Source organism: Ferrovibrio xuzhouensis, assembly GCF_042648965.1.
Taxonomy (GTDB): domain Bacteria; phylum Pseudomonadota; class Alphaproteobacteria; order Ferrovibrionales; family Ferrovibrionaceae; genus Ferrovibrio; species Ferrovibrio xuzhouensis.
On the sequence record NZ_JBHRYJ010000008.1, the window covers coordinates 97,255 to 154,072 of the forward strand.

Sequence of the window (56,818 nt, forward strand, 5' to 3'; positions counted from 1 at the left end):
GGGAGTGTCGGGAGTGTCGGGAGTGTCGGGAGTGTCGGGAGTGTCGGGAGTGTCGGGAGTGTCGGGAGTGTCGGGAGTGTCGGGAGTGTCGGGAGTGTAGGCTGAATTGCGTAAGGGTCAAGACACGCTCGCCCCGTCCCCGATCAGATCAAGGAAGAGCCTCAGATCATCGAATGGGTGCGCAATTATCGTCGGCAGGAGACCAGGGCTGTCGGCGGCGGTCGGCGCGCCATGCTGCGCGCCATCACTGAGCCGTTGCCGCCATTATTCAGAAGCTAAAGCTGCTCAAAATCGAGAGGAATCCCTATGTCTTTGCCGGCGAGAACCGCCAAGGCCATCTGACTGACATCAATCGTATCTGGTATCGCGTGCGCGACGAAGCCAGGCTCATCAAAGCCGACGGCACCAAGCCGCGTTTGCACGATCTGCGACATTTTTACGGGCAGATGGCCGCCGATGCCGGCCTGCATGAAAAGCAGATCATGGCGCTGATGGGACATTCAACAACGCGCATGAGCGCGCGGTACTCAAAATATGGTCGCGAAGCGCGATCGCTCTTGGCTGAGAACGTCGCCAATCGCATTGCGGCAAAGGTGCCGCTCTAGGGTTGCCAAGGCTCGTCATGGCCAGCGACTGGAGAACCGTTCGAACACCCGGGGCACGCGTCTAACGCCCCACCTGCCCATCCGCCTTAAACTATATGCCTCAGCGCAAGCCAATGCCGTCTTTGGCACGCGCCGCTGCATAGCGCAGTTTCTGTCGCAAAGCCTGCGCCGCGGCGCCAGTCCGCTTCGACTGTTTGACTGAGGCTTCAATGACGGCCTCTGAAATGAAATCGATATAGCTTGCCGGCACTGGCTGTGGCTGGCGGCCACGGCGCTTGGCCAGCAGGCGGTCTGGCTTGACGTTAAAGGCGGCACAAAAGCTCGCGACATGCTTTGGCATCAGTTTCACACGGCCAGATTCGAGCAAATAAATATTCTGCTCTGAAATCTTGACCTTGCTCGCCAATTCACGCCGCGACCACTGGCGCTCTTCGCGCAAAGTACGAATATAATTCATTGTAAGACTCCGATTGAATATCGAAGATCATGATGCATGGGCCTAGATCCTTGTGGCACACGATCACAAGCAATCTGAGCCTAATATTGTGAATGATACAGAGCAACCAATCGATAGTTGCAAGATGGCGCCGCCAATGCATTGACGCAGCCATGTCACAAGATTGCCGAATATCGGTTCTCAGTATCATTGATGTTTAATCTACTGACCTGCAGCTATTATGGCTGTTCTACCGAATTTATTTCTACTGAGTGCCGTGGACAGGGGCCATCATGTTGCCCAGAGCATCCGCACCACGCCGCAAGGCGGGTAGTAAGGTTGCCAGCATCACGTCCGCATCCATTCGCGTCGCTGCCGTGCTGACGCTCATCGCGGCCGCCACCTGGCCGGCCCTGTCGCGCACCGGCACCGCAATGGCACGCAGGCCTGGCTCAAGTTCCTCGTCGCTGACGCCATAGCCGTCAGCGCGCGCCTGGCGAATGGTCGCCAATAACGCCGCGGCATCGACGTTCGTCTGCGGCGTGCGCGGCAGCAGGTTCACGCGTTTCAGATAGGCCTCGACCTCGTCATCGGGCAAGGCCGCCAGCAGAACACGGCCCGTCGCCGAACAGAAGGCCGGCAGCCGCGCGCCCACGGTGACCGCCCGCGACACGATTCGGCTGACCGTCGAGCGGGCAACGAACACCGAATCATCGCCATCCAATACGGCCAGCGAGACCGATTCACCGACTTCATCACGCACAGAAGCGAGAATGGCCTGCGCCAATTGGGTCAGCGGATCGCTACGCAAATAGGAAAAGCCGAGACGCAGCAGGCGCGGCAGCGGCCGGAACCATTTGCCATCATGCGCCAGATAACCAAGGTCGGTCAGGGTCAGCAGGCAGCGCCGCGCCGCGGCGCGGGTAATGCCGGCTTCTTCCGCCGCATCCGCAATGGTCAGCTGTGTCCGTTCGGGGCCAAAGGCCTCGAGGATCGCCAGTCCCTTGGCCAGCCCAGCCATACCCTCCGACGCTCGCGTCGTTTGTTTCTCCATGCCATCTGCCTCCTGAGATTCAGAGTTGACAGCTTCCCGACAGGCCGTCAAAGTGTTCGATATTAGATCATATGTTCGATATTCGAACAATGTGATGATCAAAAAGACGGCTTCCGACCCGCCTGCCAGGGGTGGAGGCCAGTGCGTTGCGTTGGAGGAAACATGCAAGACGAGCTCAGCCAGGCACAGCCGGCTGCCACCGCCAAATGGCCGCAGGAAGGCCTGACCCGCGTCCCCTACTGGGCATTCCAGGATGCCGGCATCTACAGCCGCGAACAGCAAGCGATCTTCCACGGTGCGGCCTGGAACTATCTTTGCCTTGAGATCGATCTGCCGAATATCGGCGACTTCCGCACCACCAAAATCGGCGATACCCCGGTGATCGTCGTCCGCGACAGCGACGGCGAGATCTACGCCTTCGAGAACCGCTGTGCCCATCGCGGCGCGCTGATCGCGCTGGAAGACCGTGGCAATGCGCAGAAATTCAGCTGCGTCTATCACGCCTGGACCTACGACCGGCAAGGCAACCTGACCGGCGTCGCCTTCAAGGACGGCATCAAGGGCTGTGGCGGCATGCCGGACAGTTTCTGCATGGAAGATCACGGCCCGCGCAAGCTGCGCGTCGCTACCATTTGCGGCCTGGTCTTCGGCAGCCTGTCGGAAGACGTGCCACCGATCGACGAATATCTCGGCGACGAGATCCTCGGCCGCATCGAGCGCGTGCTGGCCGGCCGCACACCGGTCATCCTCGGGCGTTTCACTCAGGTGCTACCGAATAACTGGAAGCTTTACATGGAGAATGTGAAGGATTCCTACCATGCCAGCATCCTGCACCTGTTCTTCACGACCTTCGAACTGAACCGCCTGTCGCAGCGCGGCGCCATCATCGTCGACGAGAGCGGCGGCCATCACGTCAGTTATTCGGTGATCGACCGTGAGGCCGAGAAGAAAGAAACCGAATACGCCCGCCAGGGTATCCGCTCCGAGAACAGCTCCTACCGGCTGGCCGACCCCAGCCTGCTGGAAGGCTTCGACGAATTCGGTGACGACATCACGCTGCAGATTCTCACCGTGTTCCCGGGCTTTGTGCTGCAGCAAATTCGCAATGCTATCGCGGTACGGCAGGTCCTGCCGCACGGCACTGGCGAGACCGAACTGAACTGGACCTATCTCGGCTTCGCCGACGATACGCCGGAACAGCGCATGACCCGCCTGAAACAGGCCAACCTGATGGGGCCGGCCGGATATATCTCCATGGAGGATGGCTGTGTCGGCGGCTTCGTCCAGCGCGGCATTGCCGGTGCCAGTGATCAGCGCGCCGTCCTCGAAATGGGCGGCGACAGCACAGCCTCACAGGAGAGCCGCGTCACCGAATCGTCGGTGCGGGGCTTCTGGAAAGCCTATCGTGCGATGATGGAGCTGTAAGTCGATGTCTGCCCTGTTTTCCGCCATCTGTCGCGCCCAGACCGACTATGCCCGCTGCATCGACGACGGCAAACTCGAGGCCTGGCCCGATTTCTTTCTCGAAAACTGCCTCTACAAGATCACCACTGCCGACAACCACCGCGACGGCTACGAGGCCGGCATCGTTTACGCTGCCTCGCGCGGTATGCTGAAAGATCGTATTTCGGCGCTGCGCGAGGCCAATATCTACGAGCGCCACGCCTACCGGCATATCCTCGGCCAGCCCGCCATTGATGATGGGACGAACGGCGATATCCGCAGCGAGACGGCCTTCCTGGTCGTACGCATCATGCGGGACGGGCGCAGCGATATCTACGCCACCGGGCGCTACCTCGATGTCTACCGCCTGGTCGGCGATACTCCGAAGCTGGCCGAGCGCGTCGTCGTCTGCGACAGCTCGCGCATCGACACCCTGCTGGCCCTGCCGTTATGACCGCGACGCGGCGTCCCGTTGTCGCCCTGGCCACCGGCGATCCGAACGGCATCGGACCGGAAATCGCCGTCAAGGCTGCCGTGACCCTGGCGGCGGGCAATGGGCCGGTCCCGCTGATCGTCGGGGACCCGGCGGTATTGCGGCCGTGGCTGGATCGCCTGGCAGCCGGCCTTGCCGTGGTGGAAACCGACGGCACCCGCATCTCGCCCACGCCGGCCATCCATGTTTTCCCGATTGAGGCCCTGCCGCGGCATGCCCGGCGCCCTGGTACCGTCTGCGCCGAGGCCGGGACGGCGACCGTTGCCTATATCGAGGCCGGCCTGCGGCTGTGCCATGACGGCCGGGCACAGGCCCTGGTCGGCTGCCCGCATTCCGAAACCGCCATCAACGCCGCCGGCATCCCCTTCTCCGGCTATCCGTCGCTGCTGGCCCGCCTGACCGGGCGACCAGAAGATCGCGTCTTCCTGATGCTGATCGGCGACCGGCTGCGCATCATTCACGCGACCCTGCATGAACGCCTGCAGGATGCCCTGGCCCGCCTGTCACCGGCGCTCGTCGAGGCAACGGCGCTGGCCGCCGATGCCGCCTTGCGCCGCCTTGGTATCGCCAGACCGCGGCTCGGCGTCTTCGGCATCAACCCGCATGCCGGCGAAGGCGGCCTGTTCGGCGACGACGATCAGCGCATCACCGAACCGGCCGTCCGCCGCCTTCTGGCCGGCGGCCTGCGCGTCGAAGGTCCGCTGGGCGCCGACCTGATGCTCGGGCGCACCGACATCGACGCCTTCGTCGCCATGTATCACGACCAGGGTCACATCCCGATCAAGCTGCTCGCCGGCCGCACGGCGGTGGCCCTGACCGTCGGGGCGGACACCCTGTTCGCCAGCACCGGCCATGGCAGCGCCCATGACATTGCCGGCAGGGGCATTGCCGAGCCCGACGCCGTCCTGCGTGCACTCGCCCTGATGCAGAACCTGACCGCCCCGGCGGCGCAGCAGGCGGCGTCATGACCTACCAGATCAGGATCAGCGATCAGGATATCAGCTTTGCCTGTGAGCCCGGCGAGACCGTGCTCGATGCAGCCGAACGCGCCGGTTATGCGATTCCATATTCCTGCCGCAAAGGCGCCTGCAACACCTGCGAAGCGGCGCTGATCGCCGGTGCGGCCGCCGTGGCCGGCCATGGCGGCGTTATTCGGGGACCCTGCGATCCGGTCCTCCTGTGCCGGACACGGCCGCAATCGAATCTGGAAATTCGTCCGCAGCGCATCGACCGGACCGAGCCACCGGCCCGGAAGCGGCTGCCGGCGAGCGTCTACCGCATGACCCGGCCGACGCCGGATGTCGCGGTCATTCAATTGCGCTACCCGGCCGGCAACCGGATGAAATTCAAGGCCGGTCAGTATCTGCAGGTCGAACTGGCCGATGGCAGCCGACGGTCGTTTTCCATGGCCAACCCGCCGCAGGAGAGCGACGGCGTGCAGCTGCATATCCGCCACGTGCCCGGCGGCGTTTTCTCCGAAGGCGTTCTGGCCGCCCTGCAGGCGGGAGACAAACTGACAATCGAGCTGCCGTTCGGCGATTTCTTCCTGCGCGACGCGTCGGCCGACACGCCGGTCATCCTGCTGGCCACCGGTACCGGCTTTGCGCCGATCAAGTCGATCGTCGAAGACGCGATCAAACGCGGCCTGAAACGCCCGATGCGGCTGTACTGGGGCGCCCGCCGCACGGCGGACCTGTATATGCCGGAGCTGCCGCAGAAATGGGCGGCGCGCCATGCCTGGTTTGCCTTCATCCCGGTGCTGTCTGAAGCCGAGGCCGACTGGACCGGCCGTCGTGGCCTCGTCCATCAGGCCGTGCTCGATGACCATGGCGATCTGAGCACCAGCACGGTCTATGCCTGCGGCAATCCGCTGATGATCGCCAAGGCGCGCCATGCCTTTACAACACAGGCTGGCCTGCCAACCGCCGCCTTCCACTGCGATGCATTCGTGCCATCCGGCCCGGATGAAGCCATGCCCGCCGCACCAGACGGAGGACATTGACACGAAGGCGGATGGCGGACCATTGCCAGCCCAAAAACCAAAAATCCAGAGGAGAGGAAACATGGAGACAACAACGATAGACGTGCCGTCGTTCATCGACGAACGGCGGATCAGCGCATTCCAATATATGGTCATCGGCCTGTGCACGCTGATCATGATCGTCGACGGCTTCGACACCCAGGCGATCAGTTATGCCGCGACCCTGATGGCGAAGGAATGGGGCCTGACCCGCGCCGCCCTCGGCCCGATCTTTTCGTCCAGCCTGATCGGCCTGATGGTCGGCTATCTCGCCATCCCGCCGCTGTCCGACCGCTACGGCCACCGCAGGGTGATCATCCTGAGTTCGGTATTCTTCGCGATCTTCACCCTGCTGACAGCGACCGCCAGCGGCGTGACCGAACTGATCGTGCTGCGCTTCCTCACCGGCCTCGGCCTCGGTGGCGTGGCCCCGAGCGCCATCGCCATGACCGGCGAATATAGCCCGAAGCGGCTGCGCGCTACCTTTGTTCTGATCATTTATTGCGGCTTCTCGCTCGGCTTTGTGCTGGCTGGCTTCGCGGCCGCCAAGCTCCTGCCGACCCTCGGCTGGCCGTCGCTGTTCTATCTGGGTGGCATCCTGCCGATCGTGTTTGCTGTGCTGATGGCGTTGTTCATGCCTGAATCGCTCGACCATCTCGTGCTGCGCCGTGGCGACATGGAGCGGGTCAAAGCCATCCTGCGGCGCATCGATGCCGGCTTTCTGGCTCCGGCCGCAGCCGTCTTCAGCATGGGCGAGCGCGAGCCAGGCCGCCTGGCCGTCAGCCGGCTATTCCAGCAGAACCGCTCGTTGCCCACCCTGCTCCTATGGCTGGTCTTCTTCATCAACCTCGGCGAATTCTATGCCCTGCAGAGTTGGCTGCCGTCAGTGCTGCGCGGTATGGACTACCCGATGGACAAGGTGGCGCTGACAACGTCGCTGACAACGGTGGGTGGCATCCTGATTGCCTTCGTCGTCGGCCCCTGCATGGACCGTATCGGCCCGTATTTCACGGTCGGCATCCTCTATATCTGCGGTGCCGCCGCCGTGATCCTGACCGGCACACTGCTGCATTCTGCCTTCTGGGTCGTCATGGCCTGCACCTTCTTGACCGGCGTGTGCATCAGCGGCGGCCAAAAAAGCGTGATCGCCCTCGCCGCGATCTACTACCCAGCATCGATCCGCTCGACCGGGGTCGGCTGGGCGCTCGGCATTGGCCGCCTTGGCGGTATTGCCGGACCCCTGGCGGTCGGCTTCTTGTTCTCAGCCGGCTGGTCGGCTACGTCGGTCTTCTTCGCCGCCGGCCTGCCCCTGGTCGTTGCCGGGATTTCGATTTTCATCATCGGGCATCTAAGCAATCGGGGCGTTTCTGCATTGCGCCCCGCGCCATCGGCAACATCATAACGAGAAGACCGCAAGGCCTGCCTTTCAGGTGCCGTTGAGCCAGCCACTCAACGGCATTTCTGAGCTGAATTACGACCGCCATCAACCCGCGCCGCCGCGGCGCCTCACTGCGGCAAAAAAGTGAGGCCCGCTGTCTACGCGCTTAAAAATACGAGAGCTGTGCCAGGAGCAATCCTGAATTTCATCATCGCGATGAGATTTTCATTCATATCGCCCTATTCGCCATGCCGCTTGCGCCAGTCACGCATCGTCGGCTCTGTCACATCGCTGTCAAAGCAGAGCGGCCACGGCGATGCCGCTGCAGAGCGCCCATCGACCGCGACGCGGCCAATTGGACGGCCGACTGTCGAGCCGCGAAGCCGCATCATTTGCTTGGGCTCTTCGTGCCAGGCTTGCCGGTGTAGGGGTCGACGTTGCCTTTGGTCGACCAGTTACCGGTTTTGGTGCTGTTTGGGTTCGTTGCCCGACGGGGCGCGACGTAGGTGCCGTTCGTAATGGTATCGTCGCGAACGCCATGGCTGCCACCGCTGCCCTTGGCTGATACGTCATGACATGCGCAGAACAGTCCACCAAGCACAGCAAGCACAGCAAGCACGACAAGATGCGCCTCATGGCTTTCCGCTAGAACCACCCGGCAGCAGATTAGCACCCGCACGGCCGGCAACACTGCCTGAAAGCACGCATAAGTTGCATACAGACGTGATCGATCCCCACACAACGGCATCATGAGCGCGGTGCGCCTTATTGTGCCGCCACGTCCCGTGGCCAAACCTCAGTGAACACCGGACGTCTAGGGTCTGTACCCACGACCGGCAAGCCCGTGACGTTCGCACAGTTCCGCCCTGGCTAGGAGAAACGCCGAAGGCGATGTGGGGCATCGGCGAGGCGTTTCGACGACGCCGGGGCGAAACTGTGCAACGCCCCGGAGGGGTCCGTCGTACAAGCCCGTCTGCCGCGTCGGAAATCTGGACCGTAGTTCCCACTACGCTCGGCGATTTCCTCCTCGCAGACGGGCTTGTACGACAGGATCCCGGGTCTGCCGGTCGTGGGTACAGACCCTAGACCTGCCCCTTGCGCCGTGCCTACAGACAGACGTTATCTAGCATGCATTATCCGGATACTGATTTTCTTATATCGAACAAGATGTTAATTAGGCATGGAGTATTGTAAACAATATTGTCTCCATCTTTTTGGTGACGTTGCCTAAAGCAGAGGTTTCACGACTGAATGATTAAGTCGACAGGAAAAAAGGCTCCGCGCACAGCGCAATCGACCGATGTCTTTCAAACGCTCAGAGACCGTATCGCGTCCCAGGAACTGGCCCCCGGCAGCAAGCTGCGAGAGAACGATCTTGCTGCAGAATTCAAAGTATCCAGGGCCCGCGTCCGAGAAATATTCAGCACGCTGGAACAGCGCGGCCTGATCGAGCGCATCCCCAATCGCGGCGCCGTTGTCATGCGCCTTGAACCCAAGCAAGTCTTCGAGATTTATGACGTACGGGAGGTTCTTGAAGGTCTGGCTGTGCGCCGGGCGACCGAAAACTCACCTGTGGGTTCATGGCAGGCGATGCTTGATCAGTTTGGCGAGCAGGCTGAGACCATGATCGGCGCTGGCGATCTGGAGACCTACGCCGCGCTCATTAATACATTCAGGCGCGAAATAATTATTCGGTGCGACAGTCCGATTCTTTCATCGATGCTTGATACGTTGTTCGAGCGCACAGGCTTTCTTGTTCGCCGCCTAATTCTTGTCCCGGGCCGAGCATTGGAAGGCCTGCAGGAGCATCGCGCAGTGTTGACCGCAATGAACGAGGGCCGGGCCGAGGATGCCGAACGCCTGAAACGCTCGAACATACGTGCTGCCCGCGAGTGCTTCCGCCGCTATCAGAAACTGGTGCTTTAGGCCGCGCTCGACGCCGGCGGTTTTTGGGATGCCAACACATCGGCAATCAGTCCCGTATGGACCGCACCTGCTCTGAAAGCGGGATAGGCAAGGATCGCACGCAGGGTCGGGATATTGGTCTTCACGCCCTCGATATGGCTCGCGGCCAGCGCCGCATCGAGCCGCCGGATGGCATCCTCGCGATCCACGCCCTTGGCAATCACCTTGGCGATCATCGGGTCATAGAACGGCGTAACCGTATTCCCCTCGGCATAACCGGTCTCGATGCGGATGCCTTCCCCAACGCCCAGGCGGAATACCTTGAGCGGCCCCGGCGACGGCAGAAATCGGACCGGGTCCTCCGCATAAATGCGCGCCTGAATGGCATGCCCATCCGGCTCGGGCACGGTCGGCAGGACATGGGCAAGTGGCTCGCCGGCGGCTAGGCGGATCTGGCAACGCACCAGGTCGATACCAGTGATCTCCTCCGTCACCGCATGCTCGACCTGCAGCCTGGTATTCACCTCCAGGAAACCGAATCCATCGGCTTCCGTATGCAGCGTCTCGACCGTGCCGATATTGTCGTAACCGATCCTTGTCATGATCGCGGCAATCTCCTGGGCCATATCCCGCGTAATGCTCCGGCTCAGGCCTGGTGCGGGCGCCTCCTCAATCACCTTCTGATGACGCCGCTGCACCGAGCAGTCTCGCTCGAACACATGGCAGGCATGGCCGCTACGATCCGCCAGAATCTGGAATTCGATATGCCGCGGCCGCTGCAGTAGTTTCTCGAGATAGATGTCCGGCACGCCGAAACTGCGACTTGCCATGGACCGTGCCCGCTCAACCGCGGCCAGCAGCTGGGCGTCGTCGGCCGCCGTCAGCATGCCGATGCCGCCGCCGCCGCCCGCCGGCTTCACCATCACCGGGTAACCGATGGTCCGGCCAGCCGCCGCGATGTCGGCGGGATCTTCGCCCAGCACCGCGCTGCTCGGACTGACCGGCATGCCCTGCCCCGCCATCAGGTCACGGGCGCGCGCTTTGTGCCCCATGGCATCGATATGGCGAGCCGCCGGACCGATGAAGATTGCTCCGCTGTCCTCCACCTTTGCAGCGAAACCGGCATTCTCCGACAGAAAGCCATAACCCGGATGAAGAGCATCGGCACCGGAGTGCCGCATCGCCTGCAGGATGGCATCCTGGTTGAGATAACTTTCTCGCGGCGCCGCTCCTCCGATGGGGATGGCCTGTCCCGCCATCGCCAGATAGGGCAGATCGGCATCGGCTTCGGAATAGACGGCAACAGTCTCGATGCCCATCGCCTGTGCGGCGCGGAGAATGCGCGCTGCAGCCGCGCCCCGGTTGGCAACAAGAATTCTGGAGATCGGTCGCTTTGTCATCAGCTCTATCCTTTTAACGTCACAGTGCGAAAGCCCCCAGCGCCAAGCCGCTGAGAAACGCGGCGCAGGCCACGAAAACCAGGTTCCGGCCATAAACCAGCCGGTGCTTGGGCACTGCGAGGGTGGTCGCTGCAATCGACGGCAACAGACCGGAGTACGACATGATCGAGCCGAACGACCAGGCGAGCAGGATCGCCATGGCGCAGAGCAGGTCGGGAAGCTGTCCTGCGACAGTGCGATTGACCTGCAAGGCCAGCGTGGCGCAGAGAATCGGATGCAACCCCAGGATTTCCAGCGAGACCATCGCAAGAAAACCGGCCAGCAGCAGAATGACCGGCGGCAACTGCGCCTGCAGGATCCAGCCGCTCAGCACACCCTGCAGGGCAGAATGTTGCAGGACGCTGCTGAACAGAATGGCCATGGCGACGATGCCGATCTCCTCGCCCATACCACTGACCCAGAACGGCGCCTGTCTATAGACGTCACGCAGATGCCCGGGTCGCCGCCTCCAGGCGGCCAGCAGGGCAAGCGGCGGAATGGCCATCACCATGGCCTCGATATTGCTGTAACCACCGAACCGGTTGAGCAACAGAACAATGCCGACGACACTGACCACCGGCAGCAGCAACGGGCCGAGTGCGGGCACGACATGTGCCAGGATCGCGGCGACACTTCCGACCCGGTTGACAACCGTGGCAATGCCAAGGCCCAGCATGGCAATGACCAGCCCCGTCAGCACGATCTGCCAGATTGGAACCGCCGGATAGCCATGCGCGACAAAAGCCTGGGCGACGAAAAATGGCGACCAGATCACCGACAGGCCGCCACCCAGCAGCGCCATCTGAGCGAGCCTGAGCCGCTGCGCCCGTTCGCGAGGCAGCAGCGGCGCCAGCACGGCAAAAGACCCGATCGAGAGGCATGAGGCCAGTGCATGAGCGGCATACAGCATCCAGCCCGGCCGGCTTTCGGCCGGCAGAGTGCGAAAACTGCGACGGATCTGGACAATGGCCGGATCGTGAAATGCCACTGTGCGCAACAGCCGCGCAGTCGGCATGAAGGCGGCGAAGATGATCGCCTGCCGCAGCCCTCCCTCGAGTACGGCAATGCCGCTATGCCATACGACGCCTGCCGTCAGCAGAACCAGCATCAGCACCAGGGCGAGACCGGTCCGGCTCATGCCGCTGACGGAAAAGCACAGATAGACGGCAAGCGCCAGGCCGCTGGCCATGGCGAGCCAGCGCCATTGCGTCGCCGCGGCACAGGCCGCCAGCGCCCAGCTCATCATCATGAGCCGCCGGAGCATTTTCGCCCGCATTGTACCGGTCAGGCTGTCGCGACGACGGGTTTGCGCTGCCACAGCCAGAGGCCGGCCAGGGCTGCGACGGCCAGAATGTCGGTGATCCAGCCGGCATCGATAGTGCCGAGGGCTATGGCACCCAGCGCGAGCCGCAGGATGCCCGGCACCGGCCGGCGGTAATAACCGCCCGTAGCCACCGAAAACAGCAGGGAGGCAACGACTCCCACGACAAGGACGCGGATGATGTCGACCGTACTGCCGGCAAGCAGGATCTCGGGCCGGAAAATGAAGTAGAAGGGCATGATGAACTTCATGACGGCCAGCTTCATGCTTTCCACGGCGATGGGCCACCAGTCGGTCTGGGTAATGACTGCCGCCGTGTAGACCGCGGTACACACCGGCGGCGTCAGCGCCGACAGCAACGCGCCGTAGAAAACGAAGAAATGCGCCGAGAGCGGCGGCAGGCCCAGCGTGATCATCGGCGGAATGCAGACAGCGGCGGCCAGCAGATAGGCCGCAGTGGTCGGCATGCCCATGCCCAGGACGATGGCCACGATCATGACCAGAAAGACAGTAACAAACGTCCCCTGGGTGCCGCCGACGCCCAGAATGAGTTCGCTCAGCTTGATGCCGACGCCGGTAAAGCCGATCAGCGACAGGATGATCTGGGCGCAGACCAGCAGCGAGACCAGGCTGACGACGTTGAGCGCTCCCATCCTGGCACCCTCAAGCAGGCGGCGCAGGCGCTCCGTCACCGCGCTCCGGTCCCAGGACCCCAGCAGCATGTAGAGCGACACGTTGGTGACAATCGCGAGAAAGGCAGCGAGGCCCGCCGAACGGCCGGTAAACATCGCCCCGGCCATCACCAGGATCGTGGCAGCCAGGGGAAACGCCTCGCGCATATTGAGGACATCGCGCCAGCGCGGGATATCCGCCTTGTCGACGGGGCGCAGCCCTTCACGGCGCGCCTCGACATCGATCGATGCCCAGATACAGACGTAAAACAGGAACGACGGGATGACTGCCGCACTCGCGACTGCCAGATATGGCAGGCGCAGCAATTCGGCCATGATGAATGCGCCCGCCCCCATCACCGGCGGCGTGATCTGGCCACCGGACGAGGCCGTCGCCTCTACTGCGCCGGCAAAGGCCGGCCGGTACCCCAGACGCTGCATCATCGGTATGGTGAAATTCCCGACCGTCGCCACGTTTGCAACGGCCGCGCCATTGATCATGCCGAACATGGCGCTCGAGACGTTGGCTACCTTCGCGGCCCCGCCGGGGGAACGCCCGGCGACGATCAGGGCGACCTTCATGAAAGTTTCCGAGGCACCGGTGGCCAACAGGAAACAGCCGAATATGATGAAGATGCTGATCAGGCTGGCCGACAAGCCGGTGACGGTGCCCCAGATGCCTTCCGTGCCGAGGTAAAGCTGTTCCATCATGAATTCGAGCGAGACGACCGGATGCCCCCAATTCCCCGAAATCAGATCGCCGAACAGCGTGTAGCCGAGCATGGCAGTCACCATGATCGGCAGTATCCAGCCGGTGGACCGCCGCGCGCTGTCCAGGATCAGCAGCAGCAGCGTCAGACCCAGCACGATTTCAACCGGGCTTATGGCGACAGCAATCTCGTTGGTCAGGCGCTCGTCATTCAGCACGAGATACCCGCATGCCAGCAGGGCGGCGGCCGCCGCCGCCGCCAGAGCCCAGCGCCTGAGATTGACATCCAGCTTTGCCGCGGCGCTCAGATAGACCAGTCCGATGGCGAGACCGACATGAATGCTGCGCTGGACCAGAGGTGGGAACTGGCCAAACCCGGCGGTGTATATCTGGAAGGCAACGAAGGAGAGAGCCAGTGCCATCGTCAGCCAACCGATCACGGTACGACCCGTCACCGGAGCTGGCGTTTCGACAAACATGTCCTTGCTGATCACCGGCTCTCTCCCCATCACGCAACCCCTTCACATCGTCCGCAGTTTTCAGTCAGAGATCTGAGGCGTCTACTTCGCCTCGGGAGGAATCAGCTTGTCGGGAATAGCGATGCCCATCTTGCGATAGAATCGCACGGCGCCACGATGCAGCGGAACCAGGGTCCCTTCCATCGTACTGGTCGCGATGTTCATGTTCTTGATTTCCGGGAAGGCGGCGCCCTGTTCGGCCTGGCCCTTGAAGATGCCGCTCAGGATGGTCTCAACCTGTTCGTCCGTAAGGCTGTCCTTGTAGGCGAACTCGCCGATGCTCTGGATCGGCGTCGTGATGGTCCCGACCCCGTCGATCTCCCCCGGCTTGGTCGAAACGAAAGTGACGAAGGGAAAGCGGGTCTGCACGGTCTTGACCTGGTCAGGCGTAAAACTGAGGATATTGACCGGGGTCAGCGTCCGCAGCTCCATGGTGGTGCCATCGAGTCCCCGGCCGCTGCCGGCCTTCACATATCCGACCGAGCGGTCGTTCCGGACCGCCTCGACGGCGTCCGACAGGGTGGCAACGTAATAATCCGGCTTGACCCCGACGGCCGTCAGGATCTGCTGCACCATGTTCTCGGTGGCCGAGCCGCGCTGGCCGGCGGTGAACTTCTTTCCGTTCAGGCCATCCAGTGTCTTGATGCCGGAATCGGCGCGCACGACGTATGCCTGGATGGCCAGGGAGTGCACCCACAGACTGCGCAGTTCCGGCTGCGCCTTGCCGGCGAACTTGTCGATGCCGCGATAGGCTTGGTAGACGGTCTCGAAAGTGCCGAGACCGAGCTGGATCTGCCCCCGCGCCAGGCGAGCCAGATTGTCCACGGCCCCGCCGGTGGCGATGACCGTGACATTCATCTTGTCACCGGCATTGGCGTTGATCGCCTTTGCCGCGGAAACGGCATAGGTGTAGTGGATCGATTCAATCGCCGTCGACCCGTAAGCGATGCGGTCTGTTGCGCCAGCCTGCATGGCCGCGCCGCACACCGACCCCAGAATCACTGCTGCTAGACCAGCGGTTATACCCTTCCTCATTGTCACGTCTCCCTTCTCGGTTTCCTGCCACAGATTTTTGTTGTTGTTTTTTTACTGGCTATACGGGGTAGCCGCGATTACGGACCAACCCCGAATCTCGGTTTCGGCCCCAGCGACGTCGCAAGGCGGTCCTGGCAAAGCCGGACAAAATCGATCAGCACCGGCCGCGTCTCGCGCGGATCGATGACATCTTCCACGGCGAAGGCCTCGGCCGTCCTGAATGGCGAGGCCAGCTGGCGCAGTTCGTCCTCCAGCTCGCGCTCACGCTGCTTCGGGTCGGCCGCCGCCTCGATTTCACGGCGGAATGCTGCCGCCACGCCGCCCTCGACCGGCAGCGAGCCCCACTCGCCCGACGGCCAGGCCAGCTTCAGGTCGAAGCCGTTCTTGTTGCATGTCGCCATGCCGGCCATGCCGTAGCATTTCCGGACGACCAGGGTTGCGGTCGGAACCGTGAGCTGGCCCGCGACATACACCGCCCGCATGCCCTCGCGCAGCGTCGCCGCCTTCTCGGCCTCGAGGCCGATCATGAAGCCCGGTACGTCGACGAGAAACACCAGGGGAATATGGAAGGTGTCGCATAGCTCCATGAAATGAATCTGCTTGCGGGCGGATTTCACGTCCATCGCGCCGCCCAGATGCATCGGATTGTTCGCCACGATGCCGACGACATAGCCATCCAAACGGGCCAGCGCGGTGATGACGGACTTGCCGTAGGTCGGTTGGATCTCGAACATCGAGTCCCGGTCAACCACCATTTCGACCAGCCTGCGCATGTTGTAGGCCTGCGTCCGTTTGCGCGGCACGATGCTCAGCAGCCCCTCTTCCCGGCGGTCGGCATCATCGCCGGGCGCCTGACGCAGCGGCATATGCCAGACATTGCGCGGCATGAAGGACAGGAAGCGGCGGATCTGCTCGAACGCCTCGGCCTCGCTGTCGACGGAATTGTGAATCGTCCCGGCGGTATCGACGGTCACCCCCGCGCCACCGAGATCATCCTTGTCGATTTCCTGTCCCAGGGAGCGTTTCACCACCGGCGGGCCGGCCGCAAAGATCTGGCTGGAACCACGCACCATCACTGAGAAATGCGACAGGATCGCCCGCCCGGCGGGCCCGCCTGCGGCCGTGCCCAGAACTGCGGAAACCACGGGCACCTCGCCCAGCAGGGCGACCGAGCGCTCGAAGCCATCGACGCCGGGGAAAACCGAGTACCCGCGCCGGCGCATCGAGGTCACCGTGCCGCCGGCGCCATCGATCAGGTTGACCAGGGGCATGCGGAATTCGTGGGCAAGATCCTCGACAAAGCCGCCCTGCCCGCCCTTGCGCCGGGCGCCGCCCCAGCTGGTGCCGCCGCGGACCGTGAAATCCTCGCCGCCCACGGCCACCGGATGACCGCCGATCTGCGCCATCCCCATCACGTAAGGCGCCGGCGTGACCTGCTCGATGCGGCCTTCGGCATCATACTTCCCGGCCCCCGTAAGCTGGCCAACCTCGCGGAAGCTGCCGGTATCGCACAACTGGTCGATCCGCTCGCGGACCGTCAGGCGGCCACGCTCGTGATGGCGCGCCACCGCCTCCCGCCCACCCATTTCGAGTGCCCAGGCCCGGCGCCGGGCAATCTCGTCGACTTCCGCCTGCCAGCTCATCGCGTCAGCTCTCGACGACGATCAGGGGCTGGCCTTCGTTAATCGAGGCGCCCTCCGCCACCAGGATCTCCGTCACCTTGCCGGCCGCCGGAGCCTCGACCGGGATTTCCATTTTCATCGACTCGAGAACGATCAGCGTCGCGCCGACATCGACCGCGGCGCCGACAGCCGTCTCGATCTTGAATACCGTGCCGGTAATGTCGGCGTTAATCACGTGGCGGGTCATGCGGTGTTTCCCCTTTACTCAGTAAGTTGTTGGCCAATTGCGGAGGTGGCGCTGTCCGATGCCGTGCGTCGGGCGCATTTCATGGATTTCCAGCATCCGCTTCAGATACTGCCGGGTATCCTGCGGCCTGATAACCGCCTGGACGCCATAGATCGACGCGAGGTCGTAGGCAGACGAATCGCGGCGCATCTCGGCTTCTATGCGAGCGCGTTCCGCCGGGTCGTCGTCGCCCCAGGTGACCACCCGGGCGGCATAAACGGGATCCATGAAACTGATTTCCGCGGTGGGCCAAGCGGCAATGTCGTCGGAGTTACGGCCGCCGCCCATGTTCAGGTAGGCCTGCCCATAGCTCTTCCGCATCATGACCGACAGCTTCGGGACAGACGCCATCTGCAGGGCGGTCATGAAGTTCATGATCTTGCCGGGCGCCTTCTGGCGTTCGCCGTCGATGCCGATCACGAATCCCGGCGTATCGACGAAAAGCAGCAGCGGGATGTTGAAGGAATCACACATCACGATGAAACGGGTGATCTTCTCGCAGGCGGCGACGTCGAGCGCGCCAGCCTTGCCCATGGGATTGTTGGCGATGATGCCGACGCTGCGGCCATCGAGCCGGGCCATGCCGATGACGGCGGGCTTGCCGAACTGCGGTTTCACTTCCATGAAGGTGTCGGCGTCGACGACTGACCGAATGATGCGCCGGACGTCGTAGACCCGGGTTCGAGATTCCGGCAGCGCCGCCAGAATACCGTCCCCGGCCTCATCGCAGCCGGCCGGCACCGCCAGCCGCGGCGGCGCCTCGGCGGCATGACCAGGCAGATAGCTCAGGAAGCGCTTGATCGCCGCGATGGCGTCTTCGTCGCTGTCAACGACGGTATCGACCATACCTGTGGTTTCAGAATGCAGCTTGACCCCGCCCAGTTCCTCCGGGTCTACCTTCTGGCCGATTGCCATCGAGGCGAGCGCTGGGCTCGCCACCGCCATGACAGCTCCGCGCCGCATGACCACATAGTCGGACAGGCAGGCATACCACGCCGATGAACCGTAACATTGCCCGAGAATGGCGGAGACCCACGGCGTTTCGCGCTGACGGACATACTGCACGGGATCGGTGCCAAGCATGGTACCCATGCCGCGGGCTCCCATGTTGTCGGGCATGCGGGCGCCCGAGCTTTCGCCGAACATGACCAGTGGCAGGCCGCGCTGGGTTGCCACCCGCTTCACATGGCCGATCTTTTTCATGTTGGTCAGGCTGCTTGACGCGCCCTTGACCGTGAAATCGTTCGACACGACCGCGACCTCGCGGCCTTCAATCTTACCGAATCCTGCGATCTTTCCGTCACCCGGCGTATTGTCGGCATCACCGGGCATCACGGATGTTCCGAACAGGCCGCTTTCCAGGAAGCTTCCGGCATCCACCAGACAGTCAATCCGCTCACGGGCATTCAGGACATTGGCCTGCCTGCGCCGCGCCAGCTTCTCCGGCCCGCCCATCGCGAGCGCGCGGCGTCGGCGGACTTCGAAATCTTCTAGCAATGCTTCATGTGGCATGGGGTACCCATATTGGAAGTTGACGCGCCTCTAGCCGCCGGCGGGTTGCGGCTTCGACTCTGTGACAATGCCCGCCCGGGCCAATGCATCGATCGCCTGGTCCGGCAGCCCGAGGCGGTCGGCCAGGACCGCGCGCGTGTCGACGCCGACAGCCCGGCCCGCCCACTGCACATGCCCCGGAGTCCGCGACAGCTTCGGCACGATGCCGGGCACCGTGGCCTCGCCGAGTTCCTGCGACGCCACCCGTTGCAGCATGTCCCGCTGCCGGTAGTGCGGGTCGGCGAAAATATCCGCGATGTTGTAGATACGGGCCGCCGGGACATCGGCGGCGGCCAGCAGCGCCTCGAGCGTTGCGAGCGGCAGGCTGCCGGTCCATGCGCCGATGACCGAATCGAGTTCGTCGGGATGCCGCGCGCGCGCCGCCGGCGTGGCGAACCGGCTGTCTTCGATCAGGCTGTCGCACTGCATGGCGCCGAGCAGGCGGCGGAAAATCGGATTGCTGGCGGCCACGATCTGGATGTAGCGGCCATCGGCGGTCGGATAGAGGTTGTTCGGTACATGGCCGGGCAGACGGCTGCCGGCGCGCGTGGCGACCGTGTTCAGGGCGGCATAGGCGGGGATATGCGGTTCGACAAAGCTGAAGGCAGCCTCGTAGAGCGCCGCATCGACCACCTGGCCCCGGCCGCTCTGCGCCCGCTCCACCAGCGCCATGGCGGCGCCAAACGCGGCATACAGACCGGTGATGTAGTCGGTCAGCGATGTCGCCACGCGCGCCGGCGGACGGTCTGGATCGCCGGTCAGGTCGCGCAGGCCGCTGATCGCCTCGCTGGTCACGCCATAGCCGGGTCGCTGGCTGTATGGCCCGGTCTGGCCGTAGCCGCTGATCCGCACCATGACCAGCCCCGGATTGCCGGCCGAGAGATCTGCATATCCCAGTCCCCACTTCTCCATCGTGCCCGGACGGAAGTTCTCGATGAAAATATCGGCCTGCAGAACCATGTCGCGCACGAGGGCCTGCGCCTCCGGCTGGCGCATGTCGAGCGCAATCAGTTTCTTGTTGCGCAGGATGCTGGCCGCATAGAGGGAGGCATCGCCCTTGCGCTCCCCCATGGTACGCACGGCATCGCCATCCGCGGGCTCTATCTTGATGACATCGGCGCCGAAGTCGGCCAGCAACCGGCCGCAGAAGGGCCCTGCGACGGTGGAGGTCAGCTCGATGACCCGCACGCCGGCGAGCGGCCCGGTCGCTGGCTGGGCGGCTGCAGAAGTGCGACGCATGTCCTGGTGCATGTGATATCCGGGGTCGATGTGATGGAAACGGTCAGCGCCGGCGCTCAATGCCGACCACAAGCGCCGCGCCGAGCCCGATCTTCACCAGCGACGCCAGCACGAAGGGAAGCAGGCCGACGGTAATAGCCTTTTCCACACCGAACTGGATGGCAAGCCATGCACAGCCGACCGAAAGAATGATCGCGGTTCCCGCCGCCTGCGCGAGGACGGCGCGGAGCAGCGTCCTGCCGTAGCCCCGTTCGGCCAGCCAGCCGGCCACATAGGCGGCGAGGACGAAGCCGACCAGGTATCCGCCGGTCGGCCCCAGCAGATAGGCAAGACCAAGTCCGCGCTCCGGCGTGCCGGCGAAAACCGGCAGGCCAACTAACCCCTCGAGCACGTAGATGGCGACCACCATCGCCCCGAGGCGAGACCGCAGGGTCATGCCGATCACCAGCACGGCCAGGGTCTGCATAGTCATCGGCACCGGCCAGAATGGCACCTGAACGCGCGCCGACAGCGCCAGAAGCAGCGAGCCGATCAGCGCCGCACCGAAGCCGAAGGCGAGCTGCTGCATGACAGGCGCCCGCGCAGCAGCGGGATGTGGGATCTTTGGCATGATTTCCTCCGTCGGCCGGTGCTTTGACATCCGCACCGTTGCCCGAAGCTTTTCACAGGCGGGGAATCACGTCAACCTGATTGTCGACAATTTTGATTGCTATTTTCCCGGCAATAATAGAAAGGCTTCCCATTGAATATATTGTATTTTCCGATCAAGTGGCGGCAATTACCTACTTCAGGGGCACGCCATCAGCCATCCCGCAAGTTTAGCGGGAAGCGCAGCTGCCGGTTTCGGCATGTGCACCATGGCGCTGCTTTTCCGCCCATCGACCGGCAGCGATCTTGCCGTCAGATCGTCAGGATATTTTGTGGGGAGGTGGTGGGCGGTGAGAGGGTCGAACTCCCGACATCCTCGGTGTAAAAATTAAACAGTCATTTCTTGTGTTTTTTTGTAGTTCCCGCGAATCTAGGGTGTGGACTCACTCGGCTCCATGAGGAGACTGGCGGCACGACCGTCAGCGCTAGAGCGCGTCGGAGCCGGCCTCAACGCGGCCGAAAGCCGCATATTTCCTGGCCAAATTTCACATCCGTAGATTTATCGTGATAGCCCTCAGAGAGGATAGAAACTGAACGGGCCGAGTGCTCGCCTGCTACATAACGAGCCGGCTCTGACCGCTCATCGCACAAGTACGCCAAGCAAGGTTGTGCAGGCCCCAACGCCGATTCCAATCAGCAGCCAGCGAATACGCTCATCTACGATCTGCCGTTGGCGTGCCGCCAGCTGCGCCTTCGCAGGTTGACTTTGATTGGTCTGCTGACCGACGCTTGGCGCATGGCTCGCCTGATCGGCGACAGTCTCTCCTGAAACGCGAGCGGCAAACGAATGAAAGAAATCTTCTGCCGTTTTCCCGGCAACGCCCTGAATCATGCGACTACCGAGGCTGGCGAGCTTGCCGCCCACCTCAGCCCTCGCATCATATCGCAGCCGCGTGCCGCCGGCCTCGTCGACAAGGCTAACCCTCGCCTCGCCCTTGGCAAAGCCGGCCACGCCGCCCTGCCCCTGGCCAGAGATCAGATAACCTTGTTGCGGAACGATGTCGCTTAAGCTGACCTTGCCGGCAAATCGCGCGCTGATCGGCCCCACCCGCGTTACCACGCGCGCGGTAAACTCGGTCTCGCCGACCTGAACCAGCTCCTCGCAACCCGGGATGCAGGCCTTCAGTACCTCAGGGTCATTCAACGCCCGCCATACCGTCGCGCGGCTGGCCGGAATCACGACGTCTCCAGACAGTTCCATCGTCACAGCTCCGCTTTCGGGGGTGCTGCATAGGCCTTCAGCAGGGCCTGTGTACCGTCGCGCGCCGCGCCGCCACTCATGAGCTTCGCATACTGGCTTCTAGCGGATTCGAGGCCGGGCAACGGCAGACCGCGCGCCGCCGCCTCGGCATGCGCCAGCCCCATATCCTTGACGAAATGCTCGATGAAGAACCCGGCCGTGAAATCGCCCGCGATCATCTTGGGGCCGAGTGCAGCCAGCAGGGCGCCGTTCGCCACGCCGCCGCCCAGGACGGCCAGCATCTTCTCAAGATCAAGGCCGACCCGGCCGGCATAGGCAAGTCCTTCGGCAATGCCGAGCATTGTGCCGGCAATCACCGTCTGGTTGGCCAGCTTGGCATGCTGCCCGGCCCCGGCCTCGCCCATATGCGTGATCGTGCTGCCCATCAGGCGCAGCACCGGCATGACCCGCTCCAGAGCACCGGCATCGCCGCCGACCATGATCGACAGCCTGGCATCCCGCGCGCCGAATTCCCCGCCCGAGACCGGGGCATCCAGGGCCGAGAGGCCGCGCGCCGCGGCCGCCGCGGCGATCCGCACGGCAAGACTTGGCGACGAGGTCGTCATGTCGATCAAGACGGCGCCGGCACGCGCCGCTTCGACAATGCCACCAGCGCCCAGATAGATGCCGTCGACATCACTGGGCAGCCCGACCATGGTAATCACAATGTCGGCCTCGGCCGCCGCAGCACCGGCACTATCGCACAGCACCGCGCCGCGCCCCCGCAACGCCTGTGCACTTCCGGGGCTGCGGTTGTAGATGCGCAGCGAATGGCCCGCCGCAAAGATATGGCCGGCCATATGGCGGCCCATGATGCCAAGGCCGATGAAAGCCACACTGGGTTTCATGTCACTCATCTCAGCTCCGTTCCCGCAGCAGGCTGCGGATCATCATGGGTGTTACCGGCTGGCGCTCCACCCGTATACCAAACGGCCGCAGCGCGTCGGCAATGGCGAGAGGCACGGCACCCGTCGCCCCCATGACGCCGCCTTCCGCCATACCCTTGGTTCCGGTCGGCGTCCGGCGATTAGGCGTATGATGGGAAATGATCTCGAAAGACGGGATTTCGCAGGCCGTCGGCAGCAGGTAGTCGGCGAAACTGCCAGACAGGTTCTGGCCAGCGGCATCGTAGATCACCTCTTCATATAGCGCACCGCCAATGCCCATTGCCGTCGCGCCGTGCTGCTGGCCTTCGACGACGACCGGGCTGAGCACCGTGCCGCAATCCTCGACGATCAGATAGCGGTCGATGACGACGCGGCCGGTCTCGATATCGACCTGTACTTCACAGGCATGCGTGCTGTTCGAATAGGTCATCGGCGGCGGATCATAGGCACGATGCGTCTCAAGGCCTGGCTCCATGCCGGGTGGCAGTCGCAGCGGATCCAGATAGGCGGTGCGGGCGATATCGGCGAGCGTCAGGCCAGTCGCGACCCAGTTGCCGCCGAGATGGCGCTCGATCACGCCCTCGCGCATCCGCAGCTCGCCTGCCGCGTTGAGGTCGAGCAGGCCGGCTGCTATGGCCAGTATCTTCGCCTGCAGGTCGCGGCCGGCCAGCAGCAGAACGCCGCCGCCCGCCGTGCCGCCGCGGCCGCCGCGGCTGCCCATCCCATAAGGCGCAACATCGGTATGGCCGAGTTTCAGGTCGACATCGTCCGGCCGCACGCCCAAGCCTTCGGCCACCGCCAACGACAGGGATGTCTCGTAGCCCTGGCCGCTGGCCATCAGGCCGACGGAAGCGTTGACGGCGCCGCTCGGCTCGATCTTGACCCAGGCCGTCTCATGCCCGGACCCGGGAATGCCGGCTGACTTATAGAAGGCAGAGCCATAGGTGGTCGACTCGACGACAACGCAAAGACCGAGGCCACGATGGATGCCCTTGCCGCGATCCTCGGCCTGGCGCTGGCGAAAGCCCTCATAGTCGACGGCCTTGAGCGCCAGTTCCATGGTCTCGCGCGGGGTAACGTCTTCGAGAACCTGGCCGGTCGGCATCGTATAGGGCAGGTCTTCGGGGCGGATCATATTGAGGCGCCGCACATCGACCGGATCGAGACCGAGCGCATCAGCCACCGCATCCATGGTGCCCTCCATCACCCAGGAGGTGATCGCCATCGGCGCCCGCATCGGTCCATTGCCGCATTTGTTGGTCAGCGCAACCCGGACGTCGAAATTGTAATCCTGAATCCGGTAGGGGCCGGTCAGGATCATCGCCACCACGCGGGCGAGGTAATTCGCCGGAAAGAAGCAGTAGGCGCCAAAATCCTCGCGGATATCGAGAGTGAGGGCGAGGATGCGGCCGTTGCGGTCGACGGCGGCGCGGGTGCGCACCCAGTCTTCCCGCGCATGGCTTGCCGCCATCAGATTCTCCACGCGATCTTCGCGCCAGCGCACCGGCCGCCTGAGGCGCCGCGCCAGCGCCGCCACCGCCCATTCCTCGCGGTAGAGGGCGATCTTCTGCCCGAACGCGCCGCCGATATCCGGGCTGATCACCGTAACCTGGGATTCCGACAGGCCGAGCCGGGCGGCGAGCTGGGTGCGGTAGGGATGCGGCACCTGGGTGCCGACATGCATGGTGAGATGCTGGCGGCCCTCATCCCAGACCGCGAGGCAGCCGCGCGTCTCAATGGGCGCATGGGTCTGGCGGCCCTGCCGGAACTGGGCCTCAACAATGCTGTGAGCCTCGGCGAAGCGCCGCTCGACATTGCCAGCCGCATAGGTCTGATGCGAGACGAGATTCGAATCGAGCGTCTCGTCGACCAACGCGGCCCCCGGCGCCAGGGCCGCATCGAAATCGGCAACCGCCAGCAGCGGCTCGTAGTCGACCTGCACAGTCTCGCAGGCATCTTCGGCGAGATAGCGGTCGGTGGCGACGACGCAGGCGACCGGGTCGCCCTGGAAGCGCACCCTGTCGACCGGCAGAATGACGATCTCCGTCGGCTTCAGCCCCTCGATCGGTGGCGCCATGCGGATCGGCGTCGTCTCGCTGGCAAGATCGGCGCCGGTCACGACCGTTTCCACGCCGGGCATGATCCGGGCAGTGTCGCCGTCGATGCGCAGCAGCCGCGCATGCGCATGCGGCGACCGCACGAAGCAGGCATGCAGCGTGCCCGGCAGGGTAATATCGTCGAGATAGCGGCCCTGGCCGAGTAGCAGCGGCCGGTCTTCTTTGCGCCGCAGCGGCCGGCCGAGAACGGACGAGTCCTGCGCCGTCATGACAAAGCCTCCTGGCGCAGGCGGGCGGCCTTCAGGATTGCCTTCACGATGTTGTGGTAGCCAGTGCAACGGCACAGATTGCCGCTCAACGCCTCACGGATTTCGCCTTCCGAGGGATCGGGATGGGCATCGAGCCAGGTCTCGAATGTCATGATCAGGCCAGGCGTGCAGAAACCGCATTGCAGCCCGTGCTCCTCGTGCAACGCCTGCTGCAACGGGCTGAACCGGTCGTTCTTCGCCACCGACTCGATCGTCTCAACCGCACAGCCCTGCAGCTGAACGGCGAACAACAGGCAGGACCGTACCGGCCGGCCATCGACGCGGATCGTGCAAGCGCCGCAGATGCCGTGTTCGCAGCCGATATGGGTGCCGGTCAGGCCGAGATCCTCGCGCAGCATGTCTGAGGCGAGTTTGCGTGGCGCGACCTGTAGGCTGTGCCGGCGGCCATTGACGGTGAATGTGACGGTCAGCTTGTCCTGATCCATCTCACCCTCGTCCCGCTCTGGTGAAGGCATCCACAACCGCCCGCTTCACCATCACGGCCGCCAGTTCGCGCCGATAGACGGCCGGAATCCGAGGATCGTCCTCGGCCTGCAGGCGAGAGACGATATGGCTGGCAAGCGCCGCGGCGACCCCATCACCCGGCGTCTGGCCTACCCAGTTTCCGGCCACGTCGGTCCAGAGGACCGGCCGCGCCTCGACGCCGCCGACCGCCACCCGCAGGCCGGCGATCCGTCCTGCCGGATCGAGATCGGCTATTGCCGCCGCCAGGGCGATGGCGAAATCGCCCGCCCGGCGTTCGAAGAGATGAAAGCCCCAGCCCCAGGACGGCGGCATCGGCGGCAAGCGGACCGCTGTGATGAGCTCATCGGCAGCGAGCGCGGTGGTCATGATACCCTGGAAGAAATCCCGGGCCGCGACACGTCGCCGCCCCGTCGCCGAGGCGACCTCGACCTCTGCGTCCAGCAGGACGGCAACCAGCGGCAGCTGTGCCGCCGGGTCCGCATGGGCAAGGCTGCCGCCAATGGTACCCCGTTGCCGGATCGCATAATGACCGATGCTCGCCGCCGCCACCGCCAGCACCGGACAGAGGTCGCGAACGAGGCTGGATGTCGCGAGATCGTGATGACGCACCGTCGCGCCGATCACCAGCCCGTCGCCGGTCCGCTCGATCCCGTCCAGTTCCGGCAGGCGGTTGAGGTCAATCAGCACGGCAGGCTGCGCCAGCCGCATGTTCATCATCGGCACCAGGCTCTGCCCACCGGCGATCAACCGTGCCCAGTCGCCGTAGTCCGACAGAGCGGCCAGTGCCAGTGCCAGACTGGTCGGCGCCACATACTGGAAGGCGGCCGGTTTCACCGCACCACCGGCCCGAGCAGCGTCGCACCCGACGCCTTGTCGAACAAGTGCAGGCGCTCGCTGTCGATCTGCAGTCGCCCCACCTCGCCCTCGCGATGGCGCAGATCCTTGCCGACGCGGAAGAACAGGGTGTCGCCCTCGACCATCAGGCCAAGATACTGGTCGGAGCCGACCGGCAGCACCGAGGTGACCGTTCCCGACAGTGTGCGCTCCGCCGCCGGCGCCGCGCGGTCATTCACGTCCTCGGGGCGGATGCCGAGAACGACCCCACCATCCGGCGAGACCCCCTGCAGGCGCGCCGCCAGCGCGGCCGGCAGCGGCAGGGAGACGGCGCCGCGGCGGAAATGCAGCACGTCACGCTCGCGCTCGAGCCGACCTTCGAGGTAATTGATCGGTGGATTACCCAGAAACGATGCCACGAACATGTTGCCCGGCCGCTCGTATATCTCGTCCGGCGTGCCGATCTGCTGGATCACGCCGTCCTTCATCACAACGATGCGGTCGGCCAGGGTCAGGGCCTCGGCCTGGTCATGGGTAACATAGACGAAGGTCGTCGCCATGGTCTGGTGCAGTTGCTTGATCTCGGCCCGCATGGTGATGCGCAGCGCGGCATCAAGATTGGATAGCGGTTCATCCATCAGGAAGACCGCCGGCTGACGCACCATGGCACGGCCGAGCGCGACGCGCTGGCGCTGGCCGCCGGACAGCTGCCCGGGCATGCGCCCCAGCAGATGGGTGATGTCCAACTTGGCAGCAGTCTCCTGCACGCGCTTCTCGATATCGGCTTTCGGGTGGTTGCGCATCTTCAACCCGAAAGCGATATTCTCGGCCACCGTCTTGTGCGGATAGAGTGCATAGGACTGAAAAACCATCGCCACGTCGCGCCGGTTCGGTGGAACGTCGTTGACCAGTTGCGCGTCGAACCACAGATTGCCCTCGGTGACTTCCTCAAGGCCGGCGATCATGTTCAGGGTCGTCGACTTGCCGCAGCCAGACGGGCCGAGCAGGACCACGAATTCCTTGTCCCGGATATCCAGACTGAGATCGTGCAGCGCGATAAAGCCGTTGGCGTAGCGCTTGCGGACATGTTCGAAACGAATACCGGCCATGGGGTTTCCTGTCTCAGCCCTTCACCGCGCCCGCCGTCAGCCCGGATACGATGTAACGTTCGAAAATGATCGCGACAATCACCGGCGGAATGATCGCCAGCACGCCGGCGGCGTTGATGAAGGAGAAGCTGATGGTGAAATCCGACGTGAAGGATGCGACCACGATCGGCAGCGTCTGCGATGCAGTTGTCTGCGTGAACATCAGCGCCAGCAGGAACTCGTTCCAGCTGGTCAGGAAAGTGAACAGGATGACGGCGACCAGCGACGGCGTGGCCAGCGGCAGATAGACCCGGATCAGCGCCTGAAACCGCGAACAGCCGTCGACCCGGGCCGCCTTGTCGAGTTCGTCCGGCAGTGACTCGAAGTAGTTCGACAGGATGAAGACGCTGAACGGGACCGTAATCGCCAGATAGGTGATGACCAGCGACCAGATACTGTCGAGCAGCCCGAGCTGGCGGATGAACAGAAAGAATGGCACGACCAGTGCGATGTCGGGAATCACGCGGGTACTGAGGATGAGGTAGACCCCGGCCTGCCGGCCGCGGAAACGGATCTTGGCCAGCGCATAGGCGGCAGGAATGGCGACCAGCAAGTTGAAGATGACCACCAGCGCCGCGACAATGAAGCTGTTTTTCATGGCCGGCAGGAGGTTTCTCGCCGTCGAGGGAATGAAGCCGCCAGCCGACGGATCGGCGCGCTTGCGCGTCTCGTAGGTGACCTCCTTTTCCGGTGCCGAAAAGATCGCCTTGAAATTGGCAAGGCTCGGATGATCCGGGATCCAGTGCGGTGGCACCGACGTGATTTCGGTCTCGGTCTGGATCGACGAGGAGACCAGCCAGGCAATCGGGCTGAGCATGTAGCCGAGGAACAGCATGGACGCGACGATCAGTCCCAGCCGCTGCAGCAGGCGGCGGATATGCCGGCGGCGCCCGTGGCCGCCGGCCATGGCGATGGACGGCATGCCAGTCATTGCTGCTTCTGCCCCAGGCTGCGAAGGATGAAATAGGCCAGGCCGATGGTCGCCAGCGCCAGGATATAGGACAGGGCCGCGCCGGTGCCGAACGACAGGCTGCGGAAGGTCTCGACGTAAATTCGCCACGCCAGGACGTGAGAGGCGTCGCCCGGCCCACCCTCGGTCAGGATGAAGAACAGGTCGAAATGCCGGATTGCCATCATCGTCTCGTACAGGATCACCAGCAGGAAGCCGGGCTTTAGCGACGGCAGCGTGATATGCAGGAACCGGCTGACGAGGCCGGCCCCATCGACTTTCGCAGCGGCATAGAGATCGGCCGGGATCGACTTCAGGGTCACCAGAAGCAAGATAGTCGCCAGCGGGACTTCCTTCCAGACGAAGGCATTGGCGATCAACGCCAGGGTCTTGTCAGCGTCGCCGAGCCAGACCATGTATTTGTCGATGAAGTCGAGTTGCAGCAGCGCGCCGTTGAGCGCGCCGTAGTTCGAATCGTAGATCCACTTCCACATCAGGCCGTTGGCGACATACGGGATAGCCCAGGGCACCAGCAGGGCCGCGGACAGGATTCGTCGGCCGCGGAATTCCTGGTTCAGCAGCAGGGCACAGGCGAGCGCGATAACCGCGATCGCCACGACCGACATCACGGAAAAACTGACGGTCCGGCCGACGGCGTCCCAGAAGTTTGGATCGCCCAGCATGTCGATGTAATTGCCGAGGCCGACGAAGGGCACCCGGTTCGGCCGCGTCAGCTTCAGGCTGAACAGGCTGATATAGAACGAGTACAGGATCGGAAAGACGGCCACGACCGCCAGCACACCGGCCAGCGGCAGCAAGAAGAGATAGGCCGTGCGTTCATCCTGCGTGAACCGCAGCCGGCCGGAAGAATGAATTGTCGCCAGTTCTGTCACACGAAGCCCCGGACTGTGACGCGCGAAAGCTGCCGGTACGCCATGGCGGCGCCGTGGCGTACCGGCTTGCCGCTCATGCCTGCTTTTTCAGCTCGTTCCACTTGTCGGCCGACTTCTTCAGCGCATCGGCAACGCTGGCCTTGCCGAGGATCGCCTGCTGCCAAGCTGCGCCATTGGCATCATTCCACTCGCCGAACCAGGTGGTGATGACATCCTTCTTGCGTGCCAGGCCCTGCTGCTTGGCGACCATGTCGATATCGGCGTATTTGGAATAGGCCTCGCGCATCGCTGGATCCTGGAACAGGCTCTTGACGCCGAAGCCGGCACCGATGTCGAGAAACAGCAGTTTCTGGAACGTATAATCGCCATCGGCCTTGCCACCGAACCACTCGATCAACTTGGCCGCATTGGCCGCCCTCGCCTTGTCGGCCTTGGCGCTCGCCCCCATGCCGTGGAAACGCATCCATCCCACGGTAGCGTGGCTGCCGTTCTCGCCCTGCGGCATCAGTGCCTGCCTGGCGTGGCCCGCAATCGCCGCCTGCGCCGGATCGTTCATCATCCGCAGCCGGTATTTCGGCAGCAGAGCGAAAGCATGCTGGCCGGCGCCGAACGCCTTCAAGCCGGCCAGTTCACCGGTTTCGACGCAGGCGGGCGAGATGATCTTGTGGGTGTTGACCGCATCGACCACCCATTTCAGGGCCGCGGTGGCACCCTCCTTGGCCGATGCCATCGCGGCATTACCCTTGTCGTCGGTGAAGCGGCCGCCGAAGGAGAAGACCATCGCCGACATGAATTCGATCAGCCAGCTTTCCTGCGCCATGCCCAGCATCAACGGATATTGCGACAGGCCGGCGGCCTGGATCTTCTTCGACTGCTCGACCACCTCGGCCCAGGTGGCCGGCGGGGCCGCAATGCCAGCCTTTTTCAGCATGTCCTCATTATAGAGGAAGGCCATGTAGTCGGTGTAATAGGTCAGGCCGTACTGGTGACCCTTGTAGGTCATCGAGGCGTTGCAGAAATCCTCGGCATCGGCGTTGTAGGCCGTCAGGTTCTTGAATTCGTCGATCGGCGCGATCCAGCCGGCATCGGCCCATTCAGGCAGCCAGGTATCGGATACCCACATCACGTCGAGCGGCGCCTTGCCGACGAATTTGGTGATGATCCCCTCGCGATACTGCGCCCAGGGCATGTTTGCGTAGCTGACCGACAGGCCGGTCTTCTTCTCGAAGGCCGCAAGATGGGATTTGACCACGTCAACCGCCGCCGACCAGGTGGTCAGGCTGAGCTGGCCCGCCTCAGCCAGGGCCGGACGGCCGAATGCAAATGACGCGCTGCCGGCCAACGCCGTGGCGGTGGCGGCTTGCAGGAGCGAGCGACGACTGGGACGAAAAGACTGCTGCGACATGATCCCCTCCGTTGGCGGTTCCGCGCTGGGGGAACCGGCAGTTGGCCGATGACCGCGCGGTCGATGCCCCGACACCGGCCGCTCATCACAGCGACCCTAGCGGCCGGAGAGTTTGTCGTCAATTGAAGACTTATTCCGCCGCAATATGCCGCTCTGCCTGCCGTACCGCCTCGGCGGCGGCGGCGAATCCCGCGAGAAAGGAGCGGATATGCATATCGAGAACGACCTCCGCGGGAACATCATGGCCGGCCTGATACAAATAGCGGCGAATCGCAAAATGCGAGACGGCGCCATGCAGTAACCAGCCAAGTTCATGCACCAGGTGCGCATCCTTGGGCAGCGTCACCCCCTGCTCGACCGCCGTCTCCACCGTGATCACCTCGAGCATCTGACGGATGATCGTTGCGATGTAATTCGGCGCCATGTCGACCTCGGCCAGCGACGCGTAGAGGAAAAGGCGCAGCCAGCGCTCGGTCAGAACGGTGTTATAGTAATCGGTGTAGAATGCCTCAAGCCTTTGCTGCATGGGCTTTTTACGGTCGCCGAGCTGAACCAGCCACAGCGACTTGAACGGCGAGAGAATGGCCTGGTTATAGACTTCGGCCAACAGCGCCGCCTTTGACGGGAAGAAGCGATAGATCAGGCGCTGCGAAACACCGCAAGCCTCAGCCAGGGATCGTGTCTGCGCCGTCAGGCCGAATTCGGCGAAGAACTCGACCGCTTTGGCCAGGATCTGGGCGCGACGCTCCTCGAACGATAGACGGCTGCCGCGCTTCTTGCCGGCAGCCGGCGCCGCCGGCTTCTTCTTGTCGCCGCTGGTGCGTGTCAGTGTCGATCTCGCTCGCATCTCGTCCCCGTTCTTACCGCGGCACTCTGCCCATAATTTTGTCATCAGTTGACGACAAAATAGGCTTTTACGCAATCGCTCTCGTCAGTACTATGCCCGCCACCCATTTCCGCGAGGCCTCGATGATTTACGAAATCCGCACCTACCGCGTCCACCCCGGGCAGGCGGGCGAATTCCTCAAAATTTATCAGGATCAGGGGCTTGGGATCATCTCCCGTTACGCCAGCCTGGTCGGTTGCTGGACGACGGATGTCGGTACCCTGAACTCGGTCGTGTTCATCTGGGCCTATGACGATGCCGGCCATCGCGGCAGCCAGCGGGCCAAACTCGGGCAGGATGCCGACTGGCAGCGCTTCGTCCCGTCGATCCTGCCGTTCCTCGTGCACCAGGAAAACGCCCTGCTGATGCCGGCTGCCTTTTCGCCACTCGGCTGAGCCGGAGACTTCCGCCATGGTCGTCGGTGTCTTCGACTTGTTCAAGATCGGAATCGGTCCGTCCAGCTCCCATACGGTCGGGCCGATGATCGCAGCCGGCCGGTTTGCCACCAGCCTGCGGACGACCGGATTGCTGCCGGCGACCTGCCGCCTGCAGGCGGATCTTTACGGTTCTCTGGCCATGACCGGCCGCGGCCATGCCACCGATCGCGCCGTCATACTGGGCCTGCTCGGCGCGCAGCCGGACACCATCGAGCCGGACCGGATACCGTCCCTGCTCTCCACCGTTCAGTCATCCGGGCAGCTCACTCTGGCGGAGACGCAAATCATCGCCTTCAATGCAGACAGCGACCTGCTGTTCCACCGGCAGCAAACCTTGCCGCGGCATCCCAATGCGGTGCGGTTCATGGCTTATGACGCGGATGGGCGGCCCCTGGCGCAGGAGACATATTATTCGGTTGGCGGCGGCTTCGTCGTGACGGAGGCAGAATTCGACCAACCCGCACAAACCGCCGCGGCAATGCCCTACCCATACCGGACCGCCGCCGCGCTGCTCGAATATGGCGCGCGTGACGGCCTGACCATTGCAGGCATCGCGCGCGCCAACGAACGCGCGACGCGAAGCGAGGCCGAGATTGATGGCGGCCTGCGGCACATCTGGCAGACAATGCAGAACTGCGTTGTCCGCGGATTGGCGCAGACCGGCGAGATGCCTGGCGGCCTGCGGGTACGCCGGCGCGCCAGACTGCTGGCCGAGCGGCTGCAGGCACGGGCCAGCAGCAATCACGCCGACCCGCTCGCCGCCATGGAATGGGTCAATGCCTATGCGCTGGCCGTCAACGAGGAGAATGCCGGCGGCGGTCGGGTGGTAACGGCGCCGACCAACGGTGCGGCCGGCATTATCCCGGCCGTGCTGCATTACCTTGTCCATTTCGTTCCCGACAGCGGCGAGCCGGATGTTTTCACCTTTCTGCTGACGGCGGCCGCCATCGGCAGCCTCTACAAGGAGAATGCGTCGATCTCGGGGGCGGAAGTCGGCTGCCAGGGCGAGGTCGGCGTTGCCTGCTCGATGGCGGCGGCCGGCCTTGCCGCTGCGCTCGGGGGCAGCAATGCACAGATCGAGAATGCCGCCGAGATCGGCATGGAGCATCACCTCGGCCTGACCTGCGACCCGGTCGGCGGGCTGGTCCAAGTTCCCTGCATCGAGCGTAATGCGATCGCGTCGACCACGGCGATCAACGCGGCACGGATGGCCCTATCCGGCGACGGCCAGCACCTTGTTCCGCTCGACATGGTGATCAAGACCATGCGCGAAACCGGTGCAGACATGGCGCTCAAATACAAAGAGACCTCTGAAGGTGGCCTTGCGGCCAATATCGTTGCCTGCTGATCGGCATGGAACAGTGCCATGTAACAATATCCGAAGACCAGGACGGGCCAGGCACCCCTGCACGAAAATGTGCAATGCCTTCATGACTGACGCGGCTACAGAACGAATTCGCGGGCGACACCGCGCCCATGCGACCCTCCATCGGTTTCAGCACCCACAACGCATCGCATCCGGCGACTGGTCGCCGAGCCGGGCGGTACGGTCACGATAGAGCTTCTGCCCCCTGTGCTTCGCCGATGCCGGCCGCCCATGGCCGCGACGAACTGGTTGCAGCCATTGCAAAATACCCTCAGTAGATTTTCCACCTCCGGTCCCAGCCATTAGATTTTCCAACAATCATACTAACTGCGTTGGTCTTGCCGAGTATTCCGCCCATCATTCAGCGGCTATTTCAGTGGCCCATGCAACAAAAGGCCGCCGGCAGGACTCATGCGGCATGTTCGCTGATGCTTAACCATATAGAAACACTCAAATTACCGACCGCAAGAACACTAAAACTGGTTCATTTATTTCAGGAGCATGATCGATACCCATCAATTGATAAAAGATCGTTCTTACCGCCGTACCTTCCAGGCCTCTGTTGACTGACATCAGGCAATCCTCAACCTTTTGCAGCATTTCCGCTTCTGTCATCGGCTGACTGGCCGAGCCCCTGTTGACCGTAGTCGTGTTCGAGACGCACGAACCGTCACGCATCCGCACCGTGACGCTGGCGGGTACATAAGTATTAGGATTGTCCCGATCTTCCGCGATGCGAACTCTACGCGCCAACTCGACAATCTCTTCATCAGAAATGCATGGCTGCTTGATCTCATCGATACCGACTTTGCCACGAATCAAGGCGCAGGCAATGGAATACTGAACGCTGAACTGCGCGGTCATCTGTGATGGAGGTTGCCCGTCATATAGCGCACCAACGATACGACAGGCATGCGGTGAGAGCGAGACTTCGACCTCCGCCACATCGCACGGCTTTATCCCATACTCATGCTTGAGAGCCAGAATGCCTTCAATCGGTGCATGGTTGCACTGACAGCTTGGATACGGCTTGCGGCCGATCTGCGAACCAAAAAAAATCTTCCCCAGACCTTCGGTGACTGCAGATAGATCGCCATTTTGGTACATTGCTAGAATGCCGTGCTTGCCATCGAGTGGCTGGTTAACGCCTTCAAGGCCGGCCACCGCGAGATAACCGCAATGTATGCCGGCCTGAACCGCGAATGCGGCCATCGCTTGTTTGCTGGTTGAACGTTCGGTCATCGGCTGGTAGGTGCCCGCCGCACTGAACAACGCCAGCCCCATGGCATCGCATATCTGCTTCTCGTTACCTTTCAATAAACGAGCCGTCATTGCTGCCGATACGATAACGCCATAGACAGAAGAAAAGAACCACGCCTTGCGCGGCGGCGGTGATATAAGCGAAAGACGGCATAAAAGATCGTTGCCATACGCGATCGTCGATAGCAGTTCAGCCCCCGAACATGTAACTGCTTCTCCAACAGCGACCGCAGTGGGGACGACAATGATATCGGAATGAACCACACCGCGATGGAAGACGCTGTCGTAATCAAGAGACGCCGCATACATACTGTTGACGAAGCCTGCTTGCCTTGGCGTGGTCATTTCTCCGGTCATCCAGATCGTGCTTCTTCCAACCGCCCGCTCTGACTGGCAGACGGCAAGAACTGCAGCAGTACCCGGGCTGTCTTTCGCGGCAAGAGCGCAGGCCAAAACATCTATGAGCGACATTTTAGCCGCGGCAATTTCTTGCGCCGGGAGGTCTTGAGCCTGCGCCTCAGCCAGATGCCTGGCAATTGCGTTGGAGACTGCCCCCTGCATATTTGTTGTCGCCGCGGCACTCACTGGCTAGGTTCCGGCGAGATGAAAGCCCGGATAGGTGGCAATGAACCGGTGTATCGCTCGATTTCGACAGCTGTTACCTGCCCGCTGCATCCTTGGGCTAGCGATGACGTGCCGATGTCCCGCGTCAGCACATTCGGATTGCCATGCACGCAAAGCAGCCGACCGTTCTCATCCATCACCGGATCGTACCAGGCACCAGTCGGTACGCGCAAAACATCAGGGGACACGCCCTCGTCGATCTCGGCGCAGGCAAGAAACACCCCTCTCCGGTTAAAGACCTTCACAATATCTCCATCTGCAATGCCGCGAACGGCCGCGACCGACGGGTGGATGGAGCAAACCTCGCGCCCCCGGCGCTTATGTTGGCGGCTATAGTCGCCAAAGTCGAATTGGCTGTGAAGCCGAGTTCGAGGTTGGTTGGCAATGAGATAAAGCGGATGCTCGGCGGAGACCGGCTCGGTCGGAGCCAGCCAGGCTGGATGCCCGGGGCAACTGGCATAGCCAAGACTTTGTATGACCGCCGAACTGATCTGCACTTTTCCACTCGGCGTCGGGAGTGGATGCGCAACCGGATTCTCACGGAAAGCCCGCAACATACCGCCATCATCAGTTTTCTTCGGCAGCTCTAGTTCTCCTCGCTCCCAGAATTCCTCAAATGACGGAGCAGGCAGATCATGCGCCGCCATTTTGGTGCGAAACTCTTCGTACATATGTTCGATCCACTGCCTAGACGTGCGGCCTTCGGTGAATTCGTTCCAGCGGCCCAGTCGCTCTGCCAGATCGGCGAAAATCTCATAATCGTCGCGCGCTTGGCCATATGGCTCCGCCACCCTGTGCATGGCCATGAGCAGTGGATCCGTCGGCGTGCCGGCGATGTCTTCGCGCTCCAGCGTCATAGTTGAAGGCAACACGATATCGGCATGCCGTGCGGTCGCCGTCCAGGCGATCTCATGAACGACGAATGTGTCGAGGCGACCGACCGCGGCAGCGAGGCGTCCAAGATCTTGATGATGGTGAAATGGATTGCCGCCGGCCCAATAGGCCAACCGTATATGCGGATACCGCAGGCGCTGGCCGTTATAGTCAAAAACATCGCCGGGCTTGAGCAGCATATCGGCGATCCGGGCGACCGGAATGAAGTCGCTGACATGGTTTTCACCCTGGGGCAGTGCACCGATGGCAACGACATTGTCGCTCTTGCCATAATGGGCAAGGCTGCCGAGTGCATATCCCAATCCGCCGCCCGGCAACCCCAACTGCCCCAGCATGGCAGCCAGAACGGCCGCCATCCAGATCGGCTGCTCGCCATGTTCCGATCGCTGAAGCGACAGCGAGGTCGTCACCAGAACGCGCTTTTTGGCCAGTGATCGCGCCAAATCGAGGATAACCGCCTCCGAGATGCCACAGATCGCACCGGCCCAGGCTGCAGACTTCTCGATTGCATCCGCTCCCCGGCCAAGCAGATACTGCTCGAATTCCGCCCATCCCGCGCAAAAGCCTTCAATGAAGGCTTCGTCATGCAACCCTTCGGCAACCAGCGTATGTGCGATCCCCAGCATCAACGCCGTATCAGTCAGAGGTTTCAGCGCAAGCCATTCCGCCCTGGCTTCCGGCGGCAAATCATCGCGCAGCGGGCTAACACAAATGAAGCGGCAGCCTCGATCTGCCGCCCTGCGCATGGCATCGCGCTCGACATGCCGGCTCACACCACCACTGGCTACTTGCGTATTCTTGATGGCCATGCCGCCGAATGCCAGAACAACATCTGTATGATCGATGATCTGTTCCCATGTCACATTCCGCCTGGCAACATTGTCTGCCGGTCCCAGAACATGCGGTAGGATCACCGCCGAAGCCCCGGCGCTGTAGGTATTCACCGAGCGAACATATCCGTCCATCACCGTATTAAGGAAACGATGGACCTGGCTCTGCGCATGATGAAACCGTCCCGCGCTCGACCAGCCATATGAACCGCCAAAGATCGCCGATGCTCCGTAAGAATCACCGACCCGCTTCAGCTCCACGGCCAACCGGTCGAGCACTTCATCCCATGGCATCGGGACAAACTCGTCGCGTCCCCTTTTAGCATCGGGTCCAGGCCCATTTTCCAGCCACCCCCTGCGGACCATCGGCTGGCTCACGCGGATGCTGTTGCGTATCGCACCGGGCAGATTGTCGATCAGGCGATTGGGGTCCGGATCGGCTGGATGTGGGAGCACCTGCAAGGCACCGTCGCGCCACCGCGCACGGAATGCCCCCCAGTGAGAACTGTGCGATTTCATCCCAATATCGCCATCCGAACCCACGATCAGGCCCTCAGGGCAGCTGAGACTTGAATCTCAATCAAATATTCGGGCGCGGCGAGTTTCGCCTCGATCGGCGTGCGCGTCGGCGCACGACCCGGCACGACCCACGCATCCCACAATCGGTTCACGATCTCGAAATCGCGGAAATCTCTGAAAATAATGCTCGCGGTTAGCAGCCTCGACTTATCGGTTCCGCAATGAGCGAGCATCTCATCAATCTGAGCCAGCACCTGCCTTGTCTGATCTTCTACCGGCTTGCTCGCATCTTTCGCCACCTGGCCGGCGAGATGGACCACACCGCCATGGATGACGGCCTTGCTGTAACGCTGATTGGTGTCGACGTAAACAATATCATCCATCTTTCGCATTCTCCTCGGGATTGAATGAGGCGCATACTCCTTCCGCCGCGCGGTCAGACATGGGCCATTGCGGCTGCGATGCACTCTTTCAGGGCGCGGGAAAGGTCTTCAATCAGATCATCCGGGTCTTCCAGGCCGATATGCAGCCTGACCACCGGCCCCTTCACCCGGCTGGCATGGTTGCGACGGAAATGCGCCGGTATCGCCAGGCTTTCGAAACCACCCCAGCTCACACCGATGCCAAAAAGTTCGAGGCTATCCGCGAATGCCTCGGCCGCCTGTTCGCCAACTGAGGCCGGGAACTCAACGGCAAAAAGGCCGGAGGCGCCAGTAAAATGACGTTTCCACTGGGCGTGATCCGGGCTCGACTCGAGCGCCGGGTAGTGCACGGCTCTGACCTCCGGCTGGCTTTCGAGCCAACGCGCGACCTTCAGCGCGCTGGCGAAATGACGATCGAGCCTGACGCCCAGCGTACGCATGCCGCGTAAAGCGAGGTAGCAGTCATCGGGGCTGACCGAGTTCCCATAGGCTGCCGACGAGCGCTGCAGCAGGGGCCAGCAGCGCTCGTTCGTCACAGCCACGCCCAGCATGGCATCGGAATGCCCGACCATGTATTTCGAGGCCGACTGGATCACGATGTCGACGCCATGCTGCAGTGGCCGAAAGAAATAAGGTGTGGCCCACGTGTTGTCGATCACGGTGACCACCCCCGCCGCCGCAGCAGCAGCGACGACTTTGTCAATGTCCTGCAGCTCGAAGGTCATTGTCCCCGGGGACTCGCAGAAAATGACCTTCGTCTCTTTGCGAATGGCCGCCCCCAGTTCATCGGCGGCCTCCGGAGCATAAAAGCTCGTAGAAACCCCGAGGTCGCGTAGCTCATTCTCGCAGAAATCACGCACTGGTCCGTAAACGCTGTCCACCATGAGCAGGTGGTCGCCCGGCCTGAGCAACGAGCCCAGCACCCGGGCAATCGCGGCCAGACCGGAAGGAAAGAGCATGGCCTCATATCCGCCATCCAGCTCCCGGCAAGCCGACTGAAGTAGTTTGACGGTCTGGGTTCCAAAGCGACCGTAATAGAGGTTTTTCTGTTTGTCGCGCTGCGCCGCCTTGAGTGCCGCGATCGTGGGGAAAAGAATCGTCGATGCCCGGCAAACCGGGGCGTTCACCAGCCCGGAAAATTGCTCGTCGTCACGGCCAAGATGGACCAGTACGGTGTCGGTTCTCATGTCTGTTGCCGTTCTCCGGGGAATTACGCGAAAATCCGCCTACAGAATCCGCTCGAGGAAAGCCCTTGTGCGCGGATCTTTGGGCGACGAGAAGAATTCACCAGGCGGCCCGCTTTCAACGATGAGGCCCGCATCGGTAAAATAGACCCGGTCGGCCACCTCACGGGCGAAACCCATCTCGTGGGTAACGAGCAGACAGGTCATGCCTTCGGCCACGAGTTCCCGAATGGTCACGAGCACCTCGCCAACCGTCTCCGGGTCCAGCGCCGCCGTCACTTCATCGAACAGCATCACTTGAGGATTCATTGCCAGACTGCGGGCAATCGCCACACGCTGCTGTTGGCCGCCCGACAGCTCGCCTGGATAGGCAGCCTCCTTGCCGGCAAGGCGCACCTTCCGGATCAACGCCCTCGCCCTGTCCTCGACCTCGGAACGCTTCTGATGGAGCACATGAATCGGCGCCATCATCACATTCTGCAAGACCGTTCGATGCGGGAACAGGTTGTATTGCTGGAAAACCATCCCGACATTGCGACGGAGCGCCAGCTTGTCCAGGTTCGTGGAGTGGACGGCGAACCTGTCGACGTAAATCTCGCCAGAATCAATGCTCACCAGACCGTTGAAGCAGCGCAGGAAGGTCGACTTTCCAGAACCAGACGGACCAATAATGCACACCACCTGCCCCTTGCGGACTTCCATCGAGATGCCCTTGAGCACTTCGGTTGTCCCGAATGACTTCCGCACGTCCTTGCAATAGATCAGTGGCTCGTAATGAGCCGATCCGTTTTCGATATCGACCTTGCCGCGCTCAAGGTTCATGCATTCACCCTACGACCGAGAAGCGACGCTCGATTTTCAACGTCAGGCGCGCAATCGGGAAACAGAAGACGAAAAAGAGCAGCAGGAGATAAAAATATGCCGGCATCAGCAGATCGTGGCGGCTGTAGGAAGCCAGCATGTCTGCGATCGTGGTCATGACCTCCCTCACGCCGACGACCGAGCAGAGCGGCGTCGACACCATCACGAGGGCGTAGAGGTTCATCCAGCCCGGAACCATCCGCTTCACACATTGCGGCAATATGATCATCCAGATGATCTGTCGCCGGCTGAAAGCCAGCGACGCAGCCGATTCCCACTGCCCCGTCGGAATCGATTGGATGGCGCCACGGACGACCTCGGCCATATTGGCCGAGGCGGCGATGGCAATGCCGAAGACCGCCTTCGACCAGTCCGGCAGTGGCGCCGAGAACGGTCCGGCATGCAGCGAAAATGGCAGCAGCAGCATGCAATAGAATAAGATCACCAGCCACGGGGCATTGCGGAAAAAATGAGTGAACCCCCAGCAGCACCAGCGAACCGGCATCCGTTCCGCGACCAGGCCGATACCGACCAACGTTCCGAGCACGGTGGCTACGAGCATGGAGAGCAGGCTGATATAAATGTTGGTCAGGAATCCAAGAAGGATGGCGGGAGTCCAGGTCGACAGGATCGCCAGCACCCCTGTCACGTGTCCCGGTGCCGCAGTCTGGGCCGCGACGGACCGGTCTAGCATCGCAAACAGGGCGATGCAGAAAGCCACAATGACGAAGGCTCGTATCGCGGTTCCTGTTGCTGCAGGCGGCGCCCCCCTATCCGTGCGGACCGACAGGATCACGGCAAGCGGCCTATTGCCGGCGGCGCTCATACGCCGATGCCTGGAACCCGGATCGCCCGCTCGACGCGGCCGATCAGGAAGACAAAAAAACTGACAATCGCAACATACGAGACCAGGACCACATTCATCATCTCGCCGACATTGAGGGCGTCAGCCCAGATCTGGCTGCTGACGTAAAGGGTCTCCGGCACGGCAATCGCATATGCCACGCTCGTTGACTTGATGAGGTTGACCATGTTGTTGCCGAATGCGGGAAAGCTGATGCGGACAGCCAGGGGCAGGACGACATGGATATATGTGCCGAGGCGTGTATAGCCGAGCGCCTCCGCCGCCTCCACGGTTGCATGCGGCACCGCCTCGATGCCGCCCCGGAATATCTCGGCATTAAAGGCTCCGGAATAGACTGACAGGCAGATCACGGCCCAGCTAAAACCACTGATCCAGGGAACAGACTGGCCGTACTCGTTGTGAATCGCGATCACCGGCCCGAGCCCGAAAAAGAAAAAATACAGCTGTACGATCGAGGGCGTATTGCGGAAGAATTGAACGTAGCCGTCCACCAGCCAGACCACCGGGCGGAAGCGCACCCCATGAATGCCGGCAACAACAACACCGATCACCGTACTCGCGATTATGCAGATTGCCGCCATCTCAAGCGTGACGGCCAGCCCCTTGAAGAACCGGCTTGCGTCGAACGGGTCATAGAAGACCACAAAATTGAGACCGGTCGTTTCGTGCAGCTTCCGGAACCAGTTCGCCACGGGGCCGAACATGTTCTCCAGCGTCATTCAGGGGCCTCTTTGCGCGCGGCTCCCGTTGCCTGCAGTTTCCGCCGTTCTGCCCGGCGGTTCCGATCAGGCCTAGAGAGAGCCGTTTCAAGGGCGTCCATCACACGGTATCCCGTTGCCAGCGCACCGACAAGCGGGCGGCGGAACGGATGGACGGCGATAGGCTTGACGGGCTGGAGGGGGAGCGCCAGATCGGCCGCCGGCTTGCCCGCGATATAGTCGGCCAGTTCCCGACCATAAATGGTTGCGAGACCGACGCCGCGTCCGTTGCAGCCCAGGATCGCCAAGAGCCGCGGTTCGACCTCGTGGATTTTCCAGCTATGCTCCTGGTTCATGGCCATCCAGCCGCTCCACCAGTAATCGAACGCGATCGATTTGATCTGCGGAAACAGGAACCTGACGCGGGCCATGCTTGCGTCGATATTCGGTTCGCGCTCCGGACCGAACAGGGGTCCGATGCCGCTGAAATGCAGACGGCCGTCTTTGTGGATACGTATGCCCGACATCAGGCGCCGTGTATCGGTGAAGCCCTGGCCCTGCGGCAGCACGGTCCTGCGGATATCTTCGGGCAGTGGTTCGGTCATGAACTGATAGGCGCGGATGGCAATGACGCTGCGCCACAGACGCGGCAGCAACCCGGCGCCGTAGCCATTCGTGGACACGATTGCAAAACGTGCTCGAACCGATCCCGACCTGCATTTCGCCAGCCAGCCGTCGCCCGAGCGTTCGATGCCATGTACCATCGTGTGTTCGCAGATCCTCGCGCCGGCGCCAATGGCGGCGCGCGCCAGCCCGCGCACGTAAGCCAGCGGGTTGAGCGTACCGCCGGCCGGATCGAAAACCGCGCCCTTGTATACGCCCGGCGCGCAGCCGACGAGACTGGCGGTCTCCTCCGCATCCAGAAGTCGCACTTCATAGCCCAGCGCATGCAGATCGCTGACACGGCGTCGCAACTTCTCGAGAGCGGTCGCATTATGCGCGGCCTGAATGCCGCCGGCACGGACCGCGGAGGCATCCATGCCGTAACGTTCGGCGAGGCCATAGACCAGTTCTGGGGCCTCGCGCGAGGCATCGATGATCCGCCGCCCGTGTACTGGCCCGAAGCTCCGCATAATCGCCGACGGCTCCTGCCGGGTCGCAGCGGGGATATGGCCGGAATTGCGGCTAGATGCCCCCCAGCCGACCTCCTTGCCCTCCAGGACCACCGCCTTAAGACCTGCCAGAGAGGCATGCAGTGCCGTCGAAATCCCGGCTATTCCGCCGCCGACGATGACAATATCCGCCTCGATATCCGTGCCGAGCGGCTCGCACCAGAGCGGAGTACCGCCCGTTCTGGAGTAAGGAGTGAACGGCATACCCGAAGAATCGGCATTGGGCGAATGGGCGAGCGGAACCATAGCTGTGCTTACCGAATGGAGAGGCCGCAATCTCTGCGGCCCTCGTTTCTGATTACAGGATGACAGGGACCGGGAATGTCGGCTTACTTGTATTTCGCCGCCATCTCCTCGACGAAGCTGCTGTCCTTGCCGGGGAACCACTTTTTCTCAAGCTGGCGGATATATCCGGTGCGATACCATTCGACGGAAAGATCCGTGAGGATTTTCGCAAGACGCTCATCGCCCAGCCGCACGGCCATCGCGACCGGCTGCGGCATGATCGACTTGAGCGGCATCTCATATGCGTTCCAGTCCGGATCATCGAGTTTCAGCGTCAGACTGTTGTCGTCATAGACAAAGCCGATGCAACTACCGTTCCGCAGGGCGTTGTACGCCTCGGTCGGTGATTTGAAGGCAACGATCTTCGCGCCATAATTCTCCTCGACGGGGCGGTTAAAATACGCCCCCTGATTGGCGCAAATCGGCTTTCCTTTGATACTGCTCCAGGACTTGATCGCGGCCGCCTTGATCACCAGCAAGTTGGCGCCAGAGGCATAATAACCCGGCTCGATGATACGGACGATCTTGCGCCGCTCGGGCGTGTCGTTCATCGCCGCGATCAGAACGTCGATCTTGCCCTGTTCAAGGAACTGGAGCTGGTTCGCTGCAGCGGTGGGAACGATCTCCACCTTCACGCCGAGCTTCTCCGCCACGCGATTGGCGAGTTCGACAGCAAAGCCGACAACCGGGCCGCCGGCCTCTCTGTAGCCAAAAGGCTTGTAATCCGTCTTGCCGCCGACAATCAGGACGCCGCGCGCCTTAATGTCATCAAGCGTGTCCGCACTGGCCATTCGGGTGAAACCGGCAAGACTGAGCATCAGCGACAGGCCAGCGGTGAGCGTGAGACAGGCCTTTGACCACTTCATCGTGTTCTCCATCTGTTTTGGATGTTTGCCCCGCCCCATCGGGTATTACCTTATTTTTTATCATTGTTATTTATTGTGAAAACCTTGCACAATAGCACACCGTGTGTTTTTTCATTTTATAAAAACTAAAACTTCTGTATACTGAGGAAATTCATGTCATTATCTTTAAAAGAGCGGTTGCCGCCGGCAAACAGCCTCATCGCCTTTGAAGCGGCAGCCCGTAACGGCAGTTTCGTCGGGGCCGCCCGGACGCTGTCCGTAACACCTGCGGCAGTGACACGTCATATCGACCGCATCGAAGAGTCACTCGGCGTCAGCCTGTTCCAGCCGGATGGCCGCGGACGCGCACTGACCGAGGCCGGCCAACAGCTTTTCGAAGCCGTCACCATCGGCCTAGAACACATCGCCAGCGTCGCCTCACGCATCCGGCAGCAGGAGCATTCGCCAAGCCTGACGATCGCCTCTCCCCTTGCCTTCGCCAGCCTATGGCTCATGCCACGCATCGCCTCGTTCCGCCGCGCCCATCCCGACATCTCCATGCGCTTCGTCACCGCCGACGCCGATCTCGATCCCTCTCAGGAAGGCCTGAGCCTTGCCGTGCGTTATGGCAGTGGCGATTGGCCGAACCTGCGTGTAAGGCCCCTGCTGCAGCCGCATGTTTTTCCGGTCTGCTCGCCGCGATATCTCGACACCTATGGCAACATCACTTCCGTCGAGGACTTGGCCGGCCACACGCTTCTCGACAGGGAAGGTGGGGGCGACGGATCGTTCTCAATCGGATGGACAAGATGGCTGAGTTGTCTTGACAACAAGCCCCGGCGCATGCCCGACCGGATTTATTTTAGCAGCTACGAGGTCATCATCCGGGCGGCCCTCGCCGGACAGGGTATTGCACTGGGCGTCGATGTTCTGGTCAAGGATCTGCTCGATCAGAATCTGTTGGCTTGCCCCTTCGCCAGCGAGGTCCGCTGGAAGGAAGCCTACTATCTTGTGTCGCCCAAGAATGAGCCGACGACTAAGCAGATGCGATTGTTCTCCGAATGGCTATTCAACGAAATCGCCACTTCCGATACCGTGGATCCGGGAAGAACCCAGGTCGCAGCCGGTCAACAGGCTTCGCCCTCCACCTGATGCCGCCACCGCTTCCCGGGAAAACATGGATATGACAAACGACACTCCCAAAGCGCCACGCCTTGATTCAACGCTTTCCAAGGGCCTACGCATTCTGGACATGCTGACCGCAACCCAAGGCGGCAAGAGCGTCACGGAGATCAGTAAGGAACTGGAGCTGACGAAGTCCAATGCCTTCCGGCTGCTGCAGACCTTGTCCACCCTCGGCTTTGTCCGGCAAAGGGAGAACAAGCAATATGTCGCCACATTGAAGACATGGCAGATCGGCCGCCGTGTCGTCGAGAATCTCAATCTGCGCGAAGCGGCGGCAACGCAGATGCGGATGCTGTCCCAAGAAACCAGCGACACCGTCTACCTCGCTGTTGCGGAAGGGCTTTCCGTCGTCTACATCGACAAGGTCGAAAGTCAGCAGCCGATCCGGTCTTGGAATCCGATCGGAGGTGCCGCGCCCATTCATTGTGTCAGCACCGGCAAGGCGATCATTGCTGCGGATTATACCTTCTGGCGGGAAAGGCTGCGCGGCAACTTGACCCGGTATACCGATCGCACGATCACCAACCTGGCCGCGCTCGACGCCGATGTCGCGCGCATACAGGCCTGCGGCTATGCGACGGATACAGGCGAATTCAGGGAGCGGGTCCTGGGCTTCGGCGCGGCTATCCGTCTGCCGAACGGCGCCCCCATCGGCGCGATCGGCATCTCGATGCCAGATGTGAACCTGCCGGCCAATGGCGAGGCAAGTTACGGCGAAATGGTCCGCAGGGCCGCCGAAGAGATCATGGCACAAGTGGCCGAGACGTAATGGCCATGACATGATGGCCAAGCCGGTGGCAAGCGTCGCCACCGGCCTCAGGCTTATCAGCAGGTATAGTTCAGCGCGAGACGGCCGCCATCGATATAGACCGTCTCTCCGGTGATATAGCTGGCCTTCGGGCTGGCGAGAAAGACGATGAGCTCCGCCACTTCCCGGGGCGTTCCCATGCGTTTCTGCGGGGTCCGCGACATCGCCATCTTCATGGCCTCCGGATTCGCATTCACGCCCGCCATCATTTCCGTATCGATCGAACCAGGACCGACAGCATTAACGCGGATGTTGTGCTGGGCTAGTGCAAGCGCGGACGCCTTGGTTAGCTGACTAATGCCGCCTTTCGAGGCGCAATAGGCGGCAATAGTCGGGATCGCCACAACTGCGTTGATCGACGACATATTGACGATCGAACCGGCGATCCCTTTGGCAACCATGCCCTTTGCGGCCCGCTGGATGGCCATGAACGTGCCGACGAGATTGACATCGATCACCTTGCGGAAGTCGCCGATCGGCGTTTCCAGGAACGGCTTCGGCACGGCGATGCCGGCATTATTCACCAGCACGGAAACGGCTCCGTATTCTGCCTCGATGGTATCGAACATCGCGTCGATCGCGGCGGGATCGCCCATATCGCACACGATGGAGCGGGCATCCCTCCCCAGGCGCTGTGCCGCCGCGTGCACGCCCTCTGCATTGAGATCGCTCAGGATGACGAACATGCCTTGTTCGGCAAGAAGTTCGGCACAGGCATACCCGATGCCCTGCGCTGCCCCCGTCACGAGGGCAATAGCCTTATCGGTCATCATATTTCTCCTCGTCTCCATCGAAACCGTAATCACGAGCGGCTTGCTCCGCGGTGATATACCCCGCCGCGAGATCGGCACGGACCTGCTTGTGATCCCGTCGACCCGGCTCGCCATATCCGCCGCCGCCCGGCAGCTTTAGAACTAGCCGCTGCCCGTCCGCAACCTCCTGCCGTCCCTTGCCCTTCAGATGAGTGCCATCCGCGAGCCCGACGGAACCAGGAGCTCCGGCCAAGCCGCCCTCCCGGCCGCGGGCCGGGTGATCGATCCGATCGAACATGGCATTGAAGAATAGGTTGTATCCCGACCGGGGCTCGATCTCGATGACCTGCCCGAGACCGCCGCGGAACTGTCCCGCGCCGCCGGAGCCTTCGCGTAGTTCTTTACGCCATACGATGATCGGGCCGACCTGCTCGGTTGCCTCAATACTCATCGTCTTGACGCCGGAAGGAAACGCCGTCGCGCTCAGCCCATCGAGTGCAGGGCGGGCACCCATGCCGCCGGAATTGAACATCAGCACCTCCGCAGACCGGGTATTATCATCGGTCGGGCGGGCCGAGATCTGGATATTCCACAATGCGCTCGCCCCTTCTGCTGGAACGGTGCCGGGCAATGCCTTGTGCAGAGCGCCAAGGACGACGTCCGGAACCAGATGTCCGATCACATGCCGCGTCGATACCGGAGCCGGGCGCCGTGCTGCCAGGATACAGCCTTCGGGCGCGGAAACTTCGAACGGCTCCAGCGAGCCGGAATTATTGGGCACATCAGGTGCAATCGCACACTTCAGGCCATAGCAGGCATAGGCACGGGTATAGACTTCCGGCACATTGACGCCAAAGCGACTCATGCCGCTAGTTCCGGCAAAATCGGCCCCCAGACGGTCGCCCTCGATCTTGAGCGAGACGAGCATATCCACCGGCACGTCATAGCCGTCGATCCGCATGGCATTGGTATAGACGCCGTCCGGTACCCGTGCGATCGCATCTCGCGTGGCGCGGCGGCTGCTATCCATGATGTATTCGGAAAGTGCCTCGATATCCGCTAGGCCAAATTCCGTCATCATCTCCTGAAGCCTGCGGTCACCCGCGGCATTGCACGCGGCCAGCGAATACATGTCCCCGACCACAAGATCGGGCGCACGGACATTGCCCCTGACGATCTTAAGCAGGACATTGTTGATGACCCCGCGGTCGGCTAACTTCATGATCGGGATCAGTAGCCCCTCTTCATGGACGTCATTGCCGTCAGGCCCAAAGCCGAGACCGCCGATATCCACCACATGGGCCGTGCAGGCGAAGAAGCCGATCAACCTCCCGGACCGGAACGACGGAGAGACCACGGTGAAATCATGCAGGTGCCCGGTGCCGAACCAAGGATCGTTCGTCAGGTAGACGTCGCCCTCGAAAATATTGTCGCGTCCGATCTGCTGGATGAAGTGCCCGACACTTTCGGCCATGGCATTGACATGGCCCGGCGTACCGGTAACCGCCTGGGCGACCATGCGGCCAGCAATGTCGAAAACACCAGCGGACAGATCGCCCGCCTCGCGCACCGATGTGGAGAACGCCGTCCGGATGAGGGTCGTGGCCTGCTCCTCGACCACGGCGATCAACCGGCTCCACATGATCTGATAGTCGATTGCCGACAGGCTCATACGTGCTTCTCCTTCTTAATCACCAGAAGGCTGCCATCATCCTGCATGACAGCGGAGAATGCGCTAGTGATGACCGTTGACGTTTCGCTTTCAATAATGACTGCCGGCCCCACGACCGCCGCACCGGGCAGCATGGCGGCCCGCTCCACCTCCTGCCCCTCGACCAAACGGCGCTGCGCAGCATCGTAAAACCGCCGAGGCTTTCCGGTTATCGGGTCGGCCACCAGCGAACGACGGGCAACCGGCGGGACTTCCAGCGGCCGGGACGTCACCAGGACCGACCAGTTCGTGATTTCGACTTCCAGTCCATCGATGATCCGGCCAAACAGGCGCCGGTAACATTCTTCGAATGCCGCCCGCAAGCAACTGGGGTCGGTCGCATCATCTATGTCGATAGCCAGGGGAACCGGAATCTCCCACCCCTGTCCGGCATAACGCATGAAGGCCGTGCGCTGGGCCGTTATGTCAATTTCATCGGCGCAACTGGCAACGAAGGCCCTCGCCTCGTCCTCCAGCACGGCCAGCATGCGGGAAACGGCCTGGATATCCATCGTCGCAAGGCGCTGGAAAAAGCCCCGGCTGGCCTCGTAGCTGAATGGCGCGCGCAGAAACCCGATGGCTGAACCGACACCGGCACCGGGCGGAATGAGCAGTCGATCGATGCCAAGTTTCTCGCACTGGCGGCTAGCATGCAGGGGCGCACCGCCGCCGAAGGCAATCATCGTGAATGACTGCACATCCCGCCCGTTCTCGATCGTATGGGCGCGGGCGGCGTTTGCCATGTTCTCGTCGACCATCTCTGTCACGCCGAACGCCGCATCGGACGGCGTTGCCGCGGCCGGGCCGCAGAGATGGGTCGCCAGAGCATTGTCCGCATTCGGCACGGAGAGGTGGATCTCGCCGCCAGCGAAATTATCGGGATCCAGACGGCCGAGGATCAAGTTCGCGTCCGTCACCGTCGGCTCGGTGCCGCCACGCTGGTAACAAGCCGGCCCCGGTTCAGATGCGGCTGATCGCGGCCCAACGCGAATCCGCCCCATGGAATCGATAGAGGCGATGGAACCACCGCCTGCACCGATTTCAACCATCTCCACGACGGGCGTGGAGACCGGCATGCCAGACCCTTTCTTGAAACGATAGGTGCGGGCCACTTCGAATAGGCTGGCCGTCTTCGGTGTACCGCCCTCGATCAGACAAATCTTTGCCGTGGTCCCGCCCATGTCAAACGAGACGACCTTATCGAATCCGTGCGCCCGTGCGTAGTTTGCGGCGAAGATCGCCCCGCCGGCCGGACCGGATTCCAGCAGGCGGACCGGCTGCTCCACGGCATTTTCGACACTGATCAGCCCGCCGCCGGAATGCATCATGTAGACGGCAGCATTGATGCCCCTCTCCCCGAGGCGGCGAACGAGGCGATTGAGGTAGCTGGCAACCATCGGCTGCACATAGGCATTGGCGATGACCGTGTTGAACCGCTCGAACTCCCGAATCTGTGGCGAGACCACCGACGAGAGGGAAATTGCAACATCGGGACAGGCGGCCTTCAGGGCATCCGCCATCTCCTTTTCATGCCTGCCATTCGCGTATGCGTGGATAAAGCCGATGGCAACGGCTTCGTACTTTTGGTCCCGGATGGATTTGACAACGCGGTCGACGTCCTGCCGGTCCAACGGCCGCAGGACGCTTCCGTCCGCGGCGACGCGTTCGCGCACCGTATACCGGTCCTGCCGCATGACCAGAGGCTGCGGCAGTGTGATGTTGAGGTCGTATTGCTCGAAACGGTTCTCCGAGCGCATTTCAACGACGTCCCGGAATCCTTCGGTCGTCACGAATGCCAGCCTGGCACCTTTTCTTTCGATCAACGCATTCGTCACCAGCGTCGTCCCATGGATCACCTGCCCGATCCGGTCCAGGGGGATGTCAGCCTTACGCGCCGCTTTTTCGATGCCGTCGATAATGGCCTGTTCGGGCTGGCTGTAATTCGTCAGCACCTTGGCCGTGGCAAGCCCGCCGGGATACTCGAGTGCCACATCGGTGAAGGTTCCCCCGATGTCGACACCAACTCTTGCCCGCAAGTCCATCTTCGCGATCTCCACAACTACGAATGGTGCTGCGGCAGCCTCGGCCCGCCGCTTTTTCGCCGAATTCCGACGAACCAAAAATCGCTCTGCCCGCCGGTGGCCGCGCGCTCGATGATGACCATCATGTCTTTCCGCATTGCAGAAACATCGTGGAGGTTTGCCGCAAACTCCAGATTGTGTCAATATACGAAATGTTTGTTCTTTATATAGAAACAATTATTTCTCTTGCAGGACTCATCTCAGGATTCCCCGAGGGTGAATATTGTGCTTATAGCCCAATTATTTGGCATAATGGCTCACCAAACTCCAAACTTGACTCCTCTCCATTCGCCGCTTAAGTTCTCTTAAAAAGAACAGTCGTTTTGATATACAGAACTATCAGCGGGGGCGATTGTCATGGTCTCATCGATGCGTTGGAAAGGTAGCTCCGTGGGGCAACGACCTTTGCGCCGCCCATGGCCTGAAACAATGCACGACGGCGCTGCACATTGCCGGCATTCCGCCTGCGGCCATGTTCACTCAGGAGTTGCCCGGTGCCAGCAGGTGCGATGCAACGGCCGCGCCCCTCTACCGGCACAGTCGTGAAGGCGGGAGTCCGCCATGGGATATAATTGGGACTTCCTGTACATCCTTCACTACATCCCTGAGCTGCTCGACGGCGGCCTGAATACGCTGAAGCTGCTGGTCTCGGCCCTCATCATCGCCGTCCCTCTCGGGCTCACCCTGGGCATCCTGCGCCAGCAGAAAGTCCCCATCCTGGGATGGCTGGCCGTACTTTACATCGACTTCTTCCGGTCCTCGGTCGCCCTGGTGCTGATCTACTGGTGCTACTTCGCGCTGCCCATCGTGGTCGGAGTGGCGATCAATACATACTTGGCCGTGACGCTCGCGCTCGGGCTTCAGGCCGCGGCCTTCATGGCGGAAATCGTCCGCGGCGGCATCACATCCATCAGCCGCGGCCAATGGGAAGCCGCGCGCGCCTTGGGCATGCGCAAGATGACCTGCATGCGCTATGTGATCCTACCCCAGGCTTACCGACGCATGATCCCGATTTTTTTCCTCTTGGTCGTCGAAGTCATCAAGAACACGGCGCTCGCTGGCGTCGTGACGTACAAAGAACTGTTCTACGTCGCGTTCAACGTCTCATCGGAAACATACAAGTCGCTCGAGACATTCACGATCGTTGGCCTCATCTACTTCGTCGTCATCTACGGTGCCAGCAGCCTGTCCCGGCTGCTGGAACGCAAGATGGCGAGCCGCTGAGGCCGGAGCCGCCATGCAATATCATTGGGACTTCGACTTCATCTGGAACAGCAGGAGCCTGCTTCTGCTTGGTGTGCTGAACACCTTCAAACTGGCGGTGATTTCCCTGAGCGCCGGCCTCTTGATCGGACTGTTCACAGGCATCGGCAGGGTTTCCCCCTCCCGCCTGATCAGGATCATCTCGAGCATCTATACTGAGTTCTTCAGGAACGTGCCGGGCATCGTGCTGATATTCTGGTTCTACTACGCCATTCCGGTCCTCACCGGATGGCAGGCGACGGCGTGGCTGGCATCGACCGTCGCGTTGTCTCTCTATACTGGCGCCTATTGCGGCGAGATCTACCGTGCCGGCATAGAATCCATCGAGAAGGGCCAATGGGAGGCGGCGCGCGCACTCGGCTTCAACCGAGTCAAGCAGTTCCGCTACATCATCATCCCCCAGGCGTTATCGCGCATGATCCCAGCCTTCACGAACCGGGCGATCGAGCTGCTCAAGACCACGACACTGGCTTCGTCTATCTCACTGGCCGAGACGCTCTATACCGCGAAGCTGCTGGCCGAAGACCAGCTGCGACCGCTTGAATCCTACACCGTAGCGGCATTCATATTCACCATCATCGTCCTGCCGCTCAGCTATCTGGCATTCCGCCTCGAGCGCCGGATGCGCATCGCTGGAGGGCATGCAGAATGACCGAAGTGATTCGGCTTGACAGCCTAGTCAAGAGCTACGGCAACCATGTCGTTCTCAAAGGCATCGATCTTACCGTGGCCCAGGGTGAAACGGTCTGTCTGATCGGCGCCAGCGGATCCGGGAAAAGCACCCTTCTGCGCTGCATGAACCTGCTCGAATATCCGACAAGCGGACGCCTTTACCTGAATGGCGAGCCGGTCGGGTCGCCGAGCCGCGCGGGTAAAGGACCGATCGTCTATCGCGAGAGCAGCCTGAACCATTTCCGCGAACGCGTCGGCATGGTGTTCCAGCACTTCAACCTCTTCCCCCATTTGACGGCCGAACAGAATGTGATGCTAGCCCCTCGCAAGGTGAAGGGGATGACCGAAACTGCGGCACGCAAGCTGGCGCGGGAAAAGCTTGAACGGGTCGGCCTCGCCGACAGAAGCCAGCATTATCCATCCCAATTGTCGGGCGGACAGCAGCAGCGCGTCGCAATCGCTCGCGCTCTCGCCATGGAACCAATTGTCATGCTGTTCGATGAAGCGACCTCAGCCCTTGATCCTGAACTTGTCGGCGAGGTTCTCAATGTTATGAAGGATCTGGCTGCCGACGGCGTCACGATGGTCGTCGTCACACATGAACTCGGTTTTGCCTACAATGTCGCCGACCGGGTCCTGTTCCTGCATGACGGCAAGATTCACGAGCAGGGCTCCCCCAGGGAGGTCCTGCTCCGTCCGAAGCAACAGCGAACCGCAGAATTCCTTCGCAGCGTCACGACATTCAGGCTGCCCGCAGCCGAGCAGGACAGATGACCGCCTGCGTTCCTTTCCGCAGACCGCGGAAAACACCCCCTCGCCCAAAGTTCATTCCAAAGGCGGACGGGTCACTCAGACGCGCACAATCAAATCAGGAGGCTTCGATGAATAACGTGATGAGTATGCTGAAAAAAGTTGCAGTTGCCGCGGCCGGCGCATTGCTGATTGGCGGTGCCGCTGCCCACGCCCAGCCTGCCAAATCCACCTGGGAGCGCATTCAGGAAACCAAGGTCGTCCGCCTCGCCGGCACCAACTCGGAATTCTGGGCGTTCAAGGATACATCGGGCAGCGATGCCCCCGGCGCCGTCAAGATCGGCGACACCGTCTGGCGCGGGCTAGGTCCGGTCATGGCGAGCCAGATCGCTGAAGCGCTTGGGGCGAAGCTGGAGATCGTGGAAACCACATGGGGCAATGCCGTCCCCGGCCTGCAGGCCGGCCAGTTCGATCTGATTTTTGGCTTGGATGGCACGCCGCCCCGCGCCGCCGCGATCGATTTCGTTCCGCAGGGCCTGTTCTGGTATGGCACGGCGCTGGCTGCCGCTCCGAATGTCGATGTGAGCAGTTGGGAAGCGATCAACAAGCAGAAACTCAAAGTCGCCGTTCCTGCCGGTACGTCGATGGAATTCGAGATTGCTAAGAATGCCCCCAATGCTGAACTCAGCAAGTTTCAGGGTTTCAATGATATGATCGCGGCGTTCCAGACCGGTCGCGTCCAGGCTCTGGCAACCTCTCTGACCTCTGCGACGCTGATCAGTGCGCGGCTTCCGGGCAGCCAGGTGAAGATGCCGGAACCGGCTGCCCTCTATCCCGCCGGAACCGGCATCCGGAAGGAAACGGATCCGCGCTGGAACAACTTCCTGTCCACCACACTGCTGTATCTGGTTACGCATGGCCAGGTCCAGAAGGCAATCGGGGATGTCTATCGTTTCCGCGGCGTCGACCTGTCGAAGGTCCAGGCGGTCGTGACCCGGTGACCACTCCGGGGTGCGGCCGGAGAGCGACGGCCGCACCCCACTATTCTCCAAACCACGGTGGGTGAACTGAAGGCATGCGCACAATCCCAATGAACGATCCGGGGCAAACCCCCGCTTCCTACTGGGCGGCTACGGCGGCCCCTCTCTCCCCGGGCATCGAGGGCTTCGAGGGAAATGAACAGGCCGATGTCGTGATCGTGGGCGCCGGCTTCACGGGGCTTACTACCGGCTTGCATCTCGCCGAACGCGGCGTCGACGTCCTTGTGATCGATGCGAACGAGCCCGGCTGGGGAGCCTCTGGCCGCAACAACGGGCAGGTCGTTGCGGCCCTGAAGCATGAGCCTCACGAAATCGAAGAGGCTTTCGGAACAGAGCGCGGGAAAAAACTGATCGAGGCCATTGGCCAGGCGCCCGACATGGTGTTCGGCATCATCGCACGTTATGGCATCCAGTGCGACGCCAAACGGAACGGCATCATCACAGCAGCGCATTCCCCGAACGCGCTTCTTAACCTGCAGAAACGAACCGATGTGTGGCGGTCGCGCGGCGCCCCTCTGTCCATGCTGCCGCGCAACGAGATGGCCGACAGGACCGGCACGACATACTATCTCGGTGGCAGCTATGATCCCCGCGGCGGCGCCATAAATCCCTTGGCATATGCGCGCGGCCTTGCCGGCGCCGTTCTCTCGGCCGGAGGGCGCCTCCGGAGCGATGCCCGTGTCACGCGGATCGTTCGGTCTGGCGGCCGGCACATCCTCGAGCTTGCAAAAGGCACGATATCGGCGGGCAAGATCATCATTGCCACGAACGCCTATACGGATGACCTCTGGCCCGGCCTGAAGAAGACATTCATTCCCGTCCGTACGCCGCAACTTGTCAGCAAGCCATTACCGCTAGGGTCACTCGCGACAATCTTGCCGAGTGGCGAAATCATGTCAGACCTGCGCAAGCTCATGTTTGGTGTGCGCATTCAACCTGGCAACCGCCTGCATCTCGGCGGCGGTGGCGGCACTTCTGGCGCGGATCGCGAAGGATCTTACAGGAACATGGTACGCTTGTGCTGCCAGGTCTTCCCCTTCCTGCCCGACATGGAATGGGAATATCGTTGGACGGGCTTCATGGCCATGACGCCGGATTTCTACCCCCGCCTGTTCGAGCTGGCACCAGGCATTGCCGCCTGCCTCGGCTACAGTGGCCGCGGCATCGGCACAGCCACCCTACTCGGCCAGGAGCTGGCCAAATGGGCAAGTGATACGACGCGGATTGACGAGCTCGTCCTGCCTTTGTCTCACTACCGTGAGCTTCCCTACTACCCGTTCAAGGAGATACTGGTGGAGACCGCGATTAAATACTACGACGCCCGAGACCGGTTGGTGCATGCCCTGAGTCATGGTCGCTGAACCGACCATCAAACTTGTTGCTCTTTCGCCAGCGTCTTCGATATCGTTTCGGCCGCCTCGATCACGGCTGGCTTCAATTCCTTCATCCGCTGGCGCGTCAGGCGGGATAGCGGGCCGGATACCCCAATTGCGGCGACGACCCTCCCGATAGAGTCGCGGATCGGCGCGGCGATCCCTCCTACATCCGCGCGATATTCTCCGAGGTTCAGGGCTATGTCATTGGATCGGATCCGTTCCATTTCCTGGTCGAGATTCTTCAGGTTGGTGATGGTGCGGGGCGAATGGGCCAAGATTTTCTCCGCCACGACGTCGCGCAAGGCATCATAGTTGAAAGCAAGCAGCACTTTCCCCGTTGCGACACAATACAGGGGCGCGGTACCGCCCCGTTTGGTGTATGCCCGCACGGGCTGCTCGCTATCGATCTTGTCGATGTACAACGCCTGCAAGCCATCGAGGACCGTCAGAAGTACGTCTTCACCGGCCTCTCCGGCCAATTTATGCATGGCCCGGGAAGCGAGGTGGATGAGGCTGCCATGCTCCAACACCATATTGCCGAGCTTCCACAGTTTGAGGCTGGCGCGATAGGTGCGGTCGGGCTCCTGAGTCACATAATTCATCGCGCTCAGCGTTTGAATCAGCCGGTGCACATTGGACTTGTTAAGCTCGAGTTGCATCGCAAGCTGCGTAATGCCGATGGAACTCGGCGAGGCCGCCAGGACCTCCAGGATCTGCAGCCCTTTCGACAATGTCGTGTCGATTCTGGTCGGCCCGGCAGTCTTACTTCTCATCTCATCGTCCCTGAACGCCCCCTGCAGCGACAGGCCTTCTTGCCTCAGCAACGGTGACGTGTCATTATTGAAAACACTTGTTCTATATAATGGAACACTGAAGGGCTGGCAAGGGGCTGCGGACAATGGTGATCGTGACGCGAGGCATCGAAACCCTGGTTGATGAAGCGCAAAAGGCGATCCGCGAGATCGCCGTCCAGGACGCACTGGCATTGAGCAAGGATGCCGACTGGCTGATCGTCGATGTCCGTGAAGCGCGCGAACGCGAAAGGGACGGCATCATCCCCGGCAGCTTCCACTGCCCAAGGGGTATGGTCGAGTTCTGGATCGACCCGAACAGTCCCTATTTCAAGACGATCTTTAACAGCAAGCCAAACCTGCTGTTCCACTGCGCCCTCGATTGGCGCTCCACTCTTACAGTCTACACCCTTCAGCAAATGGGCATCACCAATGCGGCCCATTTGAAAGGCGGCCTGAAGGCCTGGAAAGAAGCCGGAGGCACCATCACCTTCCCGTTTCACAAAGAGTGAGCGCGACGAAAATGCTGCGGGAATTCATTCGCGACGTGACCAGCCTGCTGAAACCCGACATTCCCCAAGTGGCCCGCCGCTTGACTTCAAGATCGCCTGATTTTGCTCGCTGGGCAAGCGTTTTTCGCCCCGAGCGGTGTCTGTCGTCG

At 61.9% G+C, this 56,818-nt stretch carries 51 protein-coding genes; 17 read left to right on the top strand and 34 right to left on the bottom strand.

Translation table 11 applies throughout. The features are described from left to right. Positions 1 to 368 precede the first annotated feature (368 nt). Positions 369 to 605, top strand: coding sequence for a hypothetical protein (locus ACFOOQ_RS22520; RefSeq protein ID WP_379729969.1), 237 nt, complete (start codon positions 369 to 371; stop codon positions 603 to 605). A 100-nt stretch (positions 606 to 705) separates the two neighbouring features. Here the strand turns inward: ACFOOQ_RS22520 and ACFOOQ_RS22525 are convergent, their stop codons facing one another. Both ACFOOQ_RS22525 and ACFOOQ_RS22530 read right to left on the bottom strand, forming a co-directional pair. Further along, positions 706 to 1,062: a helix-turn-helix domain-containing protein gene (locus ACFOOQ_RS22525; protein WP_379729970.1), complete on the bottom strand. Its 357-nt coding sequence runs from the start codon at positions 1,060 to 1,062 to the stop codon at positions 706 to 708. Between the two features lie 244 nt (positions 1,063 to 1,306). After that, entirely contained in the window at positions 1,307 to 2,095 is a 789-nt protein-coding gene (locus tag ACFOOQ_RS22530) for an IclR family transcriptional regulator domain-containing protein (protein ID WP_379729971.1), read from the bottom strand. Between the two features lie 162 nt (positions 2,096 to 2,257). Here ACFOOQ_RS22530 and ACFOOQ_RS22535 point away from each other — a divergent pair, with 162 nt between their 5' ends. The 6 genes from ACFOOQ_RS22535 to ACFOOQ_RS22560 all read left to right on the top strand — a co-directional run bounded on the left by ACFOOQ_RS22535 (position 2,258) and on the right by ACFOOQ_RS22560 (position 9,355). Further along, positions 2,258 to 3,520, top strand: a complete 1,263-nt coding sequence (locus tag ACFOOQ_RS22535) for an aromatic ring-hydroxylating dioxygenase subunit alpha (RefSeq protein ID WP_379729972.1) — start codon at positions 2,258 to 2,260, stop codon at positions 3,518 to 3,520. Positions 3,521 to 3,524: 4 nt separating this feature from the next. Next, positions 3,525 to 3,992, top strand: a complete 468-nt coding sequence (locus ACFOOQ_RS22540) for an aromatic-ring-hydroxylating dioxygenase subunit beta (protein ID WP_379729973.1) — start codon at positions 3,525 to 3,527, stop codon at positions 3,990 to 3,992. Beyond that, the gene (locus ACFOOQ_RS22545) at positions 3,989 to 4,999 is read left to right on the top strand and encodes a PdxA family dehydrogenase (RefSeq protein ID WP_379729974.1); all 1,011 of its coding nucleotides are present in this window, start codon (positions 3,989 to 3,991) and stop codon (positions 4,997 to 4,999) included. The genes ACFOOQ_RS22540 and ACFOOQ_RS22545 overlap by 4 nt, the downstream gene beginning before the upstream one ends. Then, on the top strand, positions 4,996 to 6,033 hold the full coding sequence (locus tag ACFOOQ_RS22550; RefSeq protein ID WP_379729975.1) for a 2Fe-2S iron-sulfur cluster-binding protein: 1,038 nt from the start codon (positions 4,996 to 4,998) through the stop codon (positions 6,031 to 6,033). Before ACFOOQ_RS22545 ends, ACFOOQ_RS22550 begins: the two co-directional genes overlap by 4 nt. A gap of 61 nt (positions 6,034 to 6,094) precedes the next feature. Then, positions 6,095 to 7,453, top strand: coding sequence for an MFS transporter (locus ACFOOQ_RS22555; RefSeq protein WP_379729976.1), 1,359 nt, complete (start codon positions 6,095 to 6,097; stop codon positions 7,451 to 7,453). A 1,227-nt stretch (positions 7,454 to 8,680) separates the two neighbouring features. Next, on the top strand, positions 8,681 to 9,355 hold the full coding sequence (locus ACFOOQ_RS22560; RefSeq protein WP_379729977.1) for a GntR family transcriptional regulator: 675 nt from the start codon (positions 8,681 to 8,683) through the stop codon (positions 9,353 to 9,355). Here the strand turns inward: ACFOOQ_RS22560 and ACFOOQ_RS22565 are convergent. From ACFOOQ_RS22565 to ACFOOQ_RS22655, 19 genes are all read right to left on the bottom strand, one after another. Then, a complete protein-coding gene (locus ACFOOQ_RS22565; protein ID WP_379729978.1) occupies positions 9,352 to 10,827 on the bottom strand; it encodes an acetyl-CoA carboxylase biotin carboxylase subunit in 1,476 nt (491 codons plus the stop codon). The genes ACFOOQ_RS22560 and ACFOOQ_RS22565 overlap by 4 nt on opposite strands. Next, entirely contained in the window at positions 10,754 to 12,037 is a 1,284-nt protein-coding gene (locus ACFOOQ_RS22570) for a hypothetical protein (protein WP_379729979.1), read from the bottom strand. Before ACFOOQ_RS22570 ends, ACFOOQ_RS22565 begins: the two co-directional genes overlap by 74 nt. A 20-nt stretch (positions 12,038 to 12,057) precedes the next feature. Beyond that, complete coding sequence (locus ACFOOQ_RS22575) at positions 12,058 to 13,968, bottom strand: TRAP transporter permease (RefSeq protein ID WP_379729980.1); 1,911 nt, start codon at positions 13,966 to 13,968, stop codon at positions 12,058 to 12,060. A 66-nt stretch (positions 13,969 to 14,034) separates the two neighbouring features. Beyond that, positions 14,035 to 15,027 carry a TAXI family TRAP transporter solute-binding subunit gene (locus ACFOOQ_RS22580; RefSeq protein ID WP_379729981.1) on the bottom strand — a complete coding sequence of 331 codons (993 nt, stop codon included), beginning with the start codon at positions 15,025 to 15,027 and terminating at the stop codon, positions 14,035 to 14,037. Between the two features lie 77 nt (positions 15,028 to 15,104). After that, positions 15,105 to 16,670 (bottom strand): acyl-CoA carboxylase subunit beta, encoded by a 1,566-nt coding sequence (locus tag ACFOOQ_RS22585; RefSeq protein WP_379729982.1) that lies wholly within the window; start codon positions 16,668 to 16,670, stop codon positions 15,105 to 15,107. Between the two features lie 4 nt (positions 16,671 to 16,674). Next, entirely contained in the window at positions 16,675 to 16,896 is a 222-nt protein-coding gene (locus tag ACFOOQ_RS22590; RefSeq protein WP_379729983.1) for an acetyl-CoA carboxylase biotin carboxyl carrier protein subunit, read from the bottom strand. Between the two features lie 18 nt (positions 16,897 to 16,914). Continuing rightward, positions 16,915 to 18,447, bottom strand: coding sequence for an acyl-CoA carboxylase subunit beta (locus tag ACFOOQ_RS22595; RefSeq protein WP_379729984.1), 1,533 nt, complete (start codon positions 18,445 to 18,447; stop codon positions 16,915 to 16,917). 30 nt (positions 18,448 to 18,477) lie between these two features. Beyond that, on the bottom strand, positions 18,478 to 19,737 hold the full coding sequence (locus tag ACFOOQ_RS22600) for a CaiB/BaiF CoA transferase family protein (protein ID WP_379729985.1): 1,260 nt from the start codon (positions 19,735 to 19,737) through the stop codon (positions 18,478 to 18,480). 31 nt (positions 19,738 to 19,768) lie between these two features. Continuing rightward, positions 19,769 to 20,335: a biotin transporter BioY gene (locus tag ACFOOQ_RS22605; protein WP_379729986.1), complete on the bottom strand. Its 567-nt coding sequence runs from the start codon at positions 20,333 to 20,335 to the stop codon at positions 19,769 to 19,771. A gap of 618 nt (positions 20,336 to 20,953) precedes the next feature. After that, on the bottom strand, positions 20,954 to 21,574 hold the full coding sequence (locus ACFOOQ_RS22610; protein ID WP_379729988.1) for a CoxG family protein: 621 nt from the start codon (positions 21,572 to 21,574) through the stop codon (positions 20,954 to 20,956). A 2-nt stretch (positions 21,575 to 21,576) separates the two neighbouring features. Then, positions 21,577 to 22,470: an NAD(P)-dependent oxidoreductase gene (locus tag ACFOOQ_RS22615; protein ID WP_379729989.1), complete on the bottom strand. Its 894-nt coding sequence runs from the start codon at positions 22,468 to 22,470 to the stop codon at positions 21,577 to 21,579. A 1-nt stretch (position 22,471) separates the two neighbouring features. Further along, positions 22,472 to 24,826: a xanthine dehydrogenase family protein molybdopterin-binding subunit gene (locus tag ACFOOQ_RS22620; protein ID WP_379729991.1), complete on the bottom strand. Its 2,355-nt coding sequence runs from the start codon at positions 24,824 to 24,826 to the stop codon at positions 22,472 to 22,474. After that, positions 24,823 to 25,311 (bottom strand): (2Fe-2S)-binding protein, encoded by a 489-nt coding sequence (locus ACFOOQ_RS22625; RefSeq protein WP_379729992.1) that lies wholly within the window; start codon positions 25,309 to 25,311, stop codon positions 24,823 to 24,825. Before ACFOOQ_RS22625 ends, ACFOOQ_RS22620 begins: the two co-directional genes overlap by 4 nt. 1 nt (position 25,312) lies before the next feature. Continuing rightward, positions 25,313 to 26,185 carry an FAD binding domain-containing protein gene (locus ACFOOQ_RS22630; protein WP_379729993.1) on the bottom strand — a complete coding sequence of 291 codons (873 nt, stop codon included), beginning with the start codon at positions 26,183 to 26,185 and terminating at the stop codon, positions 25,313 to 25,315. After that, a complete protein-coding gene (locus ACFOOQ_RS22635; protein WP_379729994.1) occupies positions 26,182 to 27,294 on the bottom strand; it encodes an ABC transporter ATP-binding protein in 1,113 nt (370 codons plus the stop codon). Before ACFOOQ_RS22635 ends, ACFOOQ_RS22630 begins: the two co-directional genes overlap by 4 nt. Positions 27,295 to 27,307: 13 nt before the next feature. Continuing rightward, complete coding sequence (locus ACFOOQ_RS22640; RefSeq protein WP_379729995.1) at positions 27,308 to 28,264, bottom strand: carbohydrate ABC transporter permease; 957 nt, start codon at positions 28,262 to 28,264, stop codon at positions 27,308 to 27,310. Then, positions 28,261 to 29,175 carry a carbohydrate ABC transporter permease gene (locus ACFOOQ_RS22645; protein ID WP_379729996.1) on the bottom strand — a complete coding sequence of 305 codons (915 nt, stop codon included), beginning with the start codon at positions 29,173 to 29,175 and terminating at the stop codon, positions 28,261 to 28,263. Before ACFOOQ_RS22645 ends, ACFOOQ_RS22640 begins: the two co-directional genes overlap by 4 nt. A gap of 73 nt (positions 29,176 to 29,248) precedes the next feature. Continuing rightward, a complete protein-coding gene (locus ACFOOQ_RS22650) occupies positions 29,249 to 30,580 on the bottom strand; it encodes an extracellular solute-binding protein (RefSeq protein WP_379729997.1) in 1,332 nt (443 codons plus the stop codon). Positions 30,581 to 30,710: 130 nt separating this feature from the next. Beyond that, positions 30,711 to 31,427 (bottom strand): TetR/AcrR family transcriptional regulator, encoded by a 717-nt coding sequence (locus ACFOOQ_RS22655; protein ID WP_379729998.1) that lies wholly within the window; start codon positions 31,425 to 31,427, stop codon positions 30,711 to 30,713. Positions 31,428 to 31,549: 122 nt separating this feature from the next. On the opposite strand from ACFOOQ_RS22655, the gene ACFOOQ_RS22660 reads away from it, so the two are divergent. Together ACFOOQ_RS22660 and ACFOOQ_RS22665 are read left to right on the top strand one after the other, a co-directional pair. Then, the gene (locus tag ACFOOQ_RS22660; protein ID WP_379729999.1) at positions 31,550 to 31,861 is read left to right on the top strand and encodes an NIPSNAP family protein; all 312 of its coding nucleotides are present in this window, start codon (positions 31,550 to 31,552) and stop codon (positions 31,859 to 31,861) included. Between the two features lie 16 nt (positions 31,862 to 31,877). Continuing rightward, the gene (locus ACFOOQ_RS22665; protein WP_379730000.1) at positions 31,878 to 33,251 is read left to right on the top strand and encodes an L-serine ammonia-lyase; all 1,374 of its coding nucleotides are present in this window, start codon (positions 31,878 to 31,880) and stop codon (positions 33,249 to 33,251) included. A gap of 468 nt (positions 33,252 to 33,719) precedes the next feature. On the opposite strand, the gene ACFOOQ_RS22670 is transcribed toward ACFOOQ_RS22665, so the two are convergent. The 9 genes from ACFOOQ_RS22670 to ACFOOQ_RS22710 all read right to left on the bottom strand — a co-directional run bounded on the left by ACFOOQ_RS22670 (position 33,720) and on the right by ACFOOQ_RS22710 (position 43,749). Next, positions 33,720 to 35,114, bottom strand: coding sequence for an MmgE/PrpD family protein (locus ACFOOQ_RS22670; RefSeq protein WP_379730001.1), 1,395 nt, complete (start codon positions 35,112 to 35,114; stop codon positions 33,720 to 33,722). Then, the gene (locus ACFOOQ_RS22675; RefSeq protein WP_379730002.1) at positions 35,111 to 37,396 is read right to left on the bottom strand and encodes a molybdopterin-dependent oxidoreductase; all 2,286 of its coding nucleotides are present in this window, start codon (positions 37,394 to 37,396) and stop codon (positions 35,111 to 35,113) included. Before ACFOOQ_RS22675 ends, ACFOOQ_RS22670 begins: the two co-directional genes overlap by 4 nt. Positions 37,397 to 37,422: 26 nt before the next feature. Beyond that, entirely contained in the window at positions 37,423 to 37,779 is a 357-nt protein-coding gene (locus ACFOOQ_RS22680) for a RidA family protein (RefSeq protein WP_379730003.1), read from the bottom strand. A gap of 53 nt (positions 37,780 to 37,832) precedes the next feature. After that, a complete protein-coding gene (metC, locus tag ACFOOQ_RS22685; RefSeq protein WP_379730004.1) occupies positions 37,833 to 39,005 on the bottom strand; it encodes a cystathionine beta-lyase in 1,173 nt (390 codons plus the stop codon). A 39-nt stretch (positions 39,006 to 39,044) separates the two neighbouring features. Beyond that, entirely contained in the window at positions 39,045 to 39,824 is a 780-nt protein-coding gene (locus tag ACFOOQ_RS22690; protein WP_449265834.1) for an amino acid ABC transporter ATP-binding protein, read from the bottom strand. A gap of 4 nt (positions 39,825 to 39,828) precedes the next feature. Beyond that, positions 39,829 to 40,689, bottom strand: coding sequence for an amino acid ABC transporter permease (locus tag ACFOOQ_RS22695; protein ID WP_379730005.1), 861 nt, complete (start codon positions 40,687 to 40,689; stop codon positions 39,829 to 39,831). Continuing rightward, positions 40,686 to 41,447: an amino acid ABC transporter permease gene (locus ACFOOQ_RS22700; RefSeq protein ID WP_379730006.1), complete on the bottom strand. Its 762-nt coding sequence runs from the start codon at positions 41,445 to 41,447 to the stop codon at positions 40,686 to 40,688. The genes ACFOOQ_RS22695 and ACFOOQ_RS22700 overlap by 4 nt, the downstream gene beginning before the upstream one ends. Then, positions 41,444 to 42,844, bottom strand: coding sequence for an NAD(P)/FAD-dependent oxidoreductase (locus ACFOOQ_RS22705; protein ID WP_379730007.1), 1,401 nt, complete (start codon positions 42,842 to 42,844; stop codon positions 41,444 to 41,446). Before ACFOOQ_RS22705 ends, ACFOOQ_RS22700 begins: the two co-directional genes overlap by 4 nt. Before the next feature lie 83 nt (positions 42,845 to 42,927). Continuing rightward, positions 42,928 to 43,749 carry a transporter substrate-binding domain-containing protein gene (locus tag ACFOOQ_RS22710; protein WP_379730009.1) on the bottom strand — a complete coding sequence of 274 codons (822 nt, stop codon included), beginning with the start codon at positions 43,747 to 43,749 and terminating at the stop codon, positions 42,928 to 42,930. Between the two features lie 153 nt (positions 43,750 to 43,902). Here ACFOOQ_RS22710 and ACFOOQ_RS22715 point away from each other — a divergent pair, with 153 nt between their 5' ends. Together ACFOOQ_RS22715 and ACFOOQ_RS22720 are read left to right on the top strand one after the other, a co-directional pair. Further along, positions 43,903 to 44,880, top strand: coding sequence for a LysR substrate-binding domain-containing protein (locus tag ACFOOQ_RS22715; protein WP_379730010.1), 978 nt, complete (start codon positions 43,903 to 43,905; stop codon positions 44,878 to 44,880). Between the two features lie 31 nt (positions 44,881 to 44,911). Then, complete coding sequence (locus tag ACFOOQ_RS22720) at positions 44,912 to 45,682, top strand: IclR family transcriptional regulator (RefSeq protein ID WP_379730011.1); 771 nt, start codon at positions 44,912 to 44,914, stop codon at positions 45,680 to 45,682. A gap of 56 nt (positions 45,683 to 45,738) precedes the next feature. Here ACFOOQ_RS22720 and ACFOOQ_RS22725 read toward each other — a convergent pair whose 3' ends face one another. Genes ACFOOQ_RS22725 through ACFOOQ_RS22735 form a run of 3 tightly spaced genes read right to left on the bottom strand, consistent with a single transcriptional unit; the run spans position 45,739 to position 50,241 of the window. Beyond that, on the bottom strand, positions 45,739 to 46,494 hold the full coding sequence (locus ACFOOQ_RS22725; RefSeq protein ID WP_379730012.1) for an SDR family NAD(P)-dependent oxidoreductase: 756 nt from the start codon (positions 46,492 to 46,494) through the stop codon (positions 45,739 to 45,741). After that, complete coding sequence (locus ACFOOQ_RS22730; RefSeq protein WP_379730013.1) at positions 46,481 to 48,145, bottom strand: hydantoinase B/oxoprolinase family protein; 1,665 nt, start codon at positions 48,143 to 48,145, stop codon at positions 46,481 to 46,483. The genes ACFOOQ_RS22725 and ACFOOQ_RS22730 overlap by 14 nt, the downstream gene beginning before the upstream one ends. Then, the gene (locus ACFOOQ_RS22735; protein WP_379730014.1) at positions 48,142 to 50,241 is read right to left on the bottom strand and encodes a hydantoinase/oxoprolinase family protein; all 2,100 of its coding nucleotides are present in this window, start codon (positions 50,239 to 50,241) and stop codon (positions 48,142 to 48,144) included. Before ACFOOQ_RS22735 ends, ACFOOQ_RS22730 begins: the two co-directional genes overlap by 4 nt. 585 nt (positions 50,242 to 50,826) lie before the next feature. On the opposite strand from ACFOOQ_RS22735, the gene ACFOOQ_RS22740 reads away from it, so the two are divergent. The 5 genes from ACFOOQ_RS22740 to ACFOOQ_RS22760 all read left to right on the top strand — a co-directional run bounded on the left by ACFOOQ_RS22740 (position 50,827) and on the right by ACFOOQ_RS22760 (position 55,351). Then, entirely contained in the window at positions 50,827 to 51,489 is a 663-nt protein-coding gene (locus tag ACFOOQ_RS22740; protein ID WP_379730015.1) for an amino acid ABC transporter permease, read from the top strand. Positions 51,490 to 51,502: 13 nt separating this feature from the next. Next, positions 51,503 to 52,180 (top strand): amino acid ABC transporter permease, encoded by a 678-nt coding sequence (locus tag ACFOOQ_RS22745; RefSeq protein WP_379730016.1) that lies wholly within the window; start codon positions 51,503 to 51,505, stop codon positions 52,178 to 52,180. Then, positions 52,177 to 52,974, top strand: a complete 798-nt coding sequence (locus ACFOOQ_RS22750) for an amino acid ABC transporter ATP-binding protein (protein ID WP_379730017.1) — start codon at positions 52,177 to 52,179, stop codon at positions 52,972 to 52,974. Before ACFOOQ_RS22745 ends, ACFOOQ_RS22750 begins: the two co-directional genes overlap by 4 nt. 107 nt (positions 52,975 to 53,081) lie before the next feature. Next, complete coding sequence (locus tag ACFOOQ_RS22755) at positions 53,082 to 53,951, top strand: transporter substrate-binding domain-containing protein (protein ID WP_379730018.1); 870 nt, start codon at positions 53,082 to 53,084, stop codon at positions 53,949 to 53,951. A gap of 89 nt (positions 53,952 to 54,040) precedes the next feature. After that, positions 54,041 to 55,351 (top strand): NAD(P)/FAD-dependent oxidoreductase, encoded by a 1,311-nt coding sequence (locus ACFOOQ_RS22760; protein WP_379730019.1) that lies wholly within the window; start codon positions 54,041 to 54,043, stop codon positions 55,349 to 55,351. Between the two features lie 8 nt (positions 55,352 to 55,359). Here ACFOOQ_RS22760 and ACFOOQ_RS22765 read toward each other — a convergent pair whose 3' ends face one another. Further along, positions 55,360 to 56,139 carry an IclR family transcriptional regulator gene (locus tag ACFOOQ_RS22765; protein WP_379730020.1) on the bottom strand — a complete coding sequence of 260 codons (780 nt, stop codon included), beginning with the start codon at positions 56,137 to 56,139 and terminating at the stop codon, positions 55,360 to 55,362. 125 nt (positions 56,140 to 56,264) lie between these two features. On the opposite strand from ACFOOQ_RS22765, the gene ACFOOQ_RS22770 reads away from it, so the two are divergent. After that, positions 56,265 to 56,669, top strand: coding sequence for a rhodanese-like domain-containing protein (locus tag ACFOOQ_RS22770; protein WP_379730021.1), 405 nt, complete (start codon positions 56,265 to 56,267; stop codon positions 56,667 to 56,669). Positions 56,670 to 56,818: the final 149 nt, after the last annotated feature.

Excerpts from the sequence above, each read along its gene's own strand:
- ACFOOQ_RS22525 (WP_379729970.1), bottom strand. The coding sequence starts at position 1,062 with ATGAATTATATTCGTACTTTGCGCGAAGAGCGCCAGTGGTCGCGGCGT.
- ACFOOQ_RS22530 (WP_379729971.1), bottom strand. The coding sequence starts at position 2,095 with ATGGAGAAACAAACGACGCGAGCGTCGGAGGGTATGGCTGGGCTGGCC.
- ACFOOQ_RS22535 (WP_379729972.1), top strand. The coding sequence starts at position 2,258 with ATGCAAGACGAGCTCAGCCAGGCACAGCCGGCTGCCACCGCCAAATGG.
- ACFOOQ_RS22540 (WP_379729973.1), top strand. The coding sequence starts at position 3,525 with ATGTCTGCCCTGTTTTCCGCCATCTGTCGCGCCCAGACCGACTATGCC.
- ACFOOQ_RS22545 (WP_379729974.1), top strand. The coding sequence starts at position 3,989 with ATGACCGCGACGCGGCGTCCCGTTGTCGCCCTGGCCACCGGCGATCCG.
- ACFOOQ_RS22550 (WP_379729975.1), top strand. The coding sequence starts at position 4,996 with ATGACCTACCAGATCAGGATCAGCGATCAGGATATCAGCTTTGCCTGT.
- ACFOOQ_RS22555 (WP_379729976.1), top strand. The coding sequence starts at position 6,095 with ATGGAGACAACAACGATAGACGTGCCGTCGTTCATCGACGAACGGCGG.
- ACFOOQ_RS22560 (WP_379729977.1), top strand. The coding sequence starts at position 8,681 with ATGATTAAGTCGACAGGAAAAAAGGCTCCGCGCACAGCGCAATCGACC.
- ACFOOQ_RS22565 (WP_379729978.1), bottom strand. The coding sequence starts at position 10,827 with ATGGCCGGAACCTGGTTTTCGTGGCCTGCGCCGCGTTTCTCAGCGGCT.
- ACFOOQ_RS22570 (WP_379729979.1), bottom strand. The coding sequence starts at position 12,037 with ATGCTCCGGCGGCTCATGATGATGAGCTGGGCGCTGGCGGCCTGTGCC.
- ACFOOQ_RS22580 (WP_379729981.1), bottom strand. The coding sequence starts at position 15,027 with ATGAGGAAGGGTATAACCGCTGGTCTAGCAGCAGTGATTCTGGGGTCG.
- ACFOOQ_RS22585 (WP_379729982.1), bottom strand. The coding sequence starts at position 16,670 with ATGAGCTGGCAGGCGGAAGTCGACGAGATTGCCCGGCGCCGGGCCTGG.
- ACFOOQ_RS22590 (WP_379729983.1), bottom strand. The coding sequence starts at position 16,896 with ATGACCCGCCACGTGATTAACGCCGACATTACCGGCACGGTATTCAAG.
- ACFOOQ_RS22595 (WP_379729984.1), bottom strand. The coding sequence starts at position 18,447 with ATGCCACATGAAGCATTGCTAGAAGATTTCGAAGTCCGCCGACGCCGC.
- ACFOOQ_RS22600 (WP_379729985.1), bottom strand. The coding sequence starts at position 19,737 with ATGCACCAGGACATGCGTCGCACTTCTGCAGCCGCCCAGCCAGCGACC.
- ACFOOQ_RS22605 (WP_379729986.1), bottom strand. The coding sequence starts at position 20,335 with ATGCCAAAGATCCCACATCCCGCTGCTGCGCGGGCGCCTGTCATGCAG.
- ACFOOQ_RS22610 (WP_379729988.1), bottom strand. The coding sequence starts at position 21,574 with ATGGAACTGTCTGGAGACGTCGTGATTCCGGCCAGCCGCGCGACGGTA.
- ACFOOQ_RS22615 (WP_379729989.1), bottom strand. The coding sequence starts at position 22,470 with ATGAGTGACATGAAACCCAGTGTGGCTTTCATCGGCCTTGGCATCATG.
- ACFOOQ_RS22620 (WP_379729991.1), bottom strand. The coding sequence starts at position 24,826 with ATGACGGCGCAGGACTCGTCCGTTCTCGGCCGGCCGCTGCGGCGCAAA.
- ACFOOQ_RS22625 (WP_379729992.1), bottom strand. The coding sequence starts at position 25,311 with ATGGATCAGGACAAGCTGACCGTCACATTCACCGTCAATGGCCGCCGG.
- ACFOOQ_RS22635 (WP_379729994.1), bottom strand. The coding sequence starts at position 27,294 with ATGGCCGGTATTCGTTTCGAACATGTCCGCAAGCGCTACGCCAACGGC.
- ACFOOQ_RS22640 (WP_379729995.1), bottom strand. The coding sequence starts at position 28,264 with ATGACTGGCATGCCGTCCATCGCCATGGCCGGCGGCCACGGGCGCCGC.
- ACFOOQ_RS22650 (WP_379729997.1), bottom strand. The coding sequence starts at position 30,580 with ATGTCGCAGCAGTCTTTTCGTCCCAGTCGTCGCTCGCTCCTGCAAGCC.
- ACFOOQ_RS22655 (WP_379729998.1), bottom strand. The coding sequence starts at position 31,427 with ATGCGAGCGAGATCGACACTGACACGCACCAGCGGCGACAAGAAGAAG.
- ACFOOQ_RS22660 (WP_379729999.1), top strand. The coding sequence starts at position 31,550 with ATGATTTACGAAATCCGCACCTACCGCGTCCACCCCGGGCAGGCGGGC.
- ACFOOQ_RS22665 (WP_379730000.1), top strand. The coding sequence starts at position 31,878 with ATGGTCGTCGGTGTCTTCGACTTGTTCAAGATCGGAATCGGTCCGTCC.
- ACFOOQ_RS22675 (WP_379730002.1), bottom strand. The coding sequence starts at position 37,396 with ATGAAATCGCACAGTTCTCACTGGGGGGCATTCCGTGCGCGGTGGCGC.
- ACFOOQ_RS22680 (WP_379730003.1), bottom strand. The coding sequence starts at position 37,779 with ATGGATGATATTGTTTACGTCGACACCAATCAGCGTTACAGCAAGGCC.
- metC (WP_379730004.1), bottom strand. The coding sequence starts at position 39,005 with ATGAGAACCGACACCGTACTGGTCCATCTTGGCCGTGACGACGAGCAA.
- ACFOOQ_RS22690 (WP_449265834.1), bottom strand. The coding sequence starts at position 39,824 with ATGAACCTTGAGCGCGGCAAGGTCGATATCGAAAACGGATCGGCTCAT.
- ACFOOQ_RS22695 (WP_379730005.1), bottom strand. The coding sequence starts at position 40,689 with ATGAGCGCCGCCGGCAATAGGCCGCTTGCCGTGATCCTGTCGGTCCGC.
- ACFOOQ_RS22700 (WP_379730006.1), bottom strand. The coding sequence starts at position 41,447 with ATGACGCTGGAGAACATGTTCGGCCCCGTGGCGAACTGGTTCCGGAAG.
- ACFOOQ_RS22705 (WP_379730007.1), bottom strand. The coding sequence starts at position 42,844 with ATGGTTCCGCTCGCCCATTCGCCCAATGCCGATTCTTCGGGTATGCCG.
- ACFOOQ_RS22710 (WP_379730009.1), bottom strand. The coding sequence starts at position 43,749 with ATGAAGTGGTCAAAGGCCTGTCTCACGCTCACCGCTGGCCTGTCGCTG.
- ACFOOQ_RS22715 (WP_379730010.1), top strand. The coding sequence starts at position 43,903 with ATGTCATTATCTTTAAAAGAGCGGTTGCCGCCGGCAAACAGCCTCATC.
- ACFOOQ_RS22720 (WP_379730011.1), top strand. The coding sequence starts at position 44,912 with ATGACAAACGACACTCCCAAAGCGCCACGCCTTGATTCAACGCTTTCC.
- ACFOOQ_RS22725 (WP_379730012.1), bottom strand. The coding sequence starts at position 46,494 with ATGATGACCGATAAGGCTATTGCCCTCGTGACGGGGGCAGCGCAGGGC.
- ACFOOQ_RS22730 (WP_379730013.1), bottom strand. The coding sequence starts at position 48,145 with ATGAGCCTGTCGGCAATCGACTATCAGATCATGTGGAGCCGGTTGATC.
- ACFOOQ_RS22740 (WP_379730015.1), top strand. The coding sequence starts at position 50,827 with ATGGGATATAATTGGGACTTCCTGTACATCCTTCACTACATCCCTGAG.
- ACFOOQ_RS22745 (WP_379730016.1), top strand. The coding sequence starts at position 51,503 with ATGCAATATCATTGGGACTTCGACTTCATCTGGAACAGCAGGAGCCTG.
- ACFOOQ_RS22750 (WP_379730017.1), top strand. The coding sequence starts at position 52,177 with ATGACCGAAGTGATTCGGCTTGACAGCCTAGTCAAGAGCTACGGCAAC.
- ACFOOQ_RS22755 (WP_379730018.1), top strand. The coding sequence starts at position 53,082 with ATGAATAACGTGATGAGTATGCTGAAAAAAGTTGCAGTTGCCGCGGCC.
- ACFOOQ_RS22760 (WP_379730019.1), top strand. The coding sequence starts at position 54,041 with ATGAACGATCCGGGGCAAACCCCCGCTTCCTACTGGGCGGCTACGGCG.
- ACFOOQ_RS22765 (WP_379730020.1), bottom strand. The coding sequence starts at position 56,139 with ATGAGAAGTAAGACTGCCGGGCCGACCAGAATCGACACGACATTGTCG.
- ACFOOQ_RS22770 (WP_379730021.1), top strand. The coding sequence starts at position 56,265 with ATGGTGATCGTGACGCGAGGCATCGAAACCCTGGTTGATGAAGCGCAA.